Annotated in this window: 47 protein-coding genes, 3 tRNA genes, 3 rRNA genes and 1 pseudogene (2 of these 54 cut by a window edge); 27 read left to right on the forward strand and 27 right to left on the reverse strand. The window is 67.9% G+C overall.

From position 1 onward, the window contains the following. Positions 1 to 1,238, reverse strand: partial view of a DEAD/DEAH box helicase gene (locus tag NL115_RS05780; RefSeq protein ID WP_254832247.1) — the 5' portion only. It extends 802 nt beyond the left edge of the window; 1,238 of the gene's 2,040 nt are visible here — the first part of the coding sequence; the start codon lies at positions 1,236 to 1,238; its stop codon lies off the left edge, out of view. A 169-nt stretch (positions 1,239 to 1,407) separates the two neighbouring features. Next, positions 1,408 to 1,794, reverse strand: a complete 387-nt coding sequence (locus NL115_RS05785; protein ID WP_254832248.1) for a cupin domain-containing protein — start codon at positions 1,792 to 1,794, stop codon at positions 1,408 to 1,410. 166 nt (positions 1,795 to 1,960) lie between these two features. Between NL115_RS05785 and NL115_RS05790 the strand changes: the two genes are divergently transcribed. The 3 genes from NL115_RS05790 (at position 1,961) to argS (ending at position 4,926) form a co-directional block, all read left to right on the forward strand. Then, positions 1,961 to 2,461 (forward strand): HTH domain-containing protein, encoded by a 501-nt coding sequence (locus NL115_RS05790; RefSeq protein WP_254823830.1) that lies wholly within the window; start codon positions 1,961 to 1,963, stop codon positions 2,459 to 2,461. 119 nt (positions 2,462 to 2,580) lie between these two features. Then, on the forward strand, positions 2,581 to 3,072 hold the full coding sequence (locus NL115_RS05795; RefSeq protein WP_254832249.1) for an HTH domain-containing protein: 492 nt from the start codon (positions 2,581 to 2,583) through the stop codon (positions 3,070 to 3,072). 96 nt (positions 3,073 to 3,168) lie between these two features. Beyond that, positions 3,169 to 4,926, forward strand: a complete 1,758-nt coding sequence (gene argS, locus NL115_RS05800) for an arginine--tRNA ligase (protein WP_254832250.1) — start codon at positions 3,169 to 3,171, stop codon at positions 4,924 to 4,926. Positions 4,927 to 4,947: 21 nt separating this feature from the next. Here argS and NL115_RS05805 read toward each other — a convergent pair whose 3' ends face one another. After that, positions 4,948 to 6,048, reverse strand: a complete 1,101-nt coding sequence (locus tag NL115_RS05805) for a hemolysin family protein (RefSeq protein ID WP_254832251.1) — start codon at positions 6,046 to 6,048, stop codon at positions 4,948 to 4,950. Between the two features lie 152 nt (positions 6,049 to 6,200). On the opposite strand from NL115_RS05805, the gene NL115_RS05810 reads away from it, so the two are divergent. Then, the gene (locus NL115_RS05810) at positions 6,201 to 6,698 is read left to right on the forward strand and encodes a LabA-like NYN domain-containing protein (RefSeq protein ID WP_254832252.1); all 498 of its coding nucleotides are present in this window, start codon (positions 6,201 to 6,203) and stop codon (positions 6,696 to 6,698) included. A 55-nt stretch (positions 6,699 to 6,753) separates the two neighbouring features. On the opposite strand, the gene NL115_RS05815 is transcribed toward NL115_RS05810, so the two are convergent. Continuing rightward, positions 6,754 to 6,936: a hypothetical protein gene (locus NL115_RS05815; RefSeq protein WP_254823835.1), complete on the reverse strand. Its 183-nt coding sequence runs from the start codon at positions 6,934 to 6,936 to the stop codon at positions 6,754 to 6,756. Between the two features lie 114 nt (positions 6,937 to 7,050). Here NL115_RS05815 and NL115_RS05820 point away from each other — a divergent pair, with 114 nt between their 5' ends. Further along, positions 7,051 to 7,641 (forward strand): PUA domain-containing protein, encoded by a 591-nt coding sequence (locus NL115_RS05820; protein WP_350355289.1) that lies wholly within the window; start codon positions 7,051 to 7,053, stop codon positions 7,639 to 7,641. Between the two features lie 61 nt (positions 7,642 to 7,702). Continuing rightward, entirely contained in the window at positions 7,703 to 7,864 is a 162-nt protein-coding gene (locus NL115_RS05825) for a hypothetical protein (protein WP_254832253.1), read from the forward strand. Positions 7,865 to 7,901: 37 nt separating this feature from the next. Here the strand turns inward: NL115_RS05825 and NL115_RS05830 are convergent, their stop codons facing one another. The 4 genes from NL115_RS05830 to NL115_RS05845 form a co-directional block, all read right to left on the reverse strand. Then, the gene (locus NL115_RS05830) at positions 7,902 to 9,074 is read right to left on the reverse strand and encodes an ABC transporter permease (protein WP_254832254.1); all 1,173 of its coding nucleotides are present in this window, start codon (positions 9,072 to 9,074) and stop codon (positions 7,902 to 7,904) included. 43 nt (positions 9,075 to 9,117) lie between these two features. After that, a complete protein-coding gene (locus tag NL115_RS05835; RefSeq protein WP_254832255.1) occupies positions 9,118 to 10,299 on the reverse strand; it encodes an ABC transporter permease in 1,182 nt (393 codons plus the stop codon). Then, positions 10,296 to 11,009 carry an ABC transporter ATP-binding protein gene (locus NL115_RS05840; RefSeq protein ID WP_254833065.1) on the reverse strand — a complete coding sequence of 238 codons (714 nt, stop codon included), beginning with the start codon at positions 11,007 to 11,009 and terminating at the stop codon, positions 10,296 to 10,298. The genes NL115_RS05835 and NL115_RS05840 overlap by 4 nt, the downstream gene beginning before the upstream one ends. Before the next feature lie 71 nt (positions 11,010 to 11,080). After that, positions 11,081 to 12,922: a COG1361 family protein gene (locus NL115_RS05845; protein ID WP_254832256.1), complete on the reverse strand. Its 1,842-nt coding sequence runs from the start codon at positions 12,920 to 12,922 to the stop codon at positions 11,081 to 11,083. A 153-nt stretch (positions 12,923 to 13,075) separates the two neighbouring features. Between NL115_RS05845 and NL115_RS05850 the strand changes: the two genes are divergently transcribed. Continuing rightward, positions 13,076 to 14,524, forward strand: a complete 1,449-nt coding sequence (locus NL115_RS05850) for an amidase (RefSeq protein ID WP_254832257.1) — start codon at positions 13,076 to 13,078, stop codon at positions 14,522 to 14,524. A gap of 25 nt (positions 14,525 to 14,549) precedes the next feature. Here the strand turns inward: NL115_RS05850 and NL115_RS05855 are convergent, their stop codons facing one another. From NL115_RS05855 to NL115_RS05865, 3 genes are all read right to left on the reverse strand, one after another. Continuing rightward, a complete protein-coding gene (locus tag NL115_RS05855) occupies positions 14,550 to 15,617 on the reverse strand; it encodes an NAD(P)-dependent glycerol-1-phosphate dehydrogenase (RefSeq protein ID WP_254832258.1) in 1,068 nt (355 codons plus the stop codon). Positions 15,618 to 16,341: 724 nt separating this feature from the next. Further along, complete coding sequence (locus NL115_RS05860) at positions 16,342 to 18,114, reverse strand: nitrite/sulfite reductase (RefSeq protein WP_254832259.1); 1,773 nt, start codon at positions 18,112 to 18,114, stop codon at positions 16,342 to 16,344. Between the two features lie 179 nt (positions 18,115 to 18,293). Then, positions 18,294 to 18,635 (reverse strand): DUF8134 family protein, encoded by a 342-nt coding sequence (locus NL115_RS05865; RefSeq protein ID WP_254832260.1) that lies wholly within the window; start codon positions 18,633 to 18,635, stop codon positions 18,294 to 18,296. Positions 18,636 to 18,902: 267 nt separating this feature from the next. Here NL115_RS05865 and NL115_RS05870 point away from each other — a divergent pair, with 267 nt between their 5' ends. The 4 genes and pseudogenes from NL115_RS05870 (at position 18,903) to NL115_RS05880 (ending at position 20,501) form a co-directional block, all read left to right on the forward strand. Then, on the forward strand, positions 18,903 to 19,082 hold the full coding sequence (locus NL115_RS05870) for a DUF8595 family protein (RefSeq protein ID WP_491536942.1): 180 nt from the start codon (positions 18,903 to 18,905) through the stop codon (positions 19,080 to 19,082). A gap of 75 nt (positions 19,083 to 19,157) precedes the next feature. Then, positions 19,158 to 19,826 carry a DUF7119 family protein gene (locus NL115_RS05875; RefSeq protein WP_254832262.1) on the forward strand — a complete coding sequence of 223 codons (669 nt, stop codon included), beginning with the start codon at positions 19,158 to 19,160 and terminating at the stop codon, positions 19,824 to 19,826. 99 nt (positions 19,827 to 19,925) lie between these two features. Further along, positions 19,926 to 20,356 (forward strand): annotated as a pseudogene (locus NL115_RS20710) (group I intron-associated PD-(D/E)XK endonuclease). Positions 20,357 to 20,388: 32 nt separating this feature from the next. After that, positions 20,389 to 20,501, forward strand: a tRNA-Lys gene (locus NL115_RS05880). 188 nt (positions 20,502 to 20,689) lie between these two features. On the opposite strand, the gene NL115_RS05885 is transcribed toward NL115_RS05880, so the two are convergent. From NL115_RS05885 to NL115_RS05910, 6 genes are all read right to left on the reverse strand, one after another. After that, the gene (locus tag NL115_RS05885) at positions 20,690 to 21,790 is read right to left on the reverse strand and encodes a hypothetical protein (RefSeq protein WP_254832263.1); all 1,101 of its coding nucleotides are present in this window, start codon (positions 21,788 to 21,790) and stop codon (positions 20,690 to 20,692) included. A 97-nt stretch (positions 21,791 to 21,887) separates the two neighbouring features. Next, complete coding sequence (locus NL115_RS05890; protein ID WP_254832264.1) at positions 21,888 to 22,931, reverse strand: PGF-CTERM sorting domain-containing protein; 1,044 nt, start codon at positions 22,929 to 22,931, stop codon at positions 21,888 to 21,890. A gap of 184 nt (positions 22,932 to 23,115) precedes the next feature. Then, on the reverse strand, positions 23,116 to 24,246 hold the full coding sequence (locus NL115_RS05895) for a hypothetical protein (protein ID WP_254832265.1): 1,131 nt from the start codon (positions 24,244 to 24,246) through the stop codon (positions 23,116 to 23,118). A gap of 219 nt (positions 24,247 to 24,465) precedes the next feature. Continuing rightward, the gene (locus tag NL115_RS05900) at positions 24,466 to 25,728 is read right to left on the reverse strand and encodes a hypothetical protein (protein WP_254833148.1); all 1,263 of its coding nucleotides are present in this window, start codon (positions 25,726 to 25,728) and stop codon (positions 24,466 to 24,468) included. A gap of 150 nt (positions 25,729 to 25,878) precedes the next feature. Further along, entirely contained in the window at positions 25,879 to 27,144 is a 1,266-nt protein-coding gene (locus NL115_RS05905; protein WP_254832266.1) for a hypothetical protein, read from the reverse strand. 198 nt (positions 27,145 to 27,342) lie between these two features. Continuing rightward, the gene (locus tag NL115_RS05910; RefSeq protein WP_254832267.1) at positions 27,343 to 28,569 is read right to left on the reverse strand and encodes a hypothetical protein; all 1,227 of its coding nucleotides are present in this window, start codon (positions 28,567 to 28,569) and stop codon (positions 27,343 to 27,345) included. Positions 28,570 to 29,031: 462 nt separating this feature from the next. On the opposite strand from NL115_RS05910, the gene NL115_RS05915 reads away from it, so the two are divergent. The 9 genes from NL115_RS05915 to NL115_RS05955 all read left to right on the forward strand — a co-directional run bounded on the left by NL115_RS05915 (position 29,032) and on the right by NL115_RS05955 (position 38,057). Next, entirely contained in the window at positions 29,032 to 30,507 is a 1,476-nt protein-coding gene (locus tag NL115_RS05915) for an ABC transporter substrate-binding protein (protein ID WP_254832268.1), read from the forward strand. A gap of 61 nt (positions 30,508 to 30,568) precedes the next feature. Continuing rightward, positions 30,569 to 31,450 carry a branched-chain amino acid ABC transporter permease gene (locus NL115_RS05920; protein ID WP_254832269.1) on the forward strand — a complete coding sequence of 294 codons (882 nt, stop codon included), beginning with the start codon at positions 30,569 to 30,571 and terminating at the stop codon, positions 31,448 to 31,450. Beyond that, positions 31,450 to 32,697, forward strand: coding sequence for a branched-chain amino acid ABC transporter permease (locus NL115_RS05925; RefSeq protein WP_254832270.1), 1,248 nt, complete (start codon positions 31,450 to 31,452; stop codon positions 32,695 to 32,697). Before NL115_RS05920 ends, NL115_RS05925 begins: the two co-directional genes overlap by 1 nt. A 2-nt stretch (positions 32,698 to 32,699) precedes the next feature. Further along, complete coding sequence (locus tag NL115_RS05930; protein ID WP_254832271.1) at positions 32,700 to 33,500, forward strand: ABC transporter ATP-binding protein; 801 nt, start codon at positions 32,700 to 32,702, stop codon at positions 33,498 to 33,500. Beyond that, a complete protein-coding gene (locus NL115_RS05935; protein WP_254832272.1) occupies positions 33,497 to 34,255 on the forward strand; it encodes an ABC transporter ATP-binding protein in 759 nt (252 codons plus the stop codon). Before NL115_RS05930 ends, NL115_RS05935 begins: the two co-directional genes overlap by 4 nt. Before the next feature lie 186 nt (positions 34,256 to 34,441). Further along, on the forward strand, positions 34,442 to 35,833 hold the full coding sequence (locus NL115_RS05940) for an MFS transporter (RefSeq protein WP_350355303.1): 1,392 nt from the start codon (positions 34,442 to 34,444) through the stop codon (positions 35,831 to 35,833). Positions 35,834 to 35,894: 61 nt separating this feature from the next. Beyond that, on the forward strand, positions 35,895 to 36,845 hold the full coding sequence (locus tag NL115_RS05945) for a sodium:calcium antiporter (protein ID WP_254832274.1): 951 nt from the start codon (positions 35,895 to 35,897) through the stop codon (positions 36,843 to 36,845). A gap of 47 nt (positions 36,846 to 36,892) precedes the next feature. Then, positions 36,893 to 37,726: a ParA family protein gene (locus tag NL115_RS05950; protein WP_254832275.1), complete on the forward strand. Its 834-nt coding sequence runs from the start codon at positions 36,893 to 36,895 to the stop codon at positions 37,724 to 37,726. Between the two features lies 1 nt (position 37,727). Next, complete coding sequence (locus NL115_RS05955) at positions 37,728 to 38,057, forward strand: hypothetical protein (protein ID WP_254832276.1); 330 nt, start codon at positions 37,728 to 37,730, stop codon at positions 38,055 to 38,057. Positions 38,058 to 38,167: 110 nt separating this feature from the next. Here the strand turns inward: NL115_RS05955 and NL115_RS05960 are convergent. The 7 genes from NL115_RS05960 to NL115_RS05990 form a co-directional block, all read right to left on the reverse strand. Beyond that, a tRNA-Cys gene (locus tag NL115_RS05960) sits at positions 38,168 to 38,243 on the reverse strand. Positions 38,244 to 38,336: 93 nt separating this feature from the next. Continuing rightward, positions 38,337 to 39,530, reverse strand: a complete 1,194-nt coding sequence (locus NL115_RS05965) for an acyl-CoA dehydrogenase family protein (RefSeq protein WP_254832277.1) — start codon at positions 39,528 to 39,530, stop codon at positions 38,337 to 38,339. Between the two features lie 228 nt (positions 39,531 to 39,758). After that, positions 39,759 to 39,880, reverse strand: a 5S ribosomal RNA gene (rrf, locus tag NL115_RS05970). 114 nt (positions 39,881 to 39,994) lie between these two features. Then, positions 39,995 to 42,909: ribosomal RNA gene (locus tag NL115_RS05975) — 23S ribosomal RNA — on the reverse strand. Positions 42,910 to 43,103: 194 nt separating this feature from the next. Next, a tRNA-Ala gene (locus NL115_RS05980) sits at positions 43,104 to 43,175 on the reverse strand. A 96-nt stretch (positions 43,176 to 43,271) separates the two neighbouring features. After that, a 16S ribosomal RNA gene (locus NL115_RS05985) occupies positions 43,272 to 44,743 on the reverse strand. The 16S, 23S and 5S rRNA genes sit together here with 1 tRNA gene alongside, the layout of an rRNA operon. A gap of 693 nt (positions 44,744 to 45,436) precedes the next feature. Next, positions 45,437 to 45,745, reverse strand: a complete 309-nt coding sequence (locus NL115_RS05990) for a non-histone chromosomal MC1 family protein (protein ID WP_254832278.1) — start codon at positions 45,743 to 45,745, stop codon at positions 45,437 to 45,439. Between the two features lie 311 nt (positions 45,746 to 46,056). Between NL115_RS05990 and NL115_RS05995 the strand changes: the two genes are divergently transcribed. The 4 genes from NL115_RS05995 to NL115_RS06010 all read left to right on the forward strand — a co-directional run bounded on the left by NL115_RS05995 (position 46,057) and on the right by NL115_RS06010 (position 49,642). Continuing rightward, positions 46,057 to 46,254 (forward strand): hypothetical protein, encoded by a 198-nt coding sequence (locus tag NL115_RS05995; protein ID WP_254823863.1) that lies wholly within the window; start codon positions 46,057 to 46,059, stop codon positions 46,252 to 46,254. A gap of 63 nt (positions 46,255 to 46,317) precedes the next feature. Beyond that, complete coding sequence (locus NL115_RS06000; protein WP_254832279.1) at positions 46,318 to 47,379, forward strand: quinone-dependent dihydroorotate dehydrogenase; 1,062 nt, start codon at positions 46,318 to 46,320, stop codon at positions 47,377 to 47,379. 81 nt (positions 47,380 to 47,460) lie between these two features. After that, positions 47,461 to 48,219: an NAD-dependent glucose-6-phosphate dehydrogenase Azf gene (azf, locus tag NL115_RS06005; protein WP_254832280.1), complete on the forward strand. Its 759-nt coding sequence runs from the start codon at positions 47,461 to 47,463 to the stop codon at positions 48,217 to 48,219. A 421-nt stretch (positions 48,220 to 48,640) separates the two neighbouring features. Then, positions 48,641 to 49,642 (forward strand): replication factor C small subunit, encoded by a 1,002-nt coding sequence (locus NL115_RS06010; protein WP_254832281.1) that lies wholly within the window; start codon positions 48,641 to 48,643, stop codon positions 49,640 to 49,642. Between the two features lie 67 nt (positions 49,643 to 49,709). On the opposite strand, the gene NL115_RS06015 is transcribed toward NL115_RS06010, so the two are convergent. Then, the gene (locus tag NL115_RS06015) at positions 49,710 to 50,333 is read right to left on the reverse strand and encodes a hypothetical protein (protein WP_254832282.1); all 624 of its coding nucleotides are present in this window, start codon (positions 50,331 to 50,333) and stop codon (positions 49,710 to 49,712) included. Between the two features lie 190 nt (positions 50,334 to 50,523). On the opposite strand from NL115_RS06015, the gene thrC reads away from it, so the two are divergent. From thrC to NL115_RS06030, 3 genes are all read left to right on the forward strand, one after another. After that, a complete protein-coding gene (gene thrC / locus NL115_RS06020) occupies positions 50,524 to 51,852 on the forward strand; it encodes a threonine synthase (protein WP_254832283.1) in 1,329 nt (442 codons plus the stop codon). Between the two features lie 122 nt (positions 51,853 to 51,974). After that, positions 51,975 to 52,364 carry a hypothetical protein gene (locus NL115_RS06025; protein ID WP_254832284.1) on the forward strand — a complete coding sequence of 130 codons (390 nt, stop codon included), beginning with the start codon at positions 51,975 to 51,977 and terminating at the stop codon, positions 52,362 to 52,364. 87 nt (positions 52,365 to 52,451) lie between these two features. Further along, complete coding sequence (locus tag NL115_RS06030; protein WP_254832285.1) at positions 52,452 to 52,730, forward strand: hypothetical protein; 279 nt, start codon at positions 52,452 to 52,454, stop codon at positions 52,728 to 52,730. 69 nt (positions 52,731 to 52,799) lie between these two features. Here the strand turns inward: NL115_RS06030 and NL115_RS06035 are convergent, their stop codons facing one another. Continuing rightward, positions 52,800 to 55,238: a carboxylesterase family protein gene (locus NL115_RS06035; protein WP_254832286.1), complete on the reverse strand. Its 2,439-nt coding sequence runs from the start codon at positions 55,236 to 55,238 to the stop codon at positions 52,800 to 52,802. Between the two features lie 62 nt (positions 55,239 to 55,300). Next, a protein-coding gene (locus tag NL115_RS06040; RefSeq protein WP_254832287.1) for a prolyl oligopeptidase family serine peptidase crosses the window boundary here: on the reverse strand, positions 55,301 to 57,671 show its 3' portion. The gene runs 323 nt beyond the window's last position; the window shows 2,371 of its 2,694 coding nt (coding positions 324-2,694); the start codon falls outside the window, past its right edge; it ends in the stop codon at positions 55,301 to 55,303.

A 57,671-nucleotide genomic window follows, 5' to 3' on the forward strand; every position in this document is an offset into this window, starting at 1 on the left:
TCGATGGGTACCGGCCGCTCCTCGAACTCGATGAGGGTAGCCTGCAGCGACCTCGCCAGCGATTCGGGGTTGCCGACCGTCGCCGAGAGGTAGACCCACTGCGTGTCCTGGTTCCGCGTCTCCGTGTAGTACTTCAGCCGCGAGATGAGGCCGTCCAGCCGGTGGCCGCGCTCCTCCTCGCCGAGCGTGTGGACCTCGTCGATGACGACGGTCCCGATCTCGCCGAGGTTCCGACCCGTCCGGAGGGCGTGGTCGATACCCTCGTAGGTGCCGACGATGACATCGGCCCCGGGGTCGAACCGCTCGCCGTCATCGTTGACGCGGGAGGCCCCGACGCGCAGCGTGACATCGACGACATCGCCGTACTCGTCCTGGAAATCGTCGTACTTCTGGTTCGCCAGCGCGACGAGCGGGACGAGGAACAGCATCTTCCCCTCGCCGTTGAGCGCCCGGTCGATACCGGCCATCTCGCCGACGAGCGTCTTCCCGGTCGCCGTGGCGCTCACGACGAGCTGGTCCTGGCCCTCCGTGGCGCCGTTGGCGACCGCCAGCGACTGCACCGGGAGCAGCGAGTCGAACCGGTTCTCCAGCTTCGACTGCATCCCGGGATGGAGCCCGAGCGAGTCCACCGGGATGGGGTCGACCTCGTCGACGGTCGCCGATATCTCGTCGAACTTCGTCAGGTCCGGGTCCAGATTGCCCGAGAGGAGGTTCCGGATGCGTTCGAGGTCGCCCACGTCCAGCAGGAGCTCCTCCAGCCGGTCCCGGGCGCTCGAACGGAGCCCCCGGTACTCGGCCTCGCGTTCGAGTTCCCGCATCGCACAGTCCGGGCAGATGTACTCGTTGTCCGTCTCGATCTGCCGCTCGCTCGTCAGCGGGGAGTACCGGCCCGCCGACGCGCACTTCCGGCAGGTCCGGACCGCCTTCGTCTTGTCGTCGAGCTGATAGCCGGCGAACAGCTCGCGCAGGCGTTCGCGGGCCTCGGGCGCCGTCTGCTCGGAGATGCGGATGCGCGTCGCCCGGCGCGCGATATCGACGAACTGGTCCGGGGAGCGCGGCTCCTCGTCGTCCCCGCGGAGGACGCGGAACCGGCCCGGCCGGGCGCCCGCATCCGTCTCCTTCAGCTGGAGCCGCCCGCGGAAGACGCGGTCGCCGTCCCGGATGGCGGCGACCGTGAAGTCGTCCTCGTCCCGCTGATGGAGGAAGAGCGTATCCACCGACGCGACCTGCTGTGACACGGATAGCGGTAGGGGAAGGGGGGATTTCAGCGTTCGGAGTCCGCACTAGAACGAGGGGGGATTCGTTCGACAGCCACGACAGAACCCTGTTGAAAGCCCCCGCCGTTTCAGTCCCACTCGTGTCGGCTGTCCGGGCGGGCGTCGTCGACCCGAGACGACGGTGTGTGCGTCACTCGTCGACGAGGTCGATGGTGTCGTCGCCGCTCGGGACCGCGCAGATGAAACGTCCTTCCTCGTCGCCCTCGTTGCGGTACCAGTGGACGGTGCCAGCGGGGATGAGCAGCGAGTCGCCCGCGCTGACGACGTGTTCCTCATCGCCGATACCGACGACGTACTCACCCTCCAGCACGTACTGCTCGTGTTCGATCTCGTTGGTGTGCTTCGGGACCTCGGCGCCCGGGTCGAGGACGAACCGCCGGATGGCGAGGTTCGGCGCGCCATCGTCCTCGCCGACCAGGACGCCCTTGTGCATCCCCTCAGCGGCACTCACGGACTCGTACTCGACCTCGCCGGCGCGTCGGACCAGTGGCCGCGGGCCGGAATCGACGTCACTCATACGAACCCCTCTACCCGCCATCCGCATTAGCCCTTCCACGCCACAGAATATCCTACTCTAGCCAAGGTAAGATATATTTCAAATCAATCGTCCAGATATTTCTACTACCACCGTATATTTACCCCCATTACGACCTTATTTATGGTGGAGATACGTTGCCGAGTGTATGGCAGCGAACAGCGCGGACTCCGAGCGGATGGCGCCCGCTCCCGACGACCAGCCGGTGGCGGACGCCTCGCCGGCCCTGTCCGAGAGTGTGACGGTGACGCTGTGGCTTCGCGGGTCCGCACCGAGCGTGGCGCGGGAGCGCCAGGACCGAATCGAGGCCCGCGTCGCCGCGTTCGCGGAGGCGGGCGTGACGACCGAGGTTCGGGAGTGGCCCGACACCGTGACCGACCCGTCGACGGACCGCCAGCGGGCCGCGGTCGAGGCGTTCGACCGCTACCGGGCCGTCGCGGGGATGCAGGGCGTTCGACTGGACCCGTTCTTCGAGTGCCGGACGAACCCGGACGGGAGCCGGACCATCCGCTTCCCGGTCGCGTGTCTCGCGCTCGAACGCGACGACGACCTCACCGGCCTCTACCCCTGCTACGTCGACGGCGGCCACGCCGCCATCGAGGACGGACTGTCGGCCATCGAGGACGGGGGCGCGGAGAACCTCCGCTGAGGGCCGCCCGGGCCGCGCCGACCTATCGCTCCGATAATCTTGCCGGGCACGACGGACTGAAACCCAGCAACTGGGAGCCGTCGAGCCACTACTTGATGGGGGACCGCCTTCTCTCGACCATGACCGCGAGTCCACTGACCGCAGGGCTGGCGCCCGAGGCCGAGTCCGAGACCCCGCCGCTCCCGGAGGGCGTGACGGTGACCCTCTGGGTCCGCGCGACCACGCCGGAGGCGGACGAGGAGGCAGACGAACAGCAGACACGCCTCCGCGAACGCGTGACGGTCCTCGCCGAGGCGGGCGTCGAGACGACCGTCCACGAGTGCCCCGACCACGTCACCGACCCCGGGACCATGGTCGAGACGGCCGCGCTACAGGCGTTCGACCACTACCGGGCCGTCGCGGGCCGCCTCGGAGTGCGGCTCGACCCGTTCTTCCGCTGCTGGACGAACCCCGACGGGAGCCGCACCGTCGTGTACCCGCCGGCCTGCCTCGCCATCGAACGGGAGGGGACCCTGACGAGGCTCTACCCCTGCGAGGTCGACGGCGAGCGGTTCACCGTCGAGGACGCGCTCGACGCCATCGAGACGGGCGAGGTCGAGAACCTCCGCTGAGGGCCGGCAGGGCGGGCAACGGCCGTGGACCTGCGGAGCGATTCCCCCGGCCGCCGTTCGGAAACCCATTTACCGACGCTCGCCGCAACGGACGGTATGTACCTGGCATTCCGCGAGTCCGTCCGCGACGCCGTCGCGGACGCGCTCGACGCCGCGGGCTACCCGACCGACGACCTCGGGGTGGAGGACCCCCCAGACGGGGTGGACGCGACGCTGGCCTCCAGCGTCGCCTTCCGACTGGCGAGCGAGGCGGGGGCCCCGCCGCCGCAGGTCGCGGGCGAACTCGCCGAGCACATCGACGCCACCGACTACGAGTACGTCGCGGCGGTCCGCGCGCAGGGCCCGTATCTCAACTTCTTCACCGACGACGCCTACCTCGCCGACACCCTGCAGGGCGCCACGGCGCCGGACTGGGGGCACCTGCCCGACCGCGATACGTCCGTCGTGGTCGAGCACACCTCCGCCAACCCGACGGGCCCGGTCCACGTCGGCCGGGCGCGCAACCCAATCATCGGTGACGCGGTCGCGAACGTGCTCGACGCGGCCGGCTACGACGTCGACCGGCACTACTACGTCAACGACGCCGGGCGGCAGATGGCCGTCTTCACCTGGGCGTACGAGCGGTTCGACGAGGAGGACCTCCCCGACCCCGAGCGCGACCGCGCGGAGTACGAGATGGTCCGCTACTACCGCAAGGGCAACGACGTCCTGGAGAACGCCGACCCCGCCGAAGTCGACGAGGCCGAGGCCGAAATCGAGGCCATCCTGCAGGGCCTCGAGGACGGCGACGAGGAGACCTACGAGCGCGTGAGCGAGGTCGTCGACACCGTCCTCGGCGGGATGCAGGAGTGTCTCGGACGCCTCCCCGCGGAATTCGACGAGTTCGTCAAGGAGACGCGGTTCATGCGCAACGGCGACACGGACGACGTAGTCGAGCGCCTGCAGGAGCTGGACTGTGCGGTCTACGAGGAGGAGGCCTGGCAACTCGACCTGCCCGACTTCGAGAAGAACCTCGTCTTCCTCCGCTCGGACGGCACCTCGCTGTACACGACCCGCGACCTCGCGCACCACGAGTGGAAGTTCGACAACTACGACCGCGCCGTGACCGTTCTCGGTGAGGACCACAAGCTCCAGGCCGGCCAGCTCCGCGCGGCGCTCGACCTGCTCGGCAACGACACCGACCAGCTCCGCAACGTCATCTACTCCTACGTGGACCTGCCCGAGGGCGGGATGAGCACGCGCAAGGGGACCGGCGTGGACCTCGACGACCTGCTCGACGAGTCCATCAACCGGGCCCGCGAGGAGGTCGAGGACCGGCTGGAGGACCGCCTCCGCGACGACGACCTCGATGCCGAGGACGTGGAGCGCATCGCCCAGCAGGTCGGCATCGGCGCCGTCCGCTACGACATCGTCAGCAAACAACCGACGAAGGGCATCACCTTCGAGTGGGACCGCGCGCTCGACTTCGAGGCCCAGTCCGCGCCGTACGTCCAGTACGTCCACGCGCGCTGCTGTGGCATCCTCGACGAGGCCGGCCTCGCCATCGAGGACACCGCAGTCGGCGACGTGGACGCGAGCGTCCTCGACACGCCCGAAGAGCGCGACCTGCTCCACACCATCGCCCGACTGGAGGGCGTGGTCGACCGCGCGGCCACCGACCTCGAACCCCACCGCGTCGCCACCTACACCCGCGAGTTCGCGGAGACGTTCAACGCCTTCTACCGGGAGTGCCCGGTGCTGAACGCCGACGATTCGGAGGTTCGCGAGGCCCGTCTCGCACTCGTTGCGGCCGCCCGGCACACTGTCGCGAATGCCCTCGCGATGCTGGGTGTGGCGGCGCCGGAGTCGATGTAGGCGCGAGTCGGGCGACTTCGCTCAGGCTCCGGGCGGCTGGCGGTCGCCGGCCTCGGTCTCGGGCCGCTCCTCGCGGTCCAGCGGGTCCTCAAGGTCACCCGTCACCGACTCCAGCAGGTCGGTCACCGTCACCATTCCGATGACCTCGCCGTCCTCGACGACGAACGCGAGCTCCTGCCCCTCCAGCTGGAACTGGTCGATAGCGTCGCTGACGTCGGTGTCCGGCGAGAGCGTCATCGGGGGCGCCGCCAGTCCCTCGAAGTCGACCTCGCTGGCGGCCAGCTCGTCGCGGTGGCGCGCCAGCACCGGGAAGTAGATGATGCCGCGGTAGTCGGTCAGGTCCTCCCCCACCAGCGGATAGCGCGTGTGGGGTCGCTCGGCCATCCGGTCGAGGTTCTCCTCGGCCGAGTCCTCCGTCGACAGGGCGATGATCTCCTCGGGCGGAACCATCAGCTCGCGGACGGGCTGTTCGCCGATGCGGAGCGCGTTCAGCACCTCCTCCCGGCGCTCGTCGGCGAGGTCACCCTCCCGGAGGACGCTTCCCAGCCGGTTGCGCAGGTCCGCCCGGGACTCGATGACATCCTCCTCGGTCTCCAGCCAGGCGCCGGTCATCTCCACGCCGAACAGCTTCAGCGTCCCCTTCGCGACGCCGTCGCCGAGCGCGATGATCGGCGAGATGAGCTTGTGGAAGTAGTACAGCGGTGCGGCGCCGTACCGGCAGACGAACCGCGAGCGCTCCACGCCCAGGTAGGTCGGGGTCTGCTCCCCGTGGGTCAGGTGGACGAGGTTGATGATGAGGAAGGCGATGATGGCACCGGAGCCGATGGCGGCGAGGCGGGTCCCCCTGAACAGCGGCTCGAACAGCGCCGCCAGCGCCGGTTCGGCGACGATACCGACCGCGATGCTGGAAGCCGTGATGCCGACCTGACAGGTCGTCAGGTACAGTTCCAGGTCGTCGGTCATCTCCCAGGCGCGCTGGAGCGACGGCCGGTCGCCGACGAACTCCTCCTCGGTGAACTGCCGGGCACGGGTGAGGGCGAACTCGATGGCCACGAAGAACCCGTTGGCCAGGATGAGCAGCGTCCCGGCGACCAGGCGGAGCGTGATTTCGAGCGGGGTCATCATCGAGGCCGTGTTCCCCCGGACTGAAAACCCCGGCGGCACCGACACAGACGGCCTCCTTGCGGTTCGCGGTGCCGTCAGGGGGTCTCCTCCGGAGCGACCGCGGCAGCCGTCCCGACAGCCTTTCCCCGACGCCCACACGACCACCGGGCATGCCCCCCATCCACGACAGTCAGCGGGTGGCCGTGCTCGCGGACTCGCAGAACCTCTACCACACGGCCCACAGCCTCTACTCCCGGAACATCGACTACACCGCGCTCCTCGACGGCGCCAGGCTGGACCGCGAACTCGTGCGCGCCATCGCGTACGTCATCCGTGCGGACTCGCCGGCAGAGGAGGACTTCTTCGACGCGCTCCGGGACATCGGCTTCGAGACGAAGATCAAGGAGATCAAGACCTTCGGCGACGGCTCGAAGAAGGCCGACTGGGACGTGGGCATCGTGCTCGACGCCATCACGCTGGCCGAGCACGTCGACGCCATCGTCCTCGCGTCGGGTGACGGCGACTTCTCCCGGCTCTGCTCGCACGTCCGCCACCAGGGGACCCGGGTAGAGGTGATGAGTTTCGGCGAGTCCACCGCCGACGAACTCATCGAGGCCGCGGACTCGTTCGTCGACATGAGCGAGGACGAGGAGAAGTACCTATTGTAGGCAGCTTCGCCACTATACCCCATTTAACACAGTAATTGTACGAATTACACGCCAACTAGACGCTCGCGTCCTCTTCGGACAGCCCCAGCAGCAGCGTGCCGGCGACGACGCCGACCGCGGCGGCAGCCGCCGCAGCCGGCGGGATCGGGCCGTTCTGCAGCCCGTAGCCGACCACGACGACGCTGCTGACCGCCAGCAGGACCACTCCGAGCGCGACCTTCCGCCAGTCCGAGGCCATACGCAGGGGGAGGGGTCTCGGAGACATAAGTCCCGCTTTCGCGGGCGACTGCGTCCGCGGGAGCGCCCATCGCGGGTCGAAAGGCGTTTGCCCGGGGACCCCGCCCGTCGGAGTATGACCGAGGACGCCGACGACCCCGCCCGACGACCCGGCCACGTCGGCACCGACGGCCCCATCACCGACGAGGAACTGGGCCGCCTCCGGCGCGTGGCGGCCTACCAGTTCGGAGCCGGTGCCGAGGACCTGTTCACGGGCGAGGAGGGCGTCCAGCGCACGAGTTCCGGCCGACCCCGACAGGTCGCCACCGCCGACGACCACCGGCGACTCGTCTCCTTCGGCACGGACGGCCGGTTCACGCTGGGCGTGGCGGGCGGGCGCCGCCTGCAGGCGCTCAACGCGCCCGCGAACCGCGTGGCGGTGAACGCCGAGTCCGTCCCGTTCGTGAGCGAGGGGAAGAACGCCTTCGCGAAGTTCGTCGTCGGCGTCGGGCCCGACGTCCGGCCGGGCGACGAGGTGCTGGTGGTCCACGGCGGGCCGTTGGTCGGCCAGGGCGTCGACCTCGACGCCGCGGACGCACCCGCCGCGGCCGGCGCCGACGCCGACGAACGGCTGCTCGCCGTCGGCCGCGCGGAACTGCCGGCCACGGGGATGGCCGACTTCGAGACGGGGATGGCGGTGAAGGTCCGGGACGGTACGGAGTCGTAGGCGGGCGCTCGCGGCATCGTAACTCGGAACCCATTTACCCGCGCCAGCCTCACGCCGGAACATGTCCACCTCCGACCCCGGCGTCCCGGAGAACACCGAAATCAGCACGGCGTGGGTAGTCATCTTCCTGCTGCTCGTGCTCGGCCTCGGTGCCGCCGCCATCCTCTTCACCGGCGGCACGCTCCTGGCGGGCGGCCAGCTCGTCGTCCCCGGTGCGTTCTGAGCGGCGCCCCGCTTCTCGTCACGCCCGACCCGAGTCGTCACCCGCGGAGCGCCTCGACCGGCCGCTCGCGGGCCGCGCGCCACGCCGGGTACGCCCCGGCGACGAGACTCGTCACGATGCCGAATCCCACGGCCGCGACCAGGTACCCGGCCGACTCGGCGGTGAAGGCCAGCGGGTCCCCGAGGAAGACGGCGTTCGCGGCCAGCACAACCAGCAGCGAGAGGCCGAGTCCGAGAACGGCGCCGATGCCACCCAGCATCGCCGCCTCCACCAGCAGGATGCGGACGACATCGCGCTGCGTGTAGCCGACCGCCCGGAGGACGCCGATCTCCTCGCGCCGCTTGAGCACCGCCATCAGCATCGTGTTCATGATGGCGACGCCCGCGACCAGCAGCGAGAGCGACCCCAGTCCGGCGAGGAAGACGTTGATGCCGTCGATGATGGTCCTGAGCAGGCGGAGTAGCGAGGTGAGTTCGAACACGAGCAGTAGCTCCTTCCGGTCGTTGAACCGTTCCCGAAGCGCCGTCGCGGCGGCCTCGGCCTCGTCGGCCGACCCGGTTGTGACCCGGACCTGGCTGTACCGACGGTTCTCGGCCTGCTCGATGGGGAGATACACGCCGGTCGAGCCGAAGCCCTGGGTCTCGGTCAGCACGGCGCTGACGCGGTAGGTCCGTTCCCGCTCGACAGTCGTCCCACCGGTCCGCTCCTGGCTGACGAGCGTGATGCGGTCGTCCGGCGAGAGGCCGCGCTCGGCCGCGAATCCGGCGGAGACGACCGCACTCCGGCGCCAGTTCTCCGGGATGGCTCCCCGCTCGACGGTGTACAGCGGTCGCACGTCCTCGATGAAGGTGACCGACACCGACTCCCGGCGGCCGGCCCGGCCGACCACCTCCCGCGAGGCGCTCTGCGTGGCGACCACCCCGGCCGGCCCGACCGTCTCCTCGATGGCGAGCAGGTCCTCGCGGTCAAAGTAGCGCTCGGGCTTGTCGAAGCCGGGCGCGACGAAGACGTTGGTAGCACCCTGCTCCTGGATGGAGTTGAGCTGGCTCTGCTTGAACGCCGCCCCGCCCGCGCCGATGGTGCCGATGGCGACCACGCCGATGAGGATAGCCGCGGCGGCCAGTGCCGACCGTGCCTTCGCTCGCGAGACGTTCCGCCGGGCGATGACGACCGACGGGAACCGCCCGGTCAGGCGGTAGAGCCAGCTCACGCGAACACACCCCCTGGAGTAGCCGGGTGGGCGCCCTCGGCCATCACCCGAGCACCTCCACGGGCGGCCGGTTGGCCGCCTTCCACGCGGGGTAGATACCCGCGACGAGCGCGGTGACGATGCCGAAGCCGACCCCGAGGCCGACGTACCGCAGGCCGGCGTCGGTGAACGCCAGCGGGTCGCCGACGAGCAACTGGTTGACCACCGCACCGATACCGAGCGCGACGGGGGCGCCGATGGCGGCCCCGACGAGGCCGAGGATTGTCGCCTCGGCGACGAGCAGGCTGACGACGGCGCGCTTCGGGTAGCCCACCGCCCGGAAGACGCCGATCTCTCCCTCGCGCTCGATGGCCGACATCAGCATCGTGTTGGCGATGGTGACCGCCGCGACGAGCAGCGAGATAGCGCCGATGCCGATGAGGAACTGGTTGACGGTGGCGAAGAACTGCTCGAACTGCTGGCGCTGGTCCTGAACGGTACTGACATCCACCGTCCGGCGACGGTCGTTGAACTCGGCCTCGATGCCGGCGGCCGCGGCGTCGATCGACCGGACCTGGGGGTCGACCCGGACGATGGCGCGCCCGTACTCGGCGTCGTCGAACTGCGCCAGCGGGACGAACACCGCCTGGTCTGCGCTCAGTGGGTCGGCGAACCCCTGTGGCTCGAGGACGGCCGCGACCCGGAACGAGCGCTCGAACTCGCCGTTCACGAGGACCGTCATCCGGTCGCCCGGCTGGATATCGTTGTCGGCGGCGACCCGACTCCCGACGATGACACTCCGGCGCCAGTTGGCCGGAATCTCGCCGGCCTGTGCGTCGTAGAACGCTCCCGGGTTCCCAAGCCCCCGCACCTGGACCGTCAGTAGCGGGTCCCCCGAGGGGGACCGGACGAACGACCCCGCCGGCTCCACGACGGGGAGGACGGTCGCACCACCGCTGGCGCGCCGCATCCGCCCGATCTCCGCGTCGGTGAACGTCGTGTCCGGGTCACCCCCCGCCTCGGGGTAGAACACCGGGTCGACGGTCGCGGTCCCGCCGAACCCCTCGTAGGCCTCCAGCTGGTCCTGCTTGAACGCCTCGCCGCCGGTGCCGATGGCCCCGATGGCGACCACCCCGATGACGATGGCGACCACGGCCAGTACCGTCCGTGCCGTGGCCCGCGAGAGGTTCCGCCGGGCCAGCACCAGCGTCGGGAACTGGACGGCGAGCCGGCGGCGCGGCTTCACGCCCCACCACCCGGGTCGGTCGCCATGGGCTCGTCGTCGCGGACCTCGCCGTCGACGAGGTTCACCACCCGGTCGGCCGCCGCCGCGACGTAGTCGTCGTGGGTCACGGTGACGACGGCGACGTCCTCCTCGGCCCGGAGCTCGTCGAACAGGTCGAGGATGCTGTCACCGGTCTCCCGGTCGAGGTTGCCGGTGGGTTCGTCGGCCAGCAGGATGGCAGGGTCGTTGATGAGCGCGCGGGCGACGGCGACGCGCTGTTTCTGCCCACCTGACAGCTCGTCGGGGTAGTGGTCCAGCCGCTCGCCCAGCCCGACCCGCTCCAGCAGCGTCCGCGCACGCTCGCGGGTCCGCTTCGGGGTCCGGTCGAGCATCCGCGGCATCTCCACGTTCTCCAGCGCGGTCAGCGTCGGGATGAGGTAGAACTGCTGGAAGACGAAGCCGATGGCCCGTTTGCGCTCCCTCGTGGCACGCCGATCAGAGAACGTCGCCACGTCCTCACCGCGGAGTCGGACGATGCCGCTGGTCGGCACGTCGAGCAGCCCGAGCAGGTTCAGCAGCGTGGACTTCCCGCTCCCGGAGGGGCCGACGACCGCGACGAAGTCGGCCGGAGCGATGCCGAAGTCGATACCCTTCAGCGCCCGGACGACGGTGTCACCGGTCTCGTACTCCTTGACGACATCCTCGCCCCGGATGATGGCGTTCTCGGGGATGTACGAGCCCGACCGTGGGTCCGAGCGTGGGTCGACAGAGCGGCCGTCGCCGGCGTCGCGTCCCACGGCGGTCACCCCCGCCGCCGGCGGTAGACGGCCACGGCGCCTCCCACGACCACGAGGACGGCGACGATGGGGACCAGCGGGAGCCCTCCGCCACCGCCGCCGCGGCTCGGCGCGGGAGCGGCCTGCTGGACGGGCACGTCGGTGGTGAACGACCGCTCGACGCCGTCGACGACGTAGCTCACCCGGACCGGGGCCGCCGAGACGTTGCCGTCGACCGCCGTCGAGAGGCTGAACGAGGCGAAGTCGCTGGCGTCGACGCCGCCCACGAAGTAGTCGGCGGCGGCGACCCGCTCGCCATCGACCGAGACGACGACCGCCTCCACGTCGCTGGACCCGACGTTGCTGGCGGTCGCCGATATCTCAAGGCCGCCACCGGTCTCGACCGCCTCGACACCCGTCAGCGTGATCTCGCCGGGGTTGGCGGGAGCACCGAACGACGCCTCGAACTGGCGGGTGATGCGCCGCCGGATACCGTCATCCGTGTAGACGAGCGTCACGTTCACCGGGTAGCCGCCGCTCTCGGCGACGCTGGCCGGATAACGGAACGTCGCGTTGCTGCCCGCATCCAGCGTCGAGCGGACCCGCTCGGTCACCTCGAACTCGGCCTCGGGCGAGTCGGCCACGACCCGCACCTGCCGGATCTCGTTCTCCAGCCCGTTGGCGACGGTGACGTTCACCGGGCGGGTCGCGCCGGGGACGGCGTCCGCGACGCTCACCTCGACCTGCGGCCGCTCGACCGGTGCGCCACCCCGCCCGAGGTCGACCGTGGTCGTCTCGCGGACGGTGCGGCGCTCACCACCGGGCGTCGTGTACCGCAGCGTCAGCGCGACCGTGCTCCGGGCCTGGTCGGGGAAGGTCGTATCGTAGGTGAACGTCCGCTCGGCACCCGCCCCGAGGTCGGCGGCGAACCGGCGGGAGCTCTCGACGCGGACGTTCGAGCCGTTCGCCACCACCTCGATGTCGCCGAGCGACGCCTGCCGCCCGTTCGCGACGGTGACGGCGACCGGCGTCTCGCCGCCGACGCTCGCGTTCCGGACCGCGACATCGAGGCCGACACCCGTCCCCACGTCGACGGTCGCGCTGTCGCGGAGCGTCCGCGTCTCCCCGGTACTGGTCGTGTACCGGAGCGTCGCGTCGACGGTCCGGTCGCCGGTCTCGGTGAACGTCGCATCGTAGGTGAACGTCCGGTCCGCGCCGGAGGCGAGCATCGCGTCGAGCCGCCGCGGGTCGTCCACCTCGAGGGCCGTGCCGTCGACGGTCACCTCGAGGTCACGGAACGCCGACCGGTCACCGTTCGAGACGTTGACCGCGAGCGGCGCCTCGTCGCCGACCGCCGCCTCGGACCCGACCACGTTCATCCGGAGGCCGCCCTCGCTGACGCTGACCGTGACGGGGTACTGGAGCCGGACCCGATCGCCGTCGTCGGACTCGCCGCGGACGTAGACGCGCAGGTCCTTCACGCCCGGTTCGGAGAACGAGACCGACAGCGGAACCGTCAGCGACCCGCCCGGCGTCACCGTGCCGAAATCCTCGGCCCGGGCGTACTCCCGGATGCCGTCACCACCCGCACGGCGGATGTAGATGTCGCTCACCTCGATGCTGTCGGGGCTGCTCTCGGCGACACGGACGGTCGTCCGTATCTCCGTTCGCTGGCCGGGCGTCGGCTGTTCGGGCGTGACGGTGACGTTCGGAATCGAGACGTGGGGGTCGCCATCGGACTGGGCGGCCGCAGCTCCCATCGCGACTGAACCCGCAAGCGCCGCCAGCAGGACCGACAGCGAGAACGCCGCTACGAGCAGTATCCGCGACCGACCGCGCTGCAGGGCGCCGGCAGTCCAGCGGCTCATCGACCCACCCCGGGGAGGAGGCGTTCGGGGACCATGTCAGTACGTCTCGACCTAGATGGGTGTTCTACTTAGTGATTGGCCAGCGCGGCGACGCCGGGAGCGTGTCGACACCGGAGCCCTAGAGCTAAGCCCCGACCGCCCGCACGCGGTGGCGTGACAGACACGTTCCAGTCGGCCGCGGCCATCGCCCGCGAGGTCCGTGCGGGCGACCGGTCTGCCGTCGACACCGTCGAGCCGTTCCTCGAGCGTATCGCCGACCGCGGGGACCCCACCAACGCCCTCGTGACGGTCCTCGACGAGCGCGCCCGCGAGCAGGCTGCCGCCGTCGACGAGCAGGTGGCCGACGGCGAGGACCCCGGCCCGCTGGCGGGCGTCCCGCTCGCCGTGAAGGACCTCACCGAGACCATCGAGGGCGTCCCGAACACGCACGGGCTGAAGCCGCTGGCCGACAACGTCGCCGACCACACCACCGTGACCGTCCGGCGGCTGGAGGCCGCAGGAGCGGTCATCGTCGGGACGACGAACACGCCGGAGCTCGGCCACACGCCGCTCACCTACAACGAGTTGCAGGGCCCGACCGCGACGCCGTTCGACCTCGAGCGCAACGCTGGCGGCTCCTCGGGTGGCTCGGCGGCCGCGCTGGCCGACGGCCTCACCGTCCTCGCGACCGGGAGCGACGTGGGCGGCTCGCTGCGGAACCCGGCGTCGTGCTGTGGCGTCGTCTCGGTCAAACCGTCGTACGGGCTCGTCCCGAAGGAGACCCGCCCGGACGGGTTCAACTCGCACTCCCCGTTCGCCGTGCTGGGGCCGATGGCCCGCAGCGTCGAGGACGTGGGCCTGATGCTGGACGTGCTCGCGGGCCAGGACGACGTGGACCCGTTCTCCGTGCCCGCCGAGGGCGACTACGCGGCGGCCGCGGCGGGCGGCGTTCCGGCCGAGGAGTTCAGTGTCGGCTACTCGCCGGACCTCGACCGGTTCGCCGTGGAGCAGTCGGTGCGCGACGCGTGCCGCGAGGCCGTGGACGCGCTCGCGGACGCGGGCGCCCCGGTCGAGGACGCCACGGTCGGCGGCCCGCCGAAGGGCGACATGACGTTCGACTACGGCAAGCAGGCCACCGCCTTCTTCGCCACCGTCGTCGACCGTCTGGAGGACGAGCATCCCGACCTCGACATCGAGGGTGAGCACGCGGGCGAGGTCTCGCCCACGCTGCTCAACACGCTCGGGATGGGCCGGGGCCACGGCGCCGACGACTACCTGGACGCCAACGTCGGCCGGACGGCGTTCTACGACGCCGTCGAGGACGCCCTGGATGGCCGGGACGCCCTCGCGGTGCCCGTGCTGGCGACGCCGCCGCTGCCGCTAGAGGGGGAGTTCCCCAACGAGATCGACGGCGAGAACGTCGCCGGGCTGCCGATGGACTGGATGCTCTCCTGGCCGTTCAACATGAGCGGCCACCCCGTCGTGACGGTGCCCGCCGGGCTCACGGACGACGGGCTCCCCGTGGGCCTGCAGCTGGTGGGCCACCGCTACGACGAGGAGCGCCTACTGTCGCTGGCGGCCGCGTACGAGGCCGCGAACCCCTGGAGCTACCCGGACGCCTGAGCCGGGAGGAGACGAGACCGCTCGCTCACTCTCGACCGACGACACCCGTCACCGTCGCGGCCTCGCGCGCGGCACGCTCGTCGACGCCGTCGCCGAGGATGGTGTAGCGGTCGCGGATGGTGTGAGCGGTCGTCACCGCCTCGAGGAAGTCCTCGTCGTCGATGCCGAGTTCGGCGGCGTCCGTGGGCGCACCGAGGTTCTCCAGCGCGCTCCGGGCGTTCCGCCACTCCCCGTCCTCGCCGGAGTGGAGGTACTCCGTGACGAGCGAGGCGACCCCGACCTGATGGCCGTGGAGTGCCGCGCCGGGGGCGATGCGGTCGAGCTGGTGGGAGATGAGGTGCTCGGCGCCCGACGCCGGCCGCGAGGAGCCAGCGATGGACATCGCCACGCCCGAGGAGACGAGCGCCTTCACCACTATCCACGCCGACTCCTCCAGCCCGCGCTTGATGGAGTCGGCCGCGCCCACCAGCATCTCGGCGGTCATCTGGCTCAGCGCGCCGGCGTACTCGCTGTACTCGACGTTCTTCAGCCGGTGCGCGAGCTGCCAGTCCTTCACCGCGGTGTAGTTGGAGATGATGTCCGCACAGCCCGCCGTCGTCAGGCGCCAGGGAGCCGCAGCGAGGAGTTCGGTGTCCGCGACGACGGCGAGCGGCGGGTCCGCGGCGACCGAGTGGCGCGTGTCGCCCTCCGGGACCGACCCGCGGCCGGAGACGATACCGTCGTGGCTGGCGGCGGTCGGCACCGACACCAGGGCGAGGTCCAGTTCGTCGGCGGCCATCTTCGCGATGTCGATGGGCTTGCCGCCGCCGATGCCGATGAGGAAGTCCGCGTCGGCCGCCCGGGCGGCTGCCATCACGTCCTCCACGGCGCCGAAGGAGGCCTCCTCGACGATGGTGGTCTCGGGGACGACACCCTGGTCCGCGAACTGGGCCGCGACCCGCTCGCCCGCCAGTTCGTTCGGCGTCGGCGAGGTCACGAGGAGGGGCGTCCCGCTCAGGTAGAGGTCGTCGACCGCTTCGCCCACCTGGTCGAGGACACCGTGCCCCACCACCACGTTCCGGGGCAGGCGTATCCACGTCGACTTCTCGAACATACCGGGAGTGGTGGGCCGGCCGGCGTAAACGTTCGGCACCAGGACGGCTAGAAGCGGAGGGTGCCTAATAACAATATAATATCAGTTATAAACATCCAAATATATCTATTTTCATACAACATCCCCCATTAAACACCTATTATGCCGTTAACAACAGTGGCGGAGACACCTACGAAGCCCTCGCGCGCTCCGGGTCCCTGACTCGCTGCGCGCCTCGGCCTCACTTCGTTCGGCCTGCGGTGCTTGCGTCGTCAGCTGACCCGGAGCCCGCTCGCCCTTCGAGTCCGCCAGGGACATAGAACGTGGCACGGAGTGGTAGCCCTGCCCTTCCCCGGGTTCCCGCGGTGGTTCGAAAATCGGAGATTTTCGTCATCACGAGACGGCTTCGCCGTCTCGAACGACTACGCCGCGGGGTACGGGGGACGGAGTCTCCCGGCATGCGCGGGCCTCGCGCGCACGGCGCTACGCGCCGTTTGCCGGGGCGGCGAAGCCGCCCCGCTGCTCGGCCACGCGCTCCCGGCCAGATATCGGCTGCATCCGCGAACGGAGCGAGCGGTTCACCGGCCGAAGCGCCCGCAGGGCGCGGAGGCCGGCCTTTTTTCTGAACGTTTTTTGCCGTCATCAGAACGCGGCGCGTTCTGATTGCCCGTGGAATCGCGAAGCGATTCCACGACCGCGAGTGGTTCGCCGGCTCCGCCGGCGAACCCGAGCGGGAAAAAAGCTCTTAGTCGTCGGCGGGCAGCGACTCGCCCGCACCGTCCGTCGGCGCGGGACTCGCGTTCATCCCGTCCTCCTCGGCGTAGGGGTACCAGGTCATCTTCGTGTTGTGCATGTAGGGGTCCTCGTAGGAGGTCTCCTCGGGCTCGCCCATCTCCTGCAGTTCCTCCTCGGAGTGCGCGGCGATGAAGTCGCGGAAGGACTGGCCCTCCTCGCGGCGCTCCTCGTAGTCGGCGAGGAGGTTCTGGATGTAGCCCGGCACCTCGTCGGCGGCGACGCGCATCTCCACCCAGTCCGCGAAGTGCGGGTCCTCGCCGAGGCCACCGCCGAGGCCGATGTCGAACGCCTCGACCGGCTCGCCGTCCTTCCGGGTCTTCATCCCGCGGAGCGAGATGTCCGCGATCTGGGGCTGGGCACACGAGGCCGTGCAGCCTGAGAGGTGGATGTGGAAGTCCTCGACGCCCTCGGGCACGTCGACGTTGCTGCGCATCCAGCGTGCGTACCGGACCATGCGGTTCTTCGTCTCCGTGATGGAGAGCGAGCAGAACTCCGTGCCCGTACAGGCGAGCGAGCCCCGCATGAACGGGTGCGGGTCGGGCGAGTAGTTCTCGAGCAGCGGTTCGTCGAGGAACGCCTCCAGTTCGGAGTCGGGCACGTCCGTGACGATGATGTTCTGGCGCTGGGTCAGACGGACCTCGCCGGAGCCGTACTCGTCGGCGAGGTCGGCCAGCTCCAGTACGTCGTCGGCACCCATCCGACCCGTCAGGACCGAGAGGCCGACGTAGTTCTTCCCGTCGGGCTGGTCGTAGACGCCGACGTGGTCACCGTGCTCGCCGTCGCCGGCGTTGTAGGTGTACTCGTCGCGGAGGTCCTCGCCCGCCGTGGGCAGTTCGTAGTCCATGTACTCGTCCTGCAGGACCTGGCGGAACTTCTCCGGGCCCCACTCGTCCATGAGGAACTTGATGCGGGCGTTGAAGCGGTCCTCGCGGTCGCCGTGGTCGCGGAACAGGGCGCTGATTCCGGCGGACACCTTCGGCGCGTCCTCGGGCGTGCAGAACACGTCGATGGAGCGGGCGAAGCGGGGCTCCTTGCGGGAGAGGCCGCCACCGACGCGGACGTTGAACCCCGTGACCTCCTCGCCGTCCTGTTCCTTCACCGCGGGCTCGAACGCGAGGTCGTTGATGTCACCCTGGCCACAGCCCTCGTCACAGCCCGTGACGGAGACCTTCCACTTCCGGGGCATGTTCGAGTACGCCTCGTTGCCCTTGAACTCGTCGTGGAGCTGGCGGGCGACGGGCCACGCGTCGACGTGCTCGTGCTCGTCCTTCCCGGCGACGGGACAGCCGACGATGTTCCGCCAGGAGTCGCCGCAGGCCTGGATGGTCGAGAGGCCGTTCGATTCGAGCTTCTCGAAGATGGCGGGGATGTCCTCCAGTTTGATCCAGTGGAGCTGGATGCTCTGGCGGGTGGTCCAGTCGGCGTACGCGCCGCCGAACTCCGGATTGTCGACGGGGCCGCGGGCGTACTCGTCGGTGATCTCGCCGACGACCCGCAGCTGGCCCGGCTCCAGCACCCCGTTCGGAGTGCCGATGCGCATCATGAAGTAGCTCTCCTGGCCCTTCCGCTGGTGGTACAGCCCCCACCATTTGAAGCGCTCGAACCAGGCGTCCTGCTCGTCATCCGGGATGGCGTCCCAGCCCTGTTCTGCGAACTCGAAGAGATGGTCACGGATCTCGTTGCCGTAGATCTCGTCTTTCCACCCTTCGACCTTGCTCGGCATATCCACGTCCAAGACGCCCCCACGTATAGGCGCGCCTCTGTCGCCAAGCGTCCCCGGTGCTTCCGGGTACCAGAACATGTTACCGGTAGTTCGTGACAGGTCTCGCCGGGTTCGCGGGGATGTCCGGGAATGCCCTCGGGTGGGGCGGACGGGACCGCGGCGCGGCCGCCGCCGAGAGATTACTCCTCCGGCGGGGACGCGAGGCGGGTCCGCCGGCGCGGCACGTGGACGCTCTCCGCGTCGACGCCCCGGAACCGACCGGTGCCGGGGTCGACCCGCCCGACGACCAACCAGTCGGTGACCCCGCTCTCCCCGCAGGCGATGCACTGGCCGGCGATACGGGCCGTCACGTCCGGTGGGTCGACGCCGACCTCGACGAACCCCTCGGCGAGGAAGTCGGACAGTTCGCAGTCACAGACGTCGTGGCGCGCGAGCCACCACAGGTCGCTCACGTTCACCTCGCGGGAGTCGTTGACGCTGATCCACGCCCCGTCGTCGAGCTGGTGGATACTGGTGACCACACGGGCAAGAGCGCACCGGCGCAGGTAACCGTGTCGCCCCTCGCGAGGATCGTCGGGCGTCGTTCGACGTGGTGACGAACCAGGACCGCGAGAACCACCAGATAGCGGCCGGATTCACTGGAACGGACCCGTCGCCATTACCGGCAACGGAATCCGGTAGTGGGGAGTGGGGGACAGGCTTGTCCGGGCGCACGGCCTTATACAGTGAGCCGGCATACGGGTGAGTGATGACTGACCGCCAACCAAGCGATGTCGCACCGGCGGCGGATGTCGCGCCGGAACTCGTCGAATCGGAGGGCAGTGATGAGTGAGGAGGCCGCCACCGTCGAGGAGAACGAGGAGGTCGACACGAGCCACCTGGACGATGTCGAGGACGGCTGTGGCTGTGCGGAGGTCTGGGAGCACCTCTCGGAGGGCCGCGACGGCGCAGCCGAAGCCGACGACTGAACCGTCGATACCCCTTCTCGCAGCCGCTACACGCGGGCGGGAGGTTTTTGCCCTGGTTCCACCTACGGGATTCCAATGACAGGACGGGGACGCGACGACCAGGGGCCGCCTGCCGACCGGGAGTCACCGGTGGGCCAGCCGGTCATCCGGGGCGAGCCGGAGGTGGCCGGCGACGAGGCGGTCGGCTTCGACCCCTCGGACCCCGAGAGCCTCGAGCTCGCGGCGGACGTGGTCCGGCGGTTCTCACAGAACACCGCCGGCGCCGACGACAACGTCTTCATGCTCCGGGGCGCCGCGGCCTGCGCAGCGCTCGTCCGCGGCGAGGGCTCCTACAAGGCCGCCGCCGAACGTGCCGGCGGCGAGGCCACGGTCGCGTTCATCCGCAAGTGGGCACGGGTCCACGACCTCCCGCGCTCGGTCCGGCGCTACGTCGCGCTCGGGCGCATCGCCCCCACCGCCGCGAAACACATCGCCCGCGTCTCCGGCGAGGCCCGCTTCCTGCTCGCCTGGGCCACCCTCGACCACGGCCTCACGGTCCGGGAGGTCCGGGCGGCGGCCTCACGGGTCAACGAGGGGATGAGCGTCGAGGTGGCGCTCGCCGAGGTCGGCGTCGAGCTCGGCCAGCTGACCGTCTCGCTGGAACCGGATGTCTACCGCGAACTCCGCCGGCGCGCCGCGCTGGACGACGTGGACCCCTCCGAGGTCGTCGAGGCTGCACTCGTGGACTACTTCGACCGCATCTGAGACAACACATCAGTCTGCCTGGCTTTCGTCCCCAGGGACGAGGATGCCCGGCAAAACCTACCTGGGAATCCTCGAAGCATCCGGGAGCTGTCGAGCACAATCCACCCGAAGGAGCGCGGACAACGTAGCGAAGCAGTTGTCCTGCACGAGTTCGTTCGGCGTGGCATCACAGTGCTTCAGCCATTCGGGGACAACGAGAGATATGATCTCGTTATCGAGGCTTCCGGACGCTTTTATCGCGTACAGGTGAAACTGGACGCCTCAAAGACGGGCGCATCCAGTTTGCAACGCGCAGTACAGGAACCCATACGCGGAAGGTAGAAAAGGAAGGCTACGAGGGCGAAATGGATATTTTTGCAGCATATTCGCCAGAAATGGAGAGAACATACATCGTACCACTCTCCGAAGCACCAAAGACTACCATCTCCCTTCGAGTCGAAGCACCGGATAAGGACTCCCCTGATATAAACTGGGCCGAAAAGTTCAGGCTGGATTGCTGGCTGTCGCAGAAGATAGACAGCCAATCGTAAGCATTACACCGCCCCTCAGTAATCTTTAACCAGGGCCGATAGCTCAGCCCGGCAGAGCGTCTGGCTTTTAGCGCGCTGTTCTCGGCCGCTTCGAGAACTCGCGGAAGAGACCAGACGGTCGGGGGTTCAAATCCCTCTCGGCCCGTTATTCTGCGACGAGTGAACGTGAGGAGCGAATCACGCAGCCGAGAGGGATTTGAACCCTGTGGCGAGTGAGCGGAGCGAACGAGCGAGCACAAGCGGCAGTGGCGACGCCCGAGGTCCGGCCACTCTTCGGCCGTGGCGTGCGGGAAGAACGAGCCGCGGAGCGCCCGGTTCCGGGCGGTTGCGATTTCAGCCGCGGGTCGGCAGGTAGGCCAGCGCGACGATCATCAGCGCACCGAAGCCGGAGAGGATGGAGATGCCCCAGAGACCGTTCATCCGCTCGTGGTAGTAGTCCTGTTGTTCGACCTGACCCTGGTAGCTCCCGAAGTCCGAGGAGATGACGACCGTACTGGGGTTGGCGAAGTGGACGACGTGGGTCTGCCCGGTGAGCGTGACGTTGGCGCCCTCGGTCAGTTCCTGGCTCGTGGTCCGGGGCCCGGTCCACTCGATGAGGACACGGTCGCTGGAGATGTTCGCGACGGTCGTCTCGTTGGCCGGGACCGAGAGGTCCTCGGCCGCACGGTAGGTGAGCGTGTCACCCTCGGTGAACGTCGTCCTCGCGGGTTCGGGGAGGTACGCGTCGAGCGGCTGGGTGGTACCGTTGCGGTAGCGGACGAACTGCCCGTCGTCGCTGCCGTACACCTGGTTCTCGACGTCCGGGTCGTTCCGGAGGCGCTCGGTCACGTTGAACCGCTGGACGGCGTGGAACTCGCTCACGTCGGTCACGTTCGGGATGACGACCTCGTAGTTGTCACCCCAGACCACCGTGGCCGAGGTGTTGCCGACCTCGGTGACCGTGGCGGTGGTGTTCTCGTACGGGAGGCTGTCGCCGACGGCGAACGAGGCCGTGACGTTACCGGTCGCGTTCACCAGCGATAGCTCACCGCCGGAGACGTTGGCAGTCTGCTGGGTGCCGTTGTACTGGACGGAGTCGCCGTTCTGGATGGTGGCCGAGAACTCGCCCTGCTTGCCCGTCCACGAGGAGTTGGTCGGGGAGAGTGCCGTCCCGTTCGACAGCTCGGCGCTGTAGACGAACGAATCGTTCGTTGTCGAGAGCTGGCCGACCAGCGTCGTGCCGCCCCCACCACCGTGGCCGCCACCGCCGCTGCTCTGCTCGGAGATGTTCGAGACGGTGTACGTCTTCCCGTCGACCGTCATGGAATCGCCCACTGCGAGTTCCTCGCCATCGAGGTCGATGGTGGGCTGCTGTGCCACCGCGATGACCGAATAGGCACTCGCCCCCATGACGACGAAGAAGACGAGGTATATCGCCGCGACTCGTCGTTGCATATGTGGGCGGTTGCCGCGGCCGCAAATAGGCGTTGTCTTTCACGGGCGCCCGGGTCGTGCGTCCCCGGGCGCCCGCGAGCGCCGTGCTGCCGACCGCTCAGCCGCGCCGGAACGCGAGCAGCGCCGCCGCCAGCAGGCCGACGAGCGCGGCGACCGCGCCGAAGCCCGGTCCCGCACCGACCGTCGGGGTCGCCGGACCCTGTCCGGCGCCGCCGGGGGCGGCCGTCCGGGTCGCCGTGGCCGTCGACCCGCCGGTCGCACCGTCGTCAGCAGCACCACCACCGGCAGCACCGTCCCCGTCGCCGCTCTGGTCCCCACCGTCGTTCGCCGTCGCGGTCGCCGCGGCTGTCGCGGTCGCTTCGGCCGTCTCCTCGGGTGTCGCCGTCGCGGTGGCTTCCGGAACCGCCGTCGCGGTCGCGGTCGTTTCCGGGGTCGCGGTTGCGGTGGCCGTCGCCTCGGGCGTCGCAGTCGCGGTTGCGGTGGCCGTCGCCTCGGGCGTCGCCGTCGGCTCACTGTCGCCGCTGGTCCCCTCTTCACTCGGCGGCGGGCCGAGCTGCTCGCGGGCTGCCTGCTCGCTCCCGCACTCGCAGACGTAGAAGTAGTGCGAGTTGAGCGACACATCGAACTCGTTGCCGTTGTAGCCGGTGCCGTTGAGGAAGCCGTTGATCTGGTACCAGCCCGGCTCGCTGGGCATCGTGTAACACTGGTTCTGGACGGCCACGATCTCGTCGACGGCGTTGATGGAGATCGGCTCGCCGGCGAGGTCCCCCTCGTCGAAGAAGTCGATGACGATCTCGTGTTCCTTGAACTGCGAGTTCTCGCGGGCCGCCAGCAGCGACTCGTCGGTCTTCGTCCCCTCGGCGTCGTTCTCGCGGTCGAGCCCGAACGCAGCCGTGTTCTCCGTCGAACACTCGCCGAAGTTGACGTCCTCGTTTCCGATGATGAGGAAGCCGGCCGCCTCGTACCCCTTCGGTGACGGCGTCCCGTCGAAGGCACTCCCCGAGACAGCCCGGTGCTGGATGCTCGCGTTACCCGGATTCATATCGCCCGGGTAGTGGTCCACTTCGTTGGGCAGGAACACCGTGTAATCACCGCTCGTGCCGTGGTTCGTCCCGGCACCCCCGGTACCGGCGCCCCCCACGCCACCCACCACCATGAGGGCGGCTATCGTGACAACTGCAATCGTTAACGCGCCGCTGAATTGGTTTCTGGCCGCCATTCGGATTCTTATCCCAGGAAACGGATGGAGCTATAAAACCCTTCGTTCCCACACAGGGACAAAAACCGACCGTCTCATGGCGGCTGGACGCCCCAGAGCGAGCCGTTCAGTCGCGCCGGACCGCGAGCAGCGCCGCCGCCAGCACGCCGCCCAGCGCGGCCGCCAGGCCGAATCCCGGGCCGGCCCCGGCCGTCGGCGTCGCCGGGCCTGCACCCTGCTGGACGGTCTGCTGTTGAGTACCGCCCGAACCACCGGTGTTGGCACCGCCATTCGTGCCCGCCGTCGCTGTCGCGGTCTGTCCGGTTGCGCCACCGCCACCACCACCGCCGCCGCTAGCTGCCTCGGTCGCCGTGGCCGTCGCGGTTGCGGTCGGGGTCCTCGTGGCCGTCGCGGTCGCGGTTGCGGTCGGGGTCCTCGTAGCCGTCGCGGTCGCGGTCGACTCGCTACCGCCGCCACCGCCGGATGTCTCGGTCGCCGTCGCCGTCGGCTCCGGTGTGGCCGTCGCGGTCGCGGTCGACTCGCCACCACCACCATCGCCACCACCGCCACCGTCGTCGGACGGCGGCGGGCCGAGTTTCTCGCGGGCCTCCTGCTCGCTCTGACAGTCACAGATGTAGAAGTAGTGCGAGCGGATGGTTCCCTGGTCCTTGCTGTCGATGTAGTTCCCGTTGTAGCCGGTACCGTTGATGCGCGCGCTGATCTGGTACCAGCCCGGCTCGCTGGGCATCTCGTAGCAGTCCTGCTGGACCGCGACGATCTGGTCGATGGCGTTGTACCGGACGGGTGACCCGGCGATCGAGTCCGGGCCGAAGAAGTTCACGAAGATGGCGTGCTGCTTGAACGACGAGGTCTGTCGGTGCTGCAGGAGCCCCTCGTCGGTCCTCGTCCCGGTGTTGTTGTTGCCGTAGTCGAGGCCGAACGCGGCCGTGTCCTCCGTGGTACAGCCGCCGAAGACGATATCCTGGTTGCTGATGGTCAGTGTATCCATCCGTTTGAGCCCCTTCGGCGAGGAGGTGGCCTCGAAGGAGTCACCGCCCGCCGCGAGGTGCCAGATGCTCGCCGCACCACCCTGAGTCCCGGGGTAATGGTCGGCCTGGTTCGGCAGGGCGACCGTGTAGTTCGAACCGATGCCGTTGTCGTGGCCGGTCGCGGCCGCCCCACCAGTGGCGGCCCCACCGCCGACCGCCACCACCGCGAGCGCCACCGCCGCGACGACGACGAGCGTCGAGGTACGCATACCCAGACGGAACGTTCTCGGACGGAAAAGCACTTCGAGATTTTCGAGGGATATACCGTGTTAGACCGATTCATGGAAATATAATCCGTTTCGAAGTGTAGATGCTGGCAAAATAATCGGGGCGAGGTGCTAGCGAAGTAATCAGTGACGGGAAGGCGACGAGTCCGTCGGGAGGGTCACACCTCGACGAACGGGAAGGTGAGGGCCGGGTCGTTTCGGTCAGTCGCGCCGGACCGCGAGGAGCGCGGCCGCCAGCACGCCGCCCAGCGCCGCCACGAGGCCGAAGCCCGGCCCGGACCCGGCCGTCGGCGTCATCGGGCCAGCATCCTGCTGGTTCTGCTGAGCCTGCTGGCCGCCGCCCGAACCGCCGGTGTTGGCACCGCCGTTCGCGCCCGCCGTCGCCGTCACTGTCACCGTCTGCCCGGCCGCGCCACCGCCACCACCGCCGCCGCCCCCTGCACCGGCATCGCCGCCACCTGTACCGCCGCCACCGCTTCCCGCCTCGGTCGCCGTCGGCTCCGGCGTGGCCGTCGCGGTGGCAGTCGCGGTAGCGGTCGGCGTCGCCGTCGCCGTCGCCGTCGGTTCGCTACCACCGCCGCCACCGTCACCGCCGCCACCGCTGCTCGTCTCGGTGGCAGTCGCAGTCGCCTCGGGCGTCGCCGTCGCCGTCGCCGTCGAGGAGTCACCGCCGCCGCTCTCGTACGGGTTCTCCTGACCCGGCGGGGCGCCGAGCTGGTTGTACGCTTCCTCCTCCGACTGGCACTCACAGATGTAGTAGTAGTGCGAGACCAGGTTCACCTCGACCTCGTTACCGCTGTAGGAGGTACCGTTCGCGTAGCCCTGGATCTGGTACCAGCCGGGCTCGGTGGGCATCCCGTAGCACGGGCCGCCTCCGGACTGATACCCCTGATGGGCGACGATCTGGTCGTCCGAGTACAGCTCGGCGTTGCCGTCGCCGTCCTCTCTGCCGGTCTCGGCGCCGCCCTTGTCGCTCGGGCTCGGCGAGGCCAGCTCGTCACCCTCGTACAGGTAGATGTCGATGGAGTGGTCGTTGAACGAGTTCTTCTCCAGATACCGAAGGAGGTCGACGTCGACCTTCGTCCCCGGGTCGTCGCTGTCCCGGTCGATACCGAACGCCGCCGTGTTCGAGGTCGAACACTGCGAGAAATCCACGTCCGGGTTGCCGATCCGGATGTACTTCAGATGCTCGACGCCCCGAGAGGCGCCCGCGTTCTCGAACAGTTCCTCCGTCCCGGCCGCGTAATGGTTGATGCTCGCGTTGTTGGGTCCGCCGGGGTTCTTGGCCCGCGGATAGTGGTCCGTCGCGAACGGTAGATCGACGGTGTAGTTCCCGTTCTCCGCACCGTGGCCCGTACTGCTGGCCGCCGTGGAGGGGGCGGCACCGGCACCACCGGTCACCCCCGCCACGACCGCGAGGACCGCTACCGCGCCGAGGATGACCGCCGTGCGCTGTCGTGTCATGCATCCCGTACCTTTCACTGTCCCTCCCTAACCTCGTTGCAGGGATTGAACGGGCATTTATACATTTTGCTTGTACTGAACGGTTGTTTCATACGTCCAGGTTCCAGATAGCGAGAAGCGGTCACCAGCGTTCCGTCCGCCGATTCGCTGTCAGTCGCGCCGGACCGCGAGCAGTGCGGCCGCCAGCACGCCGCCCAGCGCCGCCACGAGGCCGAAGCCCGGCCCGGACCCGGCCGTCGGCGTCGTGACGCCCGCAGCCTGCTGTTGTCTAGGCTGCCCGCCGCTGGACTGTCCACCACCACCACCGCCCTGCTGAGCCTGCTGCCCGCCGGACTGGCTACTCCCGCCGCCAGCCGCCGTGGCCGTGGACGTGACCGTGGACGCACCCTCGCTCGATGATTCCGGCGTCGCCGTCGATTCCCCGCCGCTACCGGACGACTCGGGAGTCGCGGTGGGCGTAGCGGTAGCGGTCAGGGTCGGGGTCGGCGTTGCGGTCGCCGTCGCCGTGGCAGTCACGTCGGTCGACCCGCTCCCCCCGCCGGACGGGGCCGGCGTCGCGGTGGTTGTCGCGTCCGGGGACGATGAGCCGTCGCTGCTCTCGCTCCTATCGGCGTAGGGGTTCTCCTGGCCCGGCGGCGCGCCGAGCTGGTCGTACGCCTCCCGCTCGGAGTCGCACTCACAGATGTAGAAGTAGTGCGAGGGGAGGGTCAGTTCGACGTAGTTCCCGTTGAACGCGGTTCCGTTGAGGAACCCGGTCATCTGGTACCACCCGGGCTCGGTGGGCATTCCGTAGCAGGGGCCGCCACCGGCCTTGTACCCCTGGTGCGAGACGATCTCGTCGTCGGGGTACACCTCGACGTTCCCGTCACCGTCCTCGCGACCCTGGCCCTTCTCGCCCGGGTTCTCCCCAGCCCCTCCCTGGTCACTCGGGCTCGGCGAGGCCAGTTCGTCGCCCTCGTAGAGGTTGACGACGATGCTGTGTTTCTCGAACCGCGAGTTCTCACGGTACTGGAGCAGTCCGACATCGGTGACCGTCCCGGCGTCGTCGTTGTCCCGGTCGATACCGAACGCACCCGTGTTCGAGGTCTCACACTGCGAGAAGTCGGTATCCTGGTTCGAGACGATGATGAACTCGGCCTGCTCGATGCCCTTCTTCCCGCCGGCCGCCTCCAGCTGTTCCGGAGTCGACGCCGAGAGGTGGTTGATACTCGCGTTGTACGGCCCGCCCGGGTTCTCGTCCCGCGGATAGTGGTCCGTCGCGAACGGCAGGTCGACCGTGTAGTTCCCGTTCTCCGCGCCGTGGTCGGTGTCCACGGTTGCCCCCGACGGCGCCGCGCCGACGGCGCCGGACAGCACTGCGACCGCTCCGACGATGGCGACCGCCGCGAGGACGACCGCCGTCCGTTGTTGAATCATATGCCCCGCGACAGAGACAAAGCGGACATATCCCTGTTGCGGGTATTACAGGGTCATTTATTTCGAATAGCGTGAATGAACGGACAGTCTGCAGCAGACAGAACAGACGTTTCAGTCCACAAGGGCGGAGAGAACGAGAGAATAGCCACGACCAGACTGACTCGCCATTCAAGTACCGGCAGATAGCGAGCGGCCGTGCTAATCGCGCCGGACCGCGAGCAGTGCGGCCGCCAGCACGCCGCCCAGCGCCGCCACGAGGCCGAAGCCCGGCCCGGACCCGGCCGTCGGCGTCGTGACGCCCGCAGCCTGCTGGTCCTGCTGGACCTGCTGGCCACCGTCGGAGCCGCCACCCACAGTGACCGAGGCCGTCACGGTCCCATCACCCGTACCGCCGCCACCGCTCGCACCGCCGCCGTCGGACTCGGCACCACCGCTCGCGCCACCACCGGAGTCATCCGGGGTCGGCGTAGCTGTCCGTGTCGCCGTCGGTTCGGGCGTGACCGTCGCCGTCGGTGTCGGCGTCAGTTCGGGCGTGGCCGTCGGTTCGGTCGTCGCGGTCGCCGTCGACGCACCCGCGGAGCCGCCCGAGTCGGTCGTCGCGGTCGCCGTCGCCGTCGAACCGGCGCCCGAACCGCTCTCGCTCCCGTCCGCGTAAGGGTTCTCCTGGCCCGGCGGCGCGCCGAGCTGGTCGTACGCCGCCTTCTCGGAGTCGCACTCGCAGACGTAGAAGTAGTGCGACGGGATGGTCACGTCGGCGTAGTTACCGCTGAACCCGGTCCCGTTGATGAAGCCGGTGATCTGGTACCAGCCGGGGTCGGTGGGCATCCCGTAGCACGGGCCACCCCCGGACTTGTATCCCTGGTGTGCGACGATCTCGTCGTCGGGGTACACCTCGGGGTCCTTGTCACCGTCCTCGCGGCCGGTCTCCTTGCCGGCCTTGTCCTCCCGGCTCTTCGCGCCGAGGTCGTCGTCGTTGTAGAACTCGACGACGATGCTGTGGTCGCGGAACTCGGAGTTCTTCCGGTAGGCCAGCAGTCCGACGTCGGTCTTCGTCCCGGCGGCGTCGTTGTCCCGGTCGATACCGAACGCCGCCGTGTTCGAGGTCGAACACTGCGAGAAGTCGATGTCCTGGTTCGAGATGATGATGAAGTCCACCTCCTCAAGCCCCTCCGGGACGTCCTTCTTCTCGAACAGCTCCGGGGTCGCTGCGGCGAAGTGGTTGATGCTGGCGTTGTGGGTGCCACCGGGGTTCTTGCTCCGCGGGTAGTGGTCCGTCGCGAACGGCAGGTTCACCGTGTAGTTCCCGTTCTCCACACCGTGGCCGCTGTCGGCGGTTGCGGAGGCTCCGACCCCGCCGGCCAGGACACTGACGGCGAGCAGCACGGCGGTCGCCCCGACGAGAACGACAGTCGAATTTCGTGTCATATATCCACTACGAACGGCGCGATTTACCTAATCGCTCTGCTGGGAGTACGCGGCTATTTATATTAGAACACCTCTAGAAAAAGGCATATTCTTAAACTAAACCAACCACCAGGGAGATCGCAGTTCACTGAATATTCTGTCAACTAGTGAGAAGGAATGTGAAGTGACTGGATATTCAGTCTGCGAGGAGAACGAGGAGCACCGCGGTAGCGAACGGACACGGTGCTATGGGTCGAGAGTCGGTAATCAGGGAGGATTTATATTCATTGATTACTCACGACTGCTCACCTGCATGGACAGCGGACAGTTCGCGAGTATCGACCGATGGACGGGCGGACGGAAGCCCGAACCGTCGAATCACACGGAACCGGACGGAGTGGCAACAGGCCGCATGCACCTATTAAACGGCCGGAGTTGCCCAGCGCAACGGCTTAACGGAAACAGTAAACAATGACAGACAGCATGGCAGAGGAAACAGGAGATACGGGTGACGGAAGCGGCCGTCGCTCGTTCCTCAAATACGCGGGGGCCGGTGGGGCCGCCGCGTTGGCAGCGGGTTGTAAGACACGAGAGAATCCAGGCGCCAGCGGCGGCTTCGACAACACCGTCACCGGAAACAGTACCGGCAGCGGGACCGCACCGCCACAGCCCCTCGCTGGCAACAGCATCAACATCGGCTGCCTGGCGCCCCAGCCGGACAGCTTCCCGGTCGGCCAGTCGATGTGGAACTCGATGCAGCTGGCCGTCGAGGACATCAACAAGAACGGCGTGCCCGGCATCGGCGGCCGTGGCATCCTCGGCGCGAAACTCAATGCCGTCTCGGGCAACACCGAGGCCTCGCCGGGGACCGGACTGAACGAGTTCAACCGGCTCGTCCAAGCCGAGGGCTGCAAGACCACCTTCGGCACCTTCCTCACGCAGGTCACGCTCCAGTGCTTCAACGCGATGAAGGCGACCCAGACGGTCCACATCACGACCGCGGCCGCGGGGCCGAAGCCGGGTCGCATCGTCCACGAGCGCTACGACGAGTTCAAGTGGCACTTCCGCGCCGGCCCCATCAACTCCTTCGACCTCGCACGCGCGGAACTCGAGTTCCTCAACCTCTACGCCGACAAGCTCGGCTGGAACACGGCGGCCGCCCTCATCGAGAACATCGCCCCGTTCGACCCCTTCGCCGAGCTGCTCGAGCCGAACGTCGGCGAGTTCTTCGACGACGTGCCGGTGTTCAAGCGCTCCTCCTCGGGGACGACCAACTGGACGCCGCTGTTCGACGAGGTGGAGTCCTCCGGCGCCGACGTCTGTCTGATCGCACAGGCGCTGACGGGCACCGCGGCGGTCAAGCAGTGGGCCAACCAGAACCGCTCGTTCGAGATGGGCGGCATCAGCCTGCCCGCGCAGATCTACGAGTTCTGGGAGGAGGTCTCGGGCGCGTGCCAGTACATCTTCACGATGAACGCCGTCACCCCGCAGACGACCAACACGCCCCGGACCCAGGACTTCATGAAGCGGTACCGGAAGAAGTTCGACACGTATCCCGTCTACTCCGGTCCCATCACCTTCGACGCCGTCAAGGCCTACGCCGTCGCGATGGCGCGCTACGTCATCGACAACGACCTCGACCGCATCCCCACCAACGAGGAGATGGTCGATGCCCTCGAGACGTACAAGTTCGACCAGGGGACCATCCTGCCGGAGATCAAGTTCACGCCGCCGGAGGCCGACTACGCCCACGAGCCGGCCTGGACCTCGATGAAGGAGACCGGCGTCCCGGTCTGGCAGCAGTGGCAGGTCGACGAGGAAATCGCCGACGACTACGGCGTGATGCACTCGTTCGCGCCGGAGCAGAACAAGACCTCGCCGTACGCCTACCCGGACTGGATCGACTACCCCGGCGACCACCCCGCCAACACCGAGGGGCCGCCGGGCAAGGACGCCTGATGCGAGTCGCCGGAACACACGTCAACCACACACGAAGGACACAAACCACGCTACACACACCATGGTCAGTCTCGCAAACGTCCTCATCAACGCCATCTCGATCAGTTCCCTCTACGCGATCATCGCGATCGGGTTCACACTGATCTTCGGCGTTGGTGGGGTCCTGAACTTCTCGCACGGCGCGCTAATCACCATCGGGGCGGAAGCCTCGTGGCTCATCTCCGGGGGTAGCTCCCCGCTGAAGCTGGGGCTCAATCCTGCCGTCGGACTCATCGGCGGCATGATCACTGCCGCACTCGTGAGCGGCGCCCTCTACCTCGGGGTCGTCCGGTTCGTCGAGGACGAACCGGTCACGCTGCTCATCCTCACGTTCATCATCGGCTTCTTCATCCAGCACGCCTGTCGGGTGTTCCTGACCGGCACCGGGAACTTCTCCGTCGACCTGATCGTCGAGGGCAGTACGAGCCTGGGCGGCGTCGGCGTCCAGAACATCAGCGTGTTTATTTTCGTGCTGTCGATGCTGCTGGTCGCCCTCACGGGCCTGTTCGTCTCCCGGACGAAGACCGGGAAGGCGATTCTCGCGGTGTCGATGTCCGACAAGGGCGCGGCGGTCGTGGGCATCGACGCCCGGAAGATCAACCTCGTCACGTGGCTCCTGGCGGGCGCGTTCGCCGGCATCGCGGGGGTGCTCCTCACGATGAAGAATACCGGCACCTGGACGATGGGCACCCAGCCGCTCATCCTGGCGTTCTCCATCGTCATCCTGGGTGGCCTCGGTTCCATCAAGGGCTCCGTCGTCGGGGCCTACATCATCGGGTTCACCGAGACCATCACCACCCAGTACATCGACTCCTCACTGCAGGGGTTCTCCGCGCTCGTCCTGTTGATCGTGTTCCTGCTCGTCAAGCCCGAAGGTCTGTTCGGGCGGGAGGCTGCTGAATAATGTCCACGGAAAACGAATCCATCATCGGCGGTTCGACCGGCGCCGAGCGCCGACAGGCGGTGCTCGAGAAGCTCAACCCTATCGCGATGCCCCTTCGGTTCCAGATCGGGCTGCTGGGGCTGTTGCTGTTCGTGCTGCTCCCGACACAGCTCTACCCCGACCAGATGGGTGGCCCGACCACCCTCATCTTCCTCGCCATCTTCGGGATGTCGTGGGACGTCGTCTCGGGGTACACCGGGCAGCTCTCGTTCGGACACGCCTTCTTCATCGCGCTGGGCGGCTACACCACCGCCGTCCTCGACATCCAGCACGGCATCACGCCAGTCATCGGCATCCCCGTCGGGATGATCGTGGCGGGCATCGGTGGCGTGCTGGTCGGGCTCCCCGCGCTCCGGCTTCGCGGCCCGTATCTGTCGCTGGTGACGCTCATCGTCCCGATCATCCTGTCGAAGCTGTTCACGCTGTTCAACAACAGCTTCACCCCGCTCGGCATCCCCATCGCGCCCGACGGCCTCGGGGGCCGGAACGGCCCCGGCCTCCCGACCCAGCTGTTCGGCATCGACGGCAGTGGGGCCGTGGTCGAGCTGGCCTCGGGCTACTCCGGTATCCAGCAGACCGCGCTCGCGAACTACTACTTCGCGCTCGCGCTGATGGTCGTGGTGCTGGTGGTGTTAATCGGCGTCACCCGGTCGTCGGCGGGGTCGGTGTTCACCGCCATCCGCGAGGACGAGGACGCCGTCGCGGCCGCGGGGCTGGACGGCGCGAAGTTCAAGCTGTTCGCGTTCGTCCTCTCGGCGCTTGTCGCCGGGCTCGGCGGTGCCATCTGGGTCCACACGATCAAGACCCCGACGCCGCTGGGCATCCTCGGCCAGGACGATATCCAGCAGAGCATCAACCTCATCATCATCTCCATCCTCGGCGGGACCGGCACCATCGTCGGGCCCATCGTGGGAGCGGTGGTGTACGCGATGACCGGCATCGTCATCGGGCTGATCGACCCGCTCATCGGCTTCGATCTGGCCAACCTGCGGCCGCTCCCGCTGCTGGCAGCCGCGATGGCCGTCCTCGTGTTCGCGCCCGGTGGCATCCTCCGGGCGGGCATCCGGAGCGGTCGGATGGTGCTGGCGTCGGCTCGCGGCGAGGAGTACGAGGGCCAGTCGGTCGGCGGCGACGGCGACTCCGCCCTCGGGGAGATCATCGAGAAGTACCGCGCGGAACTGCGTGAGATCATCGACGAGCGTCGATAACAATGAGCACTGACGAACAACAGAGCGGCGAGCGCGCCACGCCCACGGGGAGCGGTCTCGGCCCCCAGGACGGCGTCCTCGTCGCCAACGACCTGCGGAAGGAGTTCGGCGGACTGACGGCGGTCGACGACCTGTCGTTCGCCGTCCAGGAACAGGAGATCCTCGGCTTCATCGGTCCGAACGGCGCCGGGAAGTCGACCACGTTCAACTGCGTCACCGGCTTCTACGAGCCGACCGACGGTACCGTCTGGTTCAAGGGTGAGGACGTCACCGGGCTGGACTCCCACGAGATGGTCCAGGCGGGGATGGCCCGCACCTTCCAGGACTTCGCCCCACTCTCGGACCGCACGGTTGTCCGGAACGTGGCGCTGTCACTGGCGCCCGACGAGCTGTTCACGCTCGCGGGCGTGGGCGGCGAGACGACGCGGCTGGCAGAGGAGATCTGCCGCCGCGTCGGGCTGGGTGACCAGCTCCAGGAGACACCCAGCGAACTCCCGCACGCCGGGATGTTGAAGCTGGAGCTGGCCAAAGCCATCGCGACCAACCCCGACCTGATGCTGGTCGACGAGCCGTTCGCCGGCCTCTCCAGCGGCGAGGTCCAGGAACTGACGGACGTACTCCTCAGCCTCCGGGACAACGGGATGACCCTCATCGTGGTCGACCACAACATGCGTGGCCTGCTGAACCTCATCGACCGCGCGTTCGTCATCCAGTTCGGTGCGAAGATCGCCGAGGGGTCACCCGACGAGATCACGGACGACCCGAAAGTTCAAGAAGCATACCTCGGTGGTGATGAGATATGAGCAGCCAGTCCAGAGCGGGTGCCGGTGCGGGCGCAGCCGGTGGCGGCAACATGGTCCTCGAGGCCGAGAACGTACAGGTCTCCTACGGGAAGGTCACCGCCCTCCGGGGTGTGGACCTCGAACTCGCGGAGGGCGAGCTCGTCTCGCTCATCGGTCCGAACGGCGCCGGGAAGACGACGTTCTGTGACACCGTCAACGGGTTCCTCCCGTTCGGCGGGAGCGTCCGCTTCCGCGGCGCCGAGGTCGGCAGTGTGTCGCGCGACGAGCTCGTCGACCGCGGGATGATATACTGCACCGAGGAACGGGACCTCTTCGGCTTCATGGACGTCGAGGACAACCTCCGGCTCGGCGCTTACGCCATCGACGACGAGAGCTACGTCGAACAGCAGCTGGAGTTCGTCTACGACCTCTTCCCGCGCCTGGAGGAACGGACCGACCAGAACGCGCGCTCGATGTCCGGCGGTGAGCAGCAGATGCTCGCCATCGGCCGCGCGCTGATGGGCGACCCGGACCTGCTCGTCCTCGACGAGCCGACCATCGGCCTCGCGCCGGTCATCCTCGAGGACATCTCCCAGGCCATCGACCCCATCCAGGAGCAGGGCGTCTCCATCCTGCTGACCGAGCAGAACGTCACGTTCGCGCTCGACCACGCCGACCGGATGTACCTCCTCGAGAACGGGGAGGTGGTCAAGACCGGCACCCCCGAGGAACTCCGCGGCGACGACTACATCCGCGAGACCTACCTCGGCGGGTAACGCGGAAGACCCGCTGTCCACCCGGCCCGACGCTCGTTCTCTGCCAGATTTTTCTGTTCTCACAGCCAATATAGAGATACAGCCGACATTCTGGATTTGGACCAGAGATAGCAGAACTCTCAGCCGACCCCACGGCCACTACCGCTCCGGAGTCGTGACCCGGGAGTCTACATAGCGCTCCGGAGCATCGCTTACGGTCCCCCCACTCCACCACCTGATATGTCGACCGACCGGGGGTCGGGCGCGCTGGCCGCGTTCCGTCAGTTCCTGTCGCTCGAACGCGACGTGCTCACGCTCTCGCTCGCGATGTTCGCGTTCAGTCTCGCCTTCCAGATGACCGGGCGCTACGTCCCCGAGTACCTGCGCGTGCTGGGCGCGAGCGCGACGGTGGTCGGGTTGTACGGGAGCGTCGGCAACCTCATCGGTGCGCTCTACCCCTACCCGGGGGGTGCGCTCTCGGACCGCATCGGCTCGCGGCTCGCGCTCACCCTGTTCGGTGTCGTCGCCACGCTCGGATTCGGGCTGTGGGCGCTCGCGCCCGCGCTCGAACTCACGGTGGGCGTGCTCGTGATTCCGGCGTGGGCGTGGGTGTTCGTCGGGCTGTTCCTCGCGCAGGCGTGGAAGTCGTTCGGCCTCGGTGCGACCTTCGCGGTCGTCCGGCAGTCGGTCCCGGACGCGGAGCTAGCGTCCGGGTTCGCCGCGACGGAGACGTTCCGGCGGGTCGGGTTCCTCGTCGGGCCGCTGCTCGCCGCGGCGCTGCTCGCCGTGACGCCCGGCTTCGTGAGGGGTTTCCAGCGCGTCCTCGTTCTCGCCGTGGCGTTCGGTGCCGTCGCGACCGTGGCCCAGCACGTGCTGTACGACGCGAGCGAGGACACCATCGGGGACGCCTTCGCTGGCATCGGGGCCATCGCCGACGACCTCCGGTCGCTGCCCGACCCGTTGCGCCCCCTGCTCGTCGCGGACACGCTCGTCCGGTTCGCCAACGGGATGGTGTACGTCTTCTTCGTCATCGTCGTCACCGACTTCCTCGCGGTGGGGCTAGAGACGCCGGCGCTGTCGCTGGCCGGGTTCACGCTCGCACCCATCACGCTCACTCCGGCAGCCTTCTTCGGCGTCCTCCTCGGGGTGGAGATGGTAGTCGCGCTGGTGAGCATGGTGCCGGTCGCCCGCCTCACCGAGCGCGTCGGCCTCAAGCCCGCCGTGGCGGTCGGGTTCGCCGTCTACGCCGTCTTCCCCGCGATGCTCATCGCCGCGCCCGCCGACCAGCTCGTCCTCGTCGCGCTCTTTGCCTTCTCCGGCCTGCGGTTCGCGGGCCTCCCCGCGCACAAGGCACTCATCGTCGGCCCCGCCGAGCGTGACGCCGGGGGCCGCGTGACGGGGTCGTACTACCTCGTCCGGAACACCGTGGTCATCCCGTCGGCGCTGCTCGGCGGCATCATCTACGGCCTCGACCGCGTGACCGTCGCCGGCACCGCGCTCGCCGGCCCGACGGTCGCGTTCGGCCTCGCCACCGTCGTCGGCCTCGCCGGGACGGGCTACTTCCTCGTCGCCGGCGAGGAGTTCGAGGCGTACACATAGCTGGCACGGGAGATGGTACGGAGACGGACACCACTAAACGCCGGCCGGTCGCACACGCGGTGTGGTCGCTACCGCACTCGCCCTCGACGCCGGCGCGGTCCTCCTCGGCATCGTGGCGCTCTGGCTCGGTGCCTCCCGGTTCGTCGCGGGCGCGAGCGACCTCGCCGCGCGGGTCGGGGTCCCGCCGCTCGTGGTCGGCCTCACCGTCGTCGCGCTGGGGACCTCCGCCCCGGAGTTCGCGGTCACCATCGACGCCGCGCTCGCCGGGCGGACGGACATCTCCGTCGCGAACGTCGTCGGGTCGAACGTGGTCAACCTCGGCATCGTGCTCGGGGGCGGCGCCGCCGTCCGCGCGATGCCGACGCCGGGCGCGCTGGTCCGGCGCGACGGCCCCGTGCTGGTGGGCGCGACCCTGCTCGTCGCCGCACTGATTGCCGACCTCCAGCTCGGCCGCGCCGAGGGCGTCGTCCTCGCCGTCCTCCTCCTCGCGTACCTCGGCCGGCTGGCCATCCGGGGTGCCGCTCGCGGGCCGGACCTCGGTGTCGACACACCGGTTCCCGAGCACCGGCCCGCCGTCGACGCCCTCTGGCTGCTGGGCGGGCTCGTCGCCATCGTGGTCGGCGCCGAGTTGCTCATCGAGGGCGCCGTCGGGCTCGCCGCAGCCGGCGGGCTGTCGGACTGGCTCATCGGCGAGACGGTCGTCGCGCTGGGGACCTCCGCACCCGAGATCGTGGCCAGCGTCGCCGCCATCCGCCAGGACCGCCTCGACGTCTCCGCTGGCAACGTCTTCGGCTCCTGCGTGGTGAATCTGCTCGGCGTGCTGGGCGTGGCGGCCGCGCTCCGCCCGCTGACGCTCGCACCCGTCGCGGTCGAGGCCACGCTCTGGCTCTGTGTCGTCACGGGACTCGCCGTGTTGCTGACCGTGACCCGGCGGGTCCTCTCGCGGGCCGAGGGAGCGCTGTTGCTGGCCGTCGGGCTGACCGACTGGCTGGTCGTGGCGCTGGTGGGATGAGCCCACGTAGCAAGCTATTAGGGCGCTATCGCAGAAGGGTCAGTCGAATGACGGAGCTAGTGACGTGGTCCGAGAGCGGGGGTGTCGGCAAGACGACCACGGCCATCAACCTGGGCGCTGCGCTCGGTCGCCGGGGTGACGACGTGTTGCTCGTGGACCTCGACCCCCAGCCCGCGAGCCTCACGGCCGCGGCCGGCCACGCCGAGGCCAAGACCGCCGACGGGGCGAACATCACGGACGTACTACTGGACGATGGGGACCTGCGTGAGCTGGTCATCGAGGACGAACCGTACGACCTCGTCCCCGGCCACGAGTCGCTCGCCTCACTGGAGAGTACGGCGCGCGCGGAGGGCATCTCGACCGCGGAGTTCCTGCTGCGCTCCTCGCTCGCACCCGTCACCGACGAGTACGACCACGTCATCATCGACCCACCGGCGACGCTGAACCTGCTGGTCGACAACGCGCTCATCGCGACCGGCAACGTCCTCGTGCCGATGGAGATGACGCGCAAGGGCGAGCAGTCCATCGGGGGCGTCCTCGACACGGTCGCGGCGCTCGAATCCCAACTCCAGCGCGCCCAGCCCGACTTCGCGCTCGAGGTCATCGGCGTCCTCCCGAACAAGGTCGAGGGCTCCAGCCTCAACCAGCAGGTCCGCGAGACGCTCGCGGCCGAGGCCGACGGCGTCCGAATCCTCCCGGTGACGGTCCCCGACTACAACGTCCTCGCGCAGGCGTGGGACGCGGGCCTCGACATCTTCCGGTACGACGAGGAGCACGGCCTCCGCGCGTACCAGGAGTCGTTGCTGGCGGCGTACGAGGACCTCGCGGCAATCGTCGCGGCGCACGGCGCGGACGAACAGCAGGCGATGGTGAACGACTGATATGTCCAAGGAAGACCGCTACTCACATCTCGGCGACGATATCGAGACGGAGACGACCGACAGCGAAGCGGCCGACGAGACGACCGACGGCGTCCGAGTGACCATCCAGGACGGTGACGAGGAGACCGTCCTGACGGTCGACCCCGACATCGCGTCGGCCGACGACGTTCGCGAGGCGGTCGAGAACGCCTCCAGCAGTCGGCGGGCCAGCGTCACGACCAGCGACCCCGGCCGCCTCGCACTCGAACTCGGCACGCTCGGCCCCCGGCTGGCGCTGAAGGGCGTCGAGTCGCTGTTCCAGATGGACCGAACGGACCGGGGAGAGAGATAACCGCGATACCCTCAATCCCTACCAGACTTCGTCGGAATAGGCCGGCAATACAGACTATTACCGAACCGTCGAGCGGATAGCGATGCCGCTGTCGTAGGGTCAGGAAGGAAAGCCATGGGCCGGATTTGAACCGGCGATATGCGGCTCTGCAGGCCGCCGCGTTCGGCCGGACTCTGCCACCATGGCCCGCACGCGTGACTAGTCCAACGGACGGCAAAAGCGTAGCGGTCCGGTGGGAGGTCGAACGGCCCCGACGACGATCGACGGAGCCGCCCGTCTCTAGTACGACCGCGGCAGCCCGAGCGTGTGCTCGGCGACGTGGTTGCGCATCATCTCCGTGCTGCCGGGCGCGACCTTGCCCAGGCGCGAGCCCTTCCACATCTCGATGACGGCGTAGTCACGCGAGAAGCCGTTGCCACCGTGGGTCTGGACCGCCACGTCGGTGGCGTCGTGGCCGACCTCCGTCGCGCGGAGCTTCGCCATGTTCGAGACCTCGGCGGTCTTCTTCGGGTCCGGCTCGTTATCGACCATCCACGCGGCCTTGCGCAGCAGGAGCTGGGCGGCCTCGAGCTTCGTCCAGGAGTCGGCGATGGGATGCTGGATGGCCTGGTGCGCGCCGATGGGCTGGTCGAAGACCTCGCGCTCCTTCGCGTAGTCGATGGCGCGGTTCAGGGCGCACTTGCCCGTCCCGATGGCGCCCGCGGAGCCGAGCAGGCGCTCGGGGTTGACCGTGTCGAACAGCTGGTAGAGGCCCATGCCCGGGGTGCCGACGACATCCTCCTCGTGGACGCGGACACCGTCGAACGAGAGCTCGAACTGCTTCTCCGGCGTGGGGATGCCGACGTCGAGTTCGCGCTTCTCCAGGTTCGGGTCGTCCGGGTCGACGAGGAACAGGGTGACCCCCTGCATCTTCGCCGCGTCGTCCTTCGAGTCCGTGCGCGCGACCGTCAACATCCGGTCGGCGTAGTCGACGCCGGAGATCCACTGCTTGGTCCCCTCGATGACGTACTCGTCGCCATCCTTCTCGGCAAACGTCGTCATGTTGGGCGCGTTGTGGCCCGCATCGGGTTCGGTCAGGGCCATCGCCCAGTTGGCGTCACCGTTGCAGATCTTCGGGAGCCACTCCTCCTTCTGCTCCTCACTCCCGTTCTCGACGAGCGTGATGCCGCCGAAGCAGACGTTCACGACGAACAGCATCTCCGCACCCATGCAGCCCTGGGTACACAGCTCCTCGACGATGGCGCTCAGTTCCCAGAACCCCATCCCCTCGCCGCCGTACTCCTGCGGGATGGCGGCGCCGAGGAACCCGGCATCCGCACAGTCGTTCCAGAACTCTTCCGGCTTCTTCCCCTCGGAGACCTCGAACCAGTACTCGTCGTCGTAGCCGGCCGCCACGTCGCGGGCCGTCTGACGGATCATGTCCAGCTCGGCCGTCTCCTCGAACGCAGGCGGGGTGGACTGTGTGGTGGTCACATGCGCACGCAGGTCTGCGTGTTCTATAAAGTTTCGCAACTAACAACGCCGGTAGTGTTTCCGGGCAGCCGAACATGTCCACCCGCGAGCGTTGCCACTGTTCGAGAATCGAGATTGGCGAGCGACACGGCTGGCGCTCACCAAGGACAGAAAGCCGAGTGACAGGGTTGTCACTCGGCGTGTGATGAACCGGAGAGAGACGGAAGCCCCTCTCCGTGAGTAATGAATGGCAGGCGGCGAACCGGTGTTCCCAGAGGCTCGCGCACTCCAGTACTGGCCGGAACGCTGGCGGGCTTAACTACCGTGTTCGGGATGGGTACGGGTGTGGCCCCGCCGCTGTGGCCGCCTTAACGCCGATCGACGGAATCGAACCGTCGTGATGCCAATATCGGTGGCGAGATCGCGTGTATTGAATGTGTGATTTCCAGTTAGCGCCTGGACCCGTTCACGGAGTCCGAAGGTATGATTGGTGGCTTTGGGCAGTTAGTTCTCGCGGGCTGAACACCTCGTTGCCTCGGTGCGTACACCCCGAGTCTATCGAACTCGTCTTCTACGAGCGCCCTCGGCGGTGCCTCTTTTCCAGGTGGGTTTCGAGCTTAGATGCGTTCAGCTCTTACCCCGTGTGGCGTAGCTGCCCGGCACATGCCCTCTCGGACAACCGGTACACCAGTGGCCACCGATCGTAGTTCCTCTCGTACTATACGATCGTTCCCGTCAGGCACCGTACACCCCCAGTAGATAGCAGCCGACCTGTCTCACGACGGTCTAAACCCAGCTCACGACCTCCTTTAATAGGCGAACAACCTCACCCTTGCCCGCTTCTGCACGGGCAGGATGGAGGGAACCGACATCGAGGTAGCAAGCCACCGGGTCGATATGTGCTCTTGCCGGTGACGACTCTGTTATCCCTAGGGTAGCTTTTCTGTCGTCAATGGCCCGCATCGGGCAGGCTCATTGGTTCGCTAGACCACACTTTCGTGTCAGCGTCGCTCGTTAGGAACGACACTGTCAATCCACCTTTTGCTCTTGCACTCTTCTTCGGGTTCCCGACCCGAATGAGGTGGACTTAGGGCGCGCTCGATATCATTTCGAGCGCGTACCGCCCCAGTCAAACTGCCCGGCTATCAGTGTCCTCCTCCCGGAGTGAGAGTCACAGTCACTGACGGGTAGTATTTCAGTGTTGTCTGGGTGGCCCGCTAGCGCGGGTACCTCTGTAACGACTCCTACCTATCCTGCACATCAGCGACCATGTCTCAGTGACAGCCTGCAGTAAAGCTCCATAGGGTCTTCGCTTCCCCCTGGGGGTCTCCAGACTCCGCACTGGAACGTACAGTTCACCGGGCCCAACGTTGGGACAGCGACGCTCTCGTTGATCCATTCATGCAAGCCGCTACTGAAGCGGCAAGGTACTACGCTACCTTAAGAGGGTCATAGTTACCCCCGCCGTTGACGGGTCCTTCGTCCCATTGTACTGGGTGTTCAGATACCCGCACTGGGCAGGATTCAGTGACCGTACGAGTCCTTGCGGATTTGCGGTCACCTATGTTGTTACTAGACAGTCGGAGCGTCCGAGTCACTGCGACCTGCTCATCTCCTGAGCAGGCATCCCTTATCGCGAACTTACGGGACCAGATTGCCGAATTCCCTAACGTCGGTTATTCCCGACAGGCCTTGCCTTTCGCTGGCACGAGTACCTGTGTCGGATCTCGGTACGGATTCTGCACTCGCCTTTTCACGGGCCCTAGGTTGAACCGGCTTGCGCTATCCTGCCGTTCGTCCGCTTCGTGCCATTACGGCTTCCACGGATTTTGACAGTTCGACCACGCGAAGGCGTGGTCCGGTCGACCCCAAGGCGTCGGCTTTCGATGTACAGAAGCGCTGGAATATTAACCAGCTTCCCAATTTGTCACGCTCGAATTACGACGTGACTTAGGACCGGCTAACCCTCGGTTGACGAACATTGCCGAGGAACCCTTACTCGTTCGGCCGTCGGGATTCTAACCCGACTATCGCTGCTACTATGACCAGGATTTTCCTCACCGGTCGGTCCACGCGAGCTCTCGCCCGTGCTTCCACCCAACCGGAGTGCCGACCTACGCGAGCACGATGTGAATCGTGCGGCTAGGTCTCGGTGATGGACTTGAGCCCCGATCATTTTGGGCGCCCCGAACCTCGGCCGGTAAGCTGTTACGCTTTTCTTAGAGGGTAGCTGCTTCTAAGCTCACCTCCCGGCTGTCTAGGGCTCGGGACCACCTTCGATCGCACTTAGTCCATACTTTGGGACCTTAACCCAGCTCTGGGTTGTCTCCCTCACGCTACGCAAGCTTACCCCGCGCAGCGGACTCCCTTCGTCCACGGCGTCCGTGAGTTCGGAGTTCGACAGGAGGTCCGACTCCTCTCGGAGTCGGTGCCCCCAATCGGTCGCTCTACCCCACGGACTACCTCAGAAGAGGTAATGCTTCGACATTTTTCGGTCGGAACCAGCTGTTTCCGGGTTCGATGGGCCTTTCACCCCTACACGTAGGTCACGAGAGGGTATTGTAGGACACCAACTCTAACGGGCCTCCACGTAGCTTTCGCCACGCTTCGCCCTGCCCACGCGTAGATCACCCGGTTTCGGGTCGTGTCCGTTTGACTCCCCGCACTTGAATACGGCGGCCCTCGCAATGCTGCGGCCATGTCGGTTTCCCTACGCCTCCCTGGATACTCCAGTTAGACTCGCCAAACAGACACACTCCCTGGTTCGTTTTTCAAAACGCACGATGAGACAGCGGCTCCCGAAGGTTTCTACTGTACCCTCGCGGGTAGGTCGTTTCCCGTCGGGCCTTTCGTGCCCCATCGCTCAATCGCTACCTGATTTCAGGCCCTATTGCACCTCCCTTCTCGGGGTGCTTTTCAGCGTTCGCTCACGCTACTTGTTCGCTATCGGTCTCAGAACGTATTTAGTCTTAGCAGACGATGTCTGCCAGCTTCACGAGGAATTTCCAATCCCCGCTACTCTGGAGCTGACGCACCAGCTACTGCACGACGATACGGGGTTGTCACCCTGTTTCACGCTCCGTTCCAGGAGACTTCTCGTCGAGGGTCGCTGGATGAGGGTCAGTCCGAACACCACATTGGCCGAAGCCTTCGGTTTGGACTGTGTCGCGTTCACTCGCGGTTAGTAACGACATCTCGGTTGATTTCTCTTCCTGCACCTACTGAGATGTTTCAATTCGGTGCGTTCCCCATTGCGCGAAGCAATTGCGGTGGGGATTCCCATTCGGACATCCCTAGTTCTTCGCCTCCGTGCGGCTCCCTAGGGCTTATCGCAGCTTGGCACGTCCTTCGTCGGCGTCTGAGCCGAGCCATCCACCAGGCAGCACAGTAGCCACGATGACTATAACTCGGACCCTGTGAACGGGTCCAGTGTGCGCCTGGAAATCACACGTACACGCGATCTCATCTGCAGCGTTGCGGGTGGGCAACCTGCATCAACCCTTCCCACTCACGCTTGCACGGAGTGGTGCATCGGTCTGTTACGGGAAAGCGCAGGACGCCACTTGAGGGCATCGCTTTGCTTCCCCGCAAACATGGACCCAGCGAGATTCGAACTCGCGGCATCCTCCTTGCAAAGGAGGCACTCTACCACTGAGCTATGGGCCCTTCGTCAGCCTTGACAGTTCTTAGGTGCTCGGTCGACCCTCGTCGAACGTCCGAAGCGAAAGGTGGGCCCACCACGATGGGTGGGTCCCGGTCATTAGGAGGTGATCCAGCCGCAGATTCCCCTACGGCTACCTTGTTACGACTTAAGCCCCCTTGCGGAGCCCAGATTCGACCTGGCAACCCAGGCCTCATCCGGACCCCACTCGGGTGCTTTGACGGGCGGTGTGTGCAAGGAGCAGGGACGTATTCACCGCGCGCTGCTGACACGCGATTACTACCGAATCCAGCTTCATGAGGGCGAGTTTCAGCCCTCAATCCGAACTACGATCGGGTTTAGGAGATTAGCTCCACCTCTCGGTGTCGCGTCCCATTGTCCCGACCATTGTAGCCCGCGTGTTGCCCAGCCCATTCGGGGCATACTGACCTACCGTTGCCCGTTCCTTCCTCCGCTTTGGCAGCGGCAGTCCCCCTAGTGTACCCAGCTATCTCGCGATACTGCTGGCAACTAGAGGTGCGGGTCTCGCTCGTTGCCTGACTTAACAGGACGCCTCACGGTACGAGCTGACGGCGGCCATGCACCTCCTCTCAACAGCGTCGGGTAAGGTCATCAACCTGACCGTCATGACTGTTGTCGGGGCTGGTGAGATGTCCGGCGTTGAGTCCAATTAAACCGCAGGCTCCTCCGGTTGTAGTGCTCCCCCGCCAATTCCTTTAAGTTTCATCCTTGCGGACGTACTTCCCAGGCGGCTCGCTTCACGGCTTCCCTACGGCACAGCGCAGGCTCGTAGCCTGCGCCACACCTAGCGAGCATCGTTTACGGCTAGGACTACCCGGGTATCTAATCCGGTTCGAGACCCTAGCTTTCGTCCCTCACTGTCGGATCCGTCTTCCGAAGGCGCTTTCGCCACCGGTGGTCCGTCCAGGATTACAGGATTTCACTCCTACCCCAGACGTACCCCTTCGGTCTTCCGGTCCCAAGCCGGAGGGTTTCCGCCGGACGCCCACTCGTTGAGCGAGTGGATTTCCCGACGGACCTCCCCGGCCAGCTACGGACGCTTTAGGCCCAATAATATCGGCTATCACTCGGGCTGCCGGTGTTACCGCGGCGGCTGGCACCGGTCTTGCCCAGCCCTTATTCCTGAACCACCTTAAGGTTCAGAAAAGCGAGGGCTCTATGCCCTCGCACTCGGTGTCCCCCTATCGCACTGACGTGCAGTGTAAAGGTTTCGCGCCTGCTGCGCCCCGTAGGGCCCGGACTCTTGTCTCAGAGTCCGTCTCCGGGTTCTTGCTCTCACAACCCGTACCGATTATCGGCACGGTGGGCCATTACCCCACCGTCTACCTAATCGGCCGCAGCCGCATCCTCCGGCGCCGGAGCGTTTCCCGCTTCCAGCACTCCAGCTCGGAAGCGGTATGACGGGTTAGCCTCAGTTTCCCGAGGTTATCCGTCTCCAGAGGGTAGCTTGGCCACGTGTTACTGAGCAGTTCGCCGCGGGTCTGAACCCGCACGACTCGCATGGCTAAATCGGACACCGATAGCAATAGCCTCCGGCAGGATCAACCGGAATGTGCCTCGCACAAGGCGAGGCGGGTTAAGGCGGGATGCTATCGGACGTTCGGTGACGATCGACCGAGTGTCACCGAACTGTCAAGGCTAACATCAGATTCCATCTTGACGGCGGACCGCAGGGGTGGAATCCTCATCTTCTTCGGACCTGAACGTTGTCCGGGATGGGTCATAAACCCACCGAACCTCGTTCGGGCCCGGGACGCCCCGTGAGGGCGCCCCGTTCACATTACCACCGAACGCCCGTTATCATATAAGGGCGTCGATGGCCTCCCGCCGCCCTGTGTCGATTCGGGCGGCAGGTGCGTACTTCAACCGAAACGCCCTGTGCCCCATAAGGGCGTCGGAACGTTTCGGCCAGCCACGGGGGCAGCCCCGGAACGAGTCCAGGGTGAGTGCCCCGCGGCGCTTCGCATTCCATTCGAGACCGGTGTTACACTTAACCCCGTCGGAGTGAACCCGCCGTGTGCCGGCGTTACACGGCACGTGTCGCCACGCCACGCTGGCGCGCGCCACCACCGCGAGAACCCGACACACATGTCACTGGAAGTAGGTGAGTGGTGTCGCGCGGCTGGAGGCCGAGCGGTCATCCCGCGCTGGCACGCCGTCCCGCCGGATGAGGGCCGCGCACTCGACGGTGCGGCCGCTGGCGGGTTAGCCCTTCGGGAGTTCACCGGAGAGAAGACGGCGAAGGTCAGATGGAGTCGAGGTGTTCGATACCCTTCTTCGAGACGTTGGCTTCAGTGATCTCGCTCGGCATCCAGCCGGGCTTGTCGTCGGGGGCGGTCTCGGTCCATGCCCAGCCGTCGTAGATGTGGACCTTCTTGGTCCCCTTCTCTCGGAGCCGGAGCTCGTGATGCTCGGCCTGCTGTTCACTCTTGGCCGGGTCCAGACGTCGGGCCGCCTTCAGTGCGGCCTGCCGTGGTGTCCGTCCGGAGAACACGCTTGTCTCGTTGCCGATGTCGTCCCGGAGCGCGAAGTTCCGCTTGTCGTCTTCGACCATTGGTTGTGACCTCCATGCGGGATGTCAACACCACCAAATATAAATATACCCCCCGAATCCGCCGCTCGGCGGGCGATTTCAGCCCGGTAGACCGGCGACTCGATGGGAGGACTGCCACATCCGGAGGGCCATGTCAGGTCGCTGCGTCGACCCTGCCCCGTGACACTCGCGAGGGTCCCGCTCCATCCTCGATAGCGCACGCGCGCGAGCACGCGAGAGAAGGTCCGCCACTCGACCGGAGGAAGCCGGATTCGGGGACGGGGCACGGTACACTTATGTATGCCGTGTGGTGAACTTGGCCCACGTACTCGATGGTTCGCAAGAAGAAGCTCTCTCCGAGTGGCGCGAAGGACGAGAACGGGGAGTACCACAACGTCCACGTCAATCTGCACGAGGACGAACTTGCCGTCGCCGGGATGGAGATCGGCGACGAAGTGTTCGTCCGCGTGCGCGACGGGAAGATTATCATCCAGAAGGCCGACCCGGACGAGGTCGAACACGAGTTCTGAGTCACGCCACCGAACCGACGCGGACCGCCGCGCTTATTCTCGCGCCACGCTGCCCAACGACCGATGGGACTCTCGCTCTACGACATCGTGAAGCCGCTCCTCTTCTCGCTCCCGACGGAGACAGCCCACGGGGTCGGAATCCACAGTCTCGCCGCCATCCAAGGGACGCCAGTCGAATCGCTCCTCCGGGACCGGCTGGTCGTCGACGACGACCGCCTCTCGGTCGAGGCGTTCGGCCAATCGTTCCCCTCGCCGGTCGGCGTCGCCGCGGGGTTCGACAAGAACGCCCACGTCGCACCCGCGTTGGCGGCGCTCGGCTTCGGCCACGTCGAGGTCGGCGGCGTCACCGCCGAACGGCAGGCGGGCAACCCCCGGCCGCGGATGTTCCGCCTGCCCGAGGACCACGCCATCATCAATCGCATGGGCTTCAACAACGACGGCGCCGACGCCATCGGCCCGCGCGTCTCCGAGCACGCGGCCGCGCTGGACGTCCCGGTAGGCGTCAACATCGGCAAGTCCAAATCCGCGCCGCTGGAGACGGCCGAGGACGACTACCTGTACACGTACGAGCGCGTCTCGGACGCGGACTTCTTCGTCGTCAACGTCTCCAGCCCCAACACGCCCGGCCTGCGGGACCTGCAGAACCGCGACCGCCTCGCGAGCATCCTCGGGACGCTCCGGGACGCGGGCGCCGACCCACTGCTCGTGAAGCTCTCCCCGGACCTGGGCGAGGGAGCCATCGAGGACGCCATCCACGTGGTGAACGACCTGGACCTCGACGGCATCGTCGCGACCAACACGACGACCCGGCGTCCGGCCTCGCTGCACTCCCCGGACGCGAGCGAGGACGGCGGCCTCTCCGGCGCGCCACTCGAACGCCACGCCACCGAGACGGTCCGCTTCGTCGCCGAGCGCACGGACGTCCCGGTCGTCGGCGTCGGTGGCGTCGCCTCGGCCGAGGGCGCCTACGCGAAGATTCGCGCAGGCGCACGCGTGGTTCAGTTGTACACCGGGCTCGTCTACGAGGGGCCGACGCTGGCGCGTGACATCAACCGTGGCCTGCTCGAGTTGCTGGAGCGCGACGGTTTCGACTCCGTCGCGGACGCGGTCGGGGCGGACCTGTAGCGGGCGTCGTCGGCACGCAGTAGCGACGGCGCGGACGACAACCACACGATACTTACTCCGGCCACGCTTCGACCTGACCGAATGGACGACACCGTGCTGCTGACCGGCGCCGGGGGGTACGTCGGTGGCGCAATCCTGGACGGTATCGGCGACGAGTACGACTGGCGCCTCCTCTATCACAACCCGCCGGCCGAGGAGCCGGACCACCCCTACATGGTCGGCGAGATCACCGAACCCGAGGACGCACGGGAGGCCTGCAAGGGCGTCGGCGCAGTCATCCACCTCGCCGGCGACCCCCGTCCCGACGCACCGTGGGACTCGGTGCTGGAGAACAACATCCACGGGACGAAGGTGATGTTCGACGCCGCGCTCGAGGCCGGCGTCGAGAAGTTCGTCTACGCCTCCTCCAACCACGCCGTCGGCCACTTCGAGACCGAGCGCAAGCCGGACCTCTACCAGCCCGAGGACGACTTCCGCCTCGACGGCACCGAACTCCCCCGCCCCGGCAACTTCTACGGCGTCTCCAAGGCGGCGGGCGAGACCCTGGGGCGCTTCTACCACGACGAGCACGACCTCTCCGTCTGCTGTATCCGTATCGGCAACCTCACCGAGGGGCACCCCCCCATCGACTACGAGCGCGGGCAGGCGATGTGGCTCTCCTATCCCGACTGCGCGCACCTGCACGCGTGCGCGCTGGAAGCCGACTACGGCTACGAGATCGTCTACGGCATCTCGGACAACGACCGCAAGTACTACTCGCTGGAGCGGGCGAAAGAGGCCCTCGGCTACGAACCCCAGGATAACTCCGCCGAGTGGGACGGGAAGGAGAAGGTCGCTTAGAGTACGCAATACAACCCAGGATATAACCCAAATAGGCGTTTTCCTATATAATAACAGATTTTCTGAACTTATCCGCCAGTTTTGAGCAACAGAGAGGGCGCTACCGAAGCCCTCGCACTCTCGACCGGTTGCGACTCGCTGTCGTCCGAAAGGCGGCAACGCCGCCTTTCGTGATGACGAGAGACGCTCCCGGCGTCTCTCGAACCGCGCGCGCTCGCTCCGCTCGCGTGCTTACTTCGTCTCACCGGGCCGAGGGCGCTCGCCCTTCGAGTCCGCCAGGAACGTGGTTCGTGTCCCGAGCGCGTCGCCCTGCCCTTCCCCGGGGGGCGCGGGACTCACTTCGTTCGGCCACGCGCGCCCGGCCCGTGGATTGTCGCGCCTCGCTCGGGCAATTGAAGTCGAGGGCCGGCGAGGGTCAGGTATGAGCGAACCCGGGGAGCCCGCCGCCGACGCGCCCGCGGCGTCCGAGCGCGGCCGGGAGGTCTGGATCGAGAAGTACCGCCCCCAGTCGCTGGACGACATCGTCGGGCAGGACACCATCGTCGAGCGGCTCAAATCCTACATTAACCGGCAAGATTTGCCCCATTTACTTTTTGCAGGGCCAGCAGGCGTGGGCAAAACCACCGCCTCGGTAGCCATCGCCAAGGAGATCTACGGCGAGGAGGACTGGCGGGAGAACTTCCTCGAGCTGAACGCCAGCGACCAGCGCGGCATCGACGTGGTCCGGGACCGCATCAAGAGCTTCGCGCGCGCGTCGTTCGGCGGCTACGACTACCGGGTTATTTTCCTCGATGAAGCGGACGCGCTCACCTCTGACGCGCAAGGAGCGCTCCGCCGGACGATGGAGCAGTTCTCCAACAACACGCGCTTCATCCTCTCGTGTAACTACTCCTCGCAGATCATCGACCCCATCCAGTCCCGGTGTGCCGTCTTCCGCTTCTCGCCGCTGGGTGACGACGCGGTCGAGGCCCAGATCCGCCAGATCGCCACGAACGAGGACATCGAACTCACGGAGGCCGGACTCGACGCGCTCGTCTACGCCGCGGGTGGGGACATGCGCAAGGCCATCAACGGGCTGCAGGCCGCGGCCGTGATGGGCGAGGCCGTCGACGAGGAGGCCGTCTACGCCATCACCTCGACCGCGCGTCCGGAGGAGATCAACGGGATGGTCCAGCGTGCGCTCGACGGCGACTTCACCGCCGCGCGCTCGAAACTCGACGAACTGCTGACGGAATCGGGTATCGCGGGCGGTGACATCATCGACCAGCTCCACCGCTCGGTCTGGGAGTTCGACATCGACGACGAGGCCGCGGTCCGGCTGATGGACCGGGTCGGTGAGGCCGACTACCGCATCACCGCGGGTGCCAACGAGCAGATCCAGCTGGAGGCGTTGCTCGCGTCGCTCGCGCTGGACGGAGAGTAGCGTGACCAGAGCTGTCGCTACGGAGCGAGCGGTCGGAAGAATCGGAGTCGGTCGGTAGTCGCTCGGTTCAGGCCGGGAGGCTGGGGCCGGGCAGGCTCGGGAGACCGGGAAGCTCCGGCAGGTCGTCACCAGGGAGGCCGGGACCCTCGGGCGGAGTCGGCAGGTCGTCGCCCGGCAGCCCGGGGACACCGCCGCCACCGGGGCTCTCGGTCGTCGTCTCGCAGGGGTTCGACGCGCCCTCCGGCGGGACCGTACACTCGATGGAGCCGCCGACGGTGTTGCCGGCCACGGAGACGTTACCACCGCCACCGAGGGTGCCCTCCTGGGCCTCGGCGTCGACACCGGCGCCACCGCCGGCGTTAGCCGCGACCGGGCCGCCACTGACGGAGACGCCGCCCTCACCGCTGCCGCCGGATGGGCCGGCCGCGACCGTCACGCCGCCGTCCGCACCGCCCTGGCTGGTTCCGCCACCGCCGGCGACCTCGACGCTCACGCCGTCGGCACCGCCGTCGACGTTCACCACACCGTCAGCGACGCCGCCGGTATCGCCACCGTCGGCGATACCGAGCCCGTCACCGATCCCGAGGCCGCCATCGTCACCCGCAGCAGCGGCCGGACTCGCAAGGAGCCCGAGCGCCACGAGTGCGGTTATCGTTGCTGTTGCCATCGTCCGGACGCGTGTGCGGTCCATGATACATACTATCGCCAATGTTGATTGACCGTGTAATTGGTGCCGTGACCCACCGGGCATTTAACTGAACGGTCAATGCAGGAGCACGGAACAAGTAGCCCGTCGCCGGGTCAGCGGCGAGGGAGCCTCAGCGGGAATCGCGGCCGCCGGTACCAATCGGTTTTTCCACGCGTGCCGCCCAACCTCGAGCATGACCGACCTGTCGCTCCCGGCCGAACCCGAGGTCCCCGATGTCACCACGGACGGCGTCTGGCTGGCCTGCATCGACTGTGGCGAGACGCACGCGCCGTTCGACGACATCATCTACACCTGTCCGGACTGCGGAGCGCTGCTGGAGGCCCGCTACGACTCGTACCCGGGCTTCGACGAGTTCGAGGGGCCGAAGTCGGTATGGCGCTACAGCGCCGCACTCCCCTTCCCGGAGGGCGTGACGCTCCCGGAGGGCGGCACACCGCTCCACCGCGTCCCACGCCTCGAAGACGACCTCGGGGTGCGCAACCTCCGCATCAAACACGAGGGCATGAACCCGACGGGGAGCTTCAAGGACCGCGGGATGACCGTCGGCGTGAAGGTCGCCGAGCGCCTGGGCGTGGACCGGCTCGCCTGTGCCTCGACCGGGAACACCTCGGCAGCGCTCGCTGCGTACGGCGGCCGCGCGGACCTGGAGACGCTGGTGCTCCTGCCGGCCGGAAAGGTCGCCGCCGGCAAGATCGCGCAGGCCGCGCTCCACGACGCGCGCATCCTGGAGGTCGAGGGGAACTTCGACGCGTGCCTCGACCGCGTGCAGGACCTGGCCGACCGCGGCGAGGCGTATCTGCTCAACTCGCTCAACCCCTTCCGGCTGGAGGGACAGAAGACCATCGGCCTCGAGATACTCGAGGAGTTCTACGAGGACCACGGCCGCTTCCCCGACCGCATCTGCCTGCCGGTCGGCAACGCCGGCAACACGGCGGCACTGTACAAGTGCTTCCGCGAGATGGTTCGGAGCGGCGACCTCGCCCCCGGCGACGTGCCCAGACTGACGGGCGTGCAGGCCGAGGGCGCGGCGCCGATGGTCGAGGCCATCGAGGAGGGCCTCGATGACACCCGCCGCTGGGACGACGTCGAGACCATCGCGACGGCCATCCGCATCGGCAATCCGGTCAACGCACCGAAGGCGCTCCCCGGCATCCGCGAGACGGGCGGCACCGCGGTCGCGGTGAGCGACGAGGAGATCACGACGGCCCAGCGCGACCTCGCGCGCGAGGGGGTCGGCGTCGAACCCGCATCGGCCGCGTCGGTCGCGGGCCTGCGCAAACTCCGCCGACAGGGCGAGGTCGACGCCGGCGAGGACGTGGTCTGCCTGACGACCGGCCACCTCCTGAAGGACCCCGACGCAGCCGCGAAAGCGGGCGCCGACCCCGAACCCGTCCCGAACGACACGGACGATATCCTCGCACACCTCGCGGGCGAGTCGGTCGCGGCCGGCGGAAGCGGGGACGCGGAGGGCCTGCTTGCACGGCTGAAGCGTCTGTTCTGAACGTGCCTCGCCACCCGTCACCGTCACGGCGGACGTTCCACCGGAAACGATGGCGTGCGGAGCGCCGACGGGCGTCAGACGGAGCCCGTGGGTACTTGTAACAGGGGTGCCCGCGACCCCGCATGGCCTCGACCGAGACCGACCCCGAGTCCGAGACGCAGTTCGTCCGGACGACGGGCCTCGAGGAGCAGCGACCGACCGACGAGCGCACGCGACTGCGCGCCCGGGTCGCGAACCTGGAGTCCGAGCTCGCACGCAAGGAGGCCGTCCTCGCCGAGCGCAACGAGGAGATCGCCCGCCTGCGCCACCGACTCGACCGCCGAGAGCAGGCGCTCGCCGAGCGCGAGGCCGACCTGAAGGCGGCACGCGAGGACCTCGAGAACGCCGAGGAATGGGCGGAGTTCCTCGACCGCGAACTGCGGGCCCAGCGCGACCGCGTCGGCTCGCTGGAGGCCCGCGTCGAGTCGCTGGAGTCGCGGTCGTTCTGGGACCGCCTGCGGGACCTCTTCTGACCTCGACCCGTCGGAAACGGTGGCTGCCAGCCGTCCGTCGCGTGTCTGACGGGCATTCTTGTCAGCTCGTACCATACCCACGAGCGGATGGCGTCACGCTCCCCCGAGGCCGCTGGGGACGGATGGGGGCACGACGACGAGGAACCGACCGCGACCGCACACCGGGACCCAGCGACAGGGCCCCCGGAGGACCGCCAGCGTCACCTGCGCGCACGGGTCGCCGAACTGGAGGCCGAACTGGACCGCAGCCACGACCGCGTTCAGCGGGTCATCGACCAGTACGAGTCAATCATCGACGGGCGACCGGCGGCGGAGTCCCGGAACCGGGGACCGCTGGCCCGTCTGCGGGACTGGCTCACGGGCTGACCGGCGGCGTTCGCACGCCGCCGGCGCCCACGACACGCACGTCGAGCGGCCGCTTCTCCGCGGTGACGGTTACTCGCTGCCGCAGAGGGTGACCGTCGTCTCGGTCGTCCCAGCCTCGACTTCGACCGCTCGCTTCCCGAACGAGCCCTTCAGCACCAGCGTCGACGAGCCGTCGCTCTCGACGGTCACGGTGAGTCGTCGCGCCGGGTCGAGGCCGGCGGCCTCGACGAAAACGGTCGCCGAATCGACGCCCTCCAGCGTCACGTCAAGCGCGTTCCGCGCGGCGGAGACGTCGAGCGGCGCGCCCCAGCGCGTCCCCCGCTTCGTGTGCGGCGCGGGCTCGGTGCCGGGCCCGCGGAAGTCCTCGGCGACGGGGTCACCGTAGCCGTCGGCGTGCGAGACGGCATCGACGAGGCCCTCCACGCTGTCGCCGCTGCCGCGCGGCGTGATCTCCTGCACCCAGTACGCGCCGTCGTGGACGAGTTCGGGCGCGTTCCCGCCGAGGTCGTGGTCGAAGTCCGGGACCGCACGGTAGGTCACGCGCGCCGGGTTCCGGGTGACGGTGGGCGCACCGAGGTAGTCACCGGCGAAGAAGTCGGCGCCGGGGCCCCAGTCGTCGCGGATGGCGAAGGTGAAGTGCTCGTACCCGGGGAAGACACCGAGTTCGTGGCGGTAGCCGTGCTCGCGGAGGTCCTGCTCGTAGTTGATGACGCCCGGCAGCGGCACGAGTTCGTCGTTCGACCCGTTCCACATCAGGAGCGGGACGTGCCGGAGGTTGTCCGTGATTCGCATCGTGTTCTCGGGGTCGGCCGAGGCGCCGTCGTTGGCCTTCAGGTTCCCGTCGGTCGGGCCCGCGAGCACGTCCTCGCCCGGCGGCCCGACGACCGCGAACGCCTTCGCGAACAGGTCCGGGTACTGCGCGCCGTATTTGTAGGTGGCGTAGCCGCCCATCGAGTAGCCGCCGAGGAACACGCGGTCCTCGTCGACGGCGTACCGATTGCGGAGGTCGCGCCACGCCTCGAACACGTCGACCTCGGCCTCCTGCTGGTACCAGCCGGTCGGACCGCGCGCCTCCGGCGTGAGGACGATGGTACCGTTCTCCTCGCCGAGTTGTCGGAGCTGGTCGGGCGAGTACGTCGCGTACTGGGTGTAGCAGGCGCTCCGGGAGTGACAATCGAGCCACAACGGCGTCGGCTCCGGGTCCGCGGGGTCGTAGTTCGAGGGGACGTACACCGCGTACGGCTGGACCTGCCCGAGGTAGATGGGCTCGTCCGCGTCGAGGCCCTCGCTCGAATCGAAGCGGTCCGTCGTCCCGAGGTCGAACGCCGAGCCGTACAGCCGACACATGAACCCCGTCTCGGGGACACGCCGGTCGACGGTACCGCCCCGGAGCCGCGCGAAGTCCACGTCGGCGCCGAACTCGGAGATGTCGCGGTCGGCCAGCGCCTTCGCCTGCGCGTGGTCGCGGCGATTGCCGTAGCCGAGCGTTCGGGAGCCGACGGCCTCCCGTTGCTGTTCGAGTTCACGCTCCAGTTCCTCTGGTTCCTCGTTCAGCGCACCCAGCGGCTCGTCGAACCGGAACCCCACGTTGAACACGGGCGGAACGTCCTGCCCGTTCGCACCGCCAGGCTGGTCGGCCGTCGGCTGCGCGGCCACCGGCGCGAACCGGATGCCGTCGGCGGCCCCGTCGCGGACGCCCGTGACGCAGTAGTGTGTCCACCTCGCCGCGCCGGGGTCGAGGTCGACGACGACCTCCAACTGGGAGCGCTCCACATCGACGGACACGGAGCGAACGCCGTCGGCGGAGCCGTCGAGTGTCGCCTCGTCGCCCGACACCGCCAGCACGTGGTCGACGCCCGCGCCGAGGTCGCCGAGGCCGTGGCCCCAGTCCGTCCGCTCCCCGCTCCCCGTGTCGATGCCGATGGCAACCGCCGCGGCGTCGGGCTCGGCCATCGTCTGGAGCGTGAGCCGGTACGCGATACCGGGCACCGCCTCGCCCTCACCGTCGCTACCGACCGGCCGACAGCGGAACTCCAGCAGGTCGGCGGCGTTGTCCCGATACGTGGCGTGGTCGGCCGGGTAGACCACGTCGCCGGTCGCCGCCCCGTACGTCGCGTCCGGACGTGGGTTCGGCGGCGTCGGCCCGGGTGAGGTATCCGCGCCGTGGTCGTCGTAGACGAAGTCCTGGTAGAGGTACTCCCCGTCGTCGTACCCCTCCGTGCCCGAGACCATGAGCGGGTCCGCCACCCAACCGCCCGTGTTCTGGAGCTGGGGCGGCGTCGGGTTGTCGTCGTAGAGGAAGTCGGGGCCGGGACGCGGTGGTGTCGCGTCGCCGTCGCCGCAGGTCGGCGGCTGGTCGACCGGCGGACCGAACGGTGGCTCGCCGAGAATCCCGCCCGGCGGCGCCGCCTGCCCGAGCCCGGTCAGCCCGGCCCCCGTCAGCAGGCCCGCCGAGCGCAGTACGTCGCGTCGTGTCCCTCGTGGCTCCCCGTCGTCGGTCCCGTCCATGGCAACGGGTGTGGTACCAGCCGGAAGTCGTTTCCACCGGGGAAGCGGGGGCGTTCAAGTCGTCAGAACAGGCCGGTGCCGAGCAGGCCGCCGTCACCGCCGTCCGGTGAGCCGTCAGCCGAACCGTCGGCCGTGTCGCTCGTCCCCTGCTCCGACGGCACCCCGGGCGGCTCGACCGGGAGGTCGCCGTCGTCAGAGGCGTTCTCGTCGCGGCCACCCGGCCCGTCCTGCCGGCGGGCACAGAGCCGGAGCGTCCGTTCGGTCGTGCCCGCCTCGACCTCGACCGCCCGCTCGCCGAACGAGCCCATGAGCGTCAGCGTCGCGGGCCCGTCGCTCTCGACGACGAGCGTCAGGGGCTGCGTGGGGTCGAGGCCGGCCTCCTCGACGTACAGTGTGGCCTCGCCCGCGCCCGCCAGAGTCACGTCGAGTTCGTTCGCGCCGGCGCCCGCGTCCGGTCGTCCGAGGACGCGGGTCCCGCGCTTCAGGTGCGGGTCGGGGGCCCGGCCGACGCCACGGAAGTCCTCGGTCAGCGGCTCGGCGTAGCCCTCGGCTCGGGAGACGGCGTCGACGAGACCCGAGTCGGCATCCTCGCGGGGCGTGATGTCGTGGACCCAGTACGCCCCGTCGTGGACCAGCCCCAGGTCACGAAGGTCGGGCGCCACCGCGTCCATCGCGGGCACCGCGCGGTAGGTCACGCGTTCGGGGGCACGCGCGACGGTCCCGTCACCGAGGAACGCCCCGTCGAGGAACCGCTTGCCCCGCTCCCAGTTGTCGCGGACGGCGAAGAGGAAGTGGTCGTAGCCCGGGAACACGTCGAGCTCGTGTGGATAGCCGTGGTCGCGCAGTTGCTGTGCGTAGTTGACCGGGCCGGTCACCGGGACGAGTTCGTCGTTCGCGCCGTTCCACATGAGCAGCGGGACGTGCCGCAGGTTGTCGCTGACCTGCATCACGTTGTGGCGGCTGCCGACGATGTCGTCGGTCGGGCCGCCGACAGGGTCCTCGTCCGGCGGGCCGACGGTGGCGAACCCCTTCGCGAACAGGTCCGGGTAGTGCGAGGCGAACCGGTAGGTGGCGTACCCGCCCATCGAGTAGCCGCCGACGGTGACCCGGTCCTCGTCGACCGTGTAGCGCGCGCGGAGGTCGGCCCACGCCTCGAAGACGGCGAGTTCGGCGGCGTCGTGGTACCACTGGCCCGGGCCGCGCGCTTCGGGTGTCAGTATCATCGCGTCCCGCTCCTCGCCCAGCTCCTGGATGAGGTCCGGCGAGTACACCTCGTACTGGTTGTACGTCCCGGAGAGCGAGTGCGGATTGACGTGCAGGGGCGCGCCCTCGCCGGGGTCGTAGTCGGTTGGCACGTACACCGAGTACGGCTGGACGCGTCCGGAAAGGACGTCCTCGTGACCGGCACTGGCCAGCTCCAGGTCCCGGCCGGCGACCGACTGGTCGGTGTTCCCGGTCCGGTCCTCGACGCCCTCGCCGTACTCGTACGGACCCGCCCCAGTCCCCGAGTCGAGTCCCGCGAGGTCGACGCGGGAGGCGTACAGCCGGTCGACGAACCCCTCGGTCGGCACGTCGACCTCGGTTACGCCATCGCGGAGCTTCGCGAAGTCGATGTCGGCGTGGAACGGGAGGAGCAGCCGGTCGGCGAGCGCCTTGGCCTGCCCGTGCTCGCGCCAGTGACCGAACCCGACCGCACGCGAGCCGTTGAGCTGTGTCTCCGCCACCTCGCCGAGCAGGTCACTCGGGTCGGTGTCCTCGTCGAGCTGGGGCGCCCCCATCGGCTCCTGGTCGGGACTGCGGAACCCGACATTGAACACGGGCGGCGCATCGCTTCCGTTCGCGCCGCCGGGCTGGTCGGCCGAGGGGCGGTTCGCCACGGGCGCGAACGCGCCGTCACCGTCGTGGATGCCCGTGACGCAGTAGTGGCGCCAGGCGGCGCCGCTCTCGCCACCGCCACCGACGCCGCTGCCGTCGGTCGCGGGCGGTTCGATGGGGACCCGGACCTCGAGCTGGTTGCGCTCCGTGTCGACGGAGACGCGGTCGTCGGCCAGCGGCTCCCCGTCGAGTTCGGCGCCGGTCCCCCAGGTCACGACGCGGTGCTCGACGGGTGCGCCCAGGTCGCCCAGGCCGTATCCCCAGTCCTCGACCGCCCCGTCGTTGCCGCTGATGGTGACGTTGTCCGCGCCGGTGTCGATACCGAGTGCGACGATGGCGGCGTCCGGTTCGACCATCGTGTTCAGCGTGATCCGGTAGGCGACCTCCTCGTCGCGGTCGCTGTCGGCCGGCGCGTCGACGACCCGGCAGCGGACCTCGAGCAGGTCGGCGGCGTTGTGGCGGTAGACCTCGTCGTCGGTGGGGTAGACGTAGTCGCCGGTCGCGCCCCCGTACACCGTGTTCGAGGGCTGGGCCGTCGGCGGGGTTCGGGTGGGACTG

The organism is Haloglomus salinum, from assembly GCF_024298825.1.
Taxonomy (GTDB): domain Archaea; phylum Halobacteriota; class Halobacteria; order Halobacteriales; family Haloarculaceae; genus Haloglomus; species Haloglomus salinum.

Bases quoted from the DNA above. Each gene is read 5' to 3' on its own strand.
- NL115_RS05785 (WP_254832248.1), bottom strand. From the start codon at position 1,794: ATGAGTGACGTCGATTCCGGCCCGCGGCCACTGGTCCGACGCGCCGGC.
- NL115_RS05790 (WP_254823830.1), top strand. From the start codon at position 1,961: ATGGCAGCGAACAGCGCGGACTCCGAGCGGATGGCGCCCGCTCCCGAC.
- NL115_RS05795 (WP_254832249.1), top strand. From the start codon at position 2,581: ATGACCGCGAGTCCACTGACCGCAGGGCTGGCGCCCGAGGCCGAGTCC.
- argS (WP_254832250.1), top strand. From the start codon at position 3,169: ATGTACCTGGCATTCCGCGAGTCCGTCCGCGACGCCGTCGCGGACGCG.
- NL115_RS05805 (WP_254832251.1), bottom strand. From the start codon at position 6,048: ATGACCCCGCTCGAAATCACGCTCCGCCTGGTCGCCGGGACGCTGCTC.
- NL115_RS05810 (WP_254832252.1), top strand. From the start codon at position 6,201: ATGCCCCCCATCCACGACAGTCAGCGGGTGGCCGTGCTCGCGGACTCG.
- NL115_RS05815 (WP_254823835.1), bottom strand. From the start codon at position 6,936: ATGGCCTCGGACTGGCGGAAGGTCGCGCTCGGAGTGGTCCTGCTGGCG.
- NL115_RS05820 (WP_350355289.1), top strand. From the start codon at position 7,051: ATGACCGAGGACGCCGACGACCCCGCCCGACGACCCGGCCACGTCGGC.
- NL115_RS05825 (WP_254832253.1), top strand. From the start codon at position 7,703: ATGTCCACCTCCGACCCCGGCGTCCCGGAGAACACCGAAATCAGCACG.
- NL115_RS05845 (WP_254832256.1), bottom strand. From the start codon at position 12,922: ATGAGCCGCTGGACTGCCGGCGCCCTGCAGCGCGGTCGGTCGCGGATA.
- NL115_RS05855 (WP_254832258.1), bottom strand. From the start codon at position 15,617: ATGTTCGAGAAGTCGACGTGGATACGCCTGCCCCGGAACGTGGTGGTG.
- NL115_RS05860 (WP_254832259.1), bottom strand. From the start codon at position 18,114: ATGCCGAGCAAGGTCGAAGGGTGGAAAGACGAGATCTACGGCAACGAG.
- NL115_RS05870 (WP_491536942.1), top strand. From the start codon at position 18,903: ATGTCGCGCCGGAACTCGTCGAATCGGAGGGCAGTGATGAGTGAGGAG.
- NL115_RS05875 (WP_254832262.1), top strand. From the start codon at position 19,158: ATGACAGGACGGGGACGCGACGACCAGGGGCCGCCTGCCGACCGGGAG.
- NL115_RS05885 (WP_254832263.1), bottom strand. From the start codon at position 21,790: ATGCAACGACGAGTCGCGGCGATATACCTCGTCTTCTTCGTCGTCATG.
- NL115_RS05895 (WP_254832265.1), bottom strand. From the start codon at position 24,246: ATGCGTACCTCGACGCTCGTCGTCGTCGCGGCGGTGGCGCTCGCGGTG.
- NL115_RS05900 (WP_254833148.1), bottom strand. From the start codon at position 25,728: ATGACACGACAGCGCACGGCGGTCATCCTCGGCGCGGTAGCGGTCCTC.
- NL115_RS05905 (WP_254832266.1), bottom strand. From the start codon at position 27,144: ATGATTCAACAACGGACGGCGGTCGTCCTCGCGGCGGTCGCCATCGTC.
- NL115_RS05910 (WP_254832267.1), bottom strand. From the start codon at position 28,569: ATGACACGAAATTCGACTGTCGTTCTCGTCGGGGCGACCGCCGTGCTG.
- NL115_RS05915 (WP_254832268.1), top strand. From the start codon at position 29,032: ATGGCAGAGGAAACAGGAGATACGGGTGACGGAAGCGGCCGTCGCTCG.
- NL115_RS05920 (WP_254832269.1), top strand. From the start codon at position 30,569: ATGGTCAGTCTCGCAAACGTCCTCATCAACGCCATCTCGATCAGTTCC.
- NL115_RS05925 (WP_254832270.1), top strand. From the start codon at position 31,450: ATGTCCACGGAAAACGAATCCATCATCGGCGGTTCGACCGGCGCCGAG.
- NL115_RS05930 (WP_254832271.1), top strand. From the start codon at position 32,700: ATGAGCACTGACGAACAACAGAGCGGCGAGCGCGCCACGCCCACGGGG.
- NL115_RS05935 (WP_254832272.1), top strand. From the start codon at position 33,497: ATGAGCAGCCAGTCCAGAGCGGGTGCCGGTGCGGGCGCAGCCGGTGGC.
- NL115_RS05950 (WP_254832275.1), top strand. From the start codon at position 36,893: ATGACGGAGCTAGTGACGTGGTCCGAGAGCGGGGGTGTCGGCAAGACG.
- NL115_RS05955 (WP_254832276.1), top strand. From the start codon at position 37,728: ATGTCCAAGGAAGACCGCTACTCACATCTCGGCGACGATATCGAGACG.
- NL115_RS05990 (WP_254832278.1), bottom strand. From the start codon at position 45,745: ATGGTCGAAGACGACAAGCGGAACTTCGCGCTCCGGGACGACATCGGC.
- NL115_RS05995 (WP_254823863.1), top strand. From the start codon at position 46,057: ATGGTTCGCAAGAAGAAGCTCTCTCCGAGTGGCGCGAAGGACGAGAAC.
- NL115_RS06000 (WP_254832279.1), top strand. From the start codon at position 46,318: ATGGGACTCTCGCTCTACGACATCGTGAAGCCGCTCCTCTTCTCGCTC.
- azf (WP_254832280.1), top strand. From the start codon at position 47,461: ATGGACGACACCGTGCTGCTGACCGGCGCCGGGGGGTACGTCGGTGGC.
- NL115_RS06010 (WP_254832281.1), top strand. From the start codon at position 48,641: ATGAGCGAACCCGGGGAGCCCGCCGCCGACGCGCCCGCGGCGTCCGAG.
- NL115_RS06015 (WP_254832282.1), bottom strand. From the start codon at position 50,333: ATGGACCGCACACGCGTCCGGACGATGGCAACAGCAACGATAACCGCA.
- thrC (WP_254832283.1), top strand. From the start codon at position 50,524: ATGACCGACCTGTCGCTCCCGGCCGAACCCGAGGTCCCCGATGTCACC.
- NL115_RS06025 (WP_254832284.1), top strand. From the start codon at position 51,975: ATGGCCTCGACCGAGACCGACCCCGAGTCCGAGACGCAGTTCGTCCGG.
- NL115_RS06030 (WP_254832285.1), top strand. From the start codon at position 52,452: ATGGCGTCACGCTCCCCCGAGGCCGCTGGGGACGGATGGGGGCACGAC.
- NL115_RS06035 (WP_254832286.1), bottom strand. From the start codon at position 55,238: ATGGACGGGACCGACGACGGGGAGCCACGAGGGACACGACGCGACGTA.